Annotated in this window: 55 protein-coding genes and 4 tRNA genes (2 of these 59 running past the window's edge); 41 read left to right on the top strand and 18 right to left on the bottom strand. The window is 61.0% G+C overall.

All coding sequences use genetic code 11. The features are described from left to right. The 9 genes from rpmG to Tal182_RS08825 form a co-directional block, all read right to left on the bottom strand. Positions 1-115 carry the 5' portion of a 50S ribosomal protein L33 gene (rpmG, locus tag Tal182_RS08785; RefSeq protein WP_003587245.1) on the bottom strand. 53 nt of this gene lie to the left of the window's left edge, so the window shows 115 of its 168 coding nt (coding positions 1-115); the start codon lies at positions 113-115; the stop codon falls past the left edge of the window. A gap of 91 nt (positions 116-206) precedes the next feature. Then, a complete protein-coding gene (locus Tal182_RS08790) occupies positions 207-1,391 on the bottom strand; it encodes an MFS transporter (protein ID WP_011424950.1) in 1,185 nt (394 codons plus the stop codon). A 250-nt stretch (positions 1,392-1,641) separates the two neighbouring features. Then, entirely contained in the window at positions 1,642-2,094 is a 453-nt protein-coding gene (locus tag Tal182_RS08795; RefSeq protein WP_064801865.1) for a DUF983 domain-containing protein, read from the bottom strand. Positions 2,095-2,165: 71 nt separating this feature from the next. After that, positions 2,166-4,535, bottom strand: a complete 2,370-nt coding sequence (gene rnr, locus Tal182_RS08800) for a ribonuclease R (RefSeq protein WP_085859179.1) — start codon at positions 4,533-4,535, stop codon at positions 2,166-2,168. A 1-nt stretch (position 4,536) separates the two neighbouring features. Then, entirely contained in the window at positions 4,537-7,191 is a 2,655-nt protein-coding gene (gene topA, locus Tal182_RS08805) for a type I DNA topoisomerase (protein WP_085859180.1), read from the bottom strand. 227 nt (positions 7,192-7,418) lie between these two features. After that, positions 7,419-8,561, bottom strand: a complete 1,143-nt coding sequence (gene dprA, locus Tal182_RS08810) for a DNA-processing protein DprA (protein ID WP_085859181.1) — start codon at positions 8,559-8,561, stop codon at positions 7,419-7,421. Next, complete coding sequence (gene plsY / locus Tal182_RS08815) at positions 8,561-9,181, bottom strand: glycerol-3-phosphate 1-O-acyltransferase PlsY (RefSeq protein WP_064801870.1); 621 nt, start codon at positions 9,179-9,181, stop codon at positions 8,561-8,563. The genes dprA and plsY overlap by 1 nt, the downstream gene beginning before the upstream one ends. Positions 9,182-9,218: 37 nt before the next feature. Further along, on the bottom strand, positions 9,219-10,508 hold the full coding sequence (locus Tal182_RS08820) for a dihydroorotase (RefSeq protein WP_085859182.1): 1,290 nt from the start codon (positions 10,506-10,508) through the stop codon (positions 9,219-9,221). Beyond that, a complete protein-coding gene (locus Tal182_RS08825; protein WP_064801874.1) occupies positions 10,505-11,461 on the bottom strand; it encodes an aspartate carbamoyltransferase catalytic subunit in 957 nt (318 codons plus the stop codon). The genes Tal182_RS08820 and Tal182_RS08825 overlap by 4 nt, the downstream gene beginning before the upstream one ends. Positions 11,462-11,639: 178 nt before the next feature. Here Tal182_RS08825 and Tal182_RS08830 point away from each other — a divergent pair, with 178 nt between their 5' ends. Continuing rightward, complete coding sequence (locus tag Tal182_RS08830; protein ID WP_085859183.1) at positions 11,640-13,298, top strand: acyl-CoA dehydrogenase family protein; 1,659 nt, start codon at positions 11,640-11,642, stop codon at positions 13,296-13,298. Here Tal182_RS08830 and Tal182_RS08835 read toward each other — a convergent pair. After that, entirely contained in the window at positions 13,280-13,498 is a 219-nt protein-coding gene (locus tag Tal182_RS08835) for a type II toxin-antitoxin system VapB family antitoxin (RefSeq protein WP_085859184.1), read from the bottom strand. The genes Tal182_RS08830 and Tal182_RS08835 overlap by 19 nt on opposite strands. Before the next feature lie 145 nt (positions 13,499-13,643). Further along, complete coding sequence (locus Tal182_RS08840; RefSeq protein WP_085859185.1) at positions 13,644-16,505, bottom strand: ribonuclease E/G; 2,862 nt, start codon at positions 16,503-16,505, stop codon at positions 13,644-13,646. Between the two features lie 623 nt (positions 16,506-17,128). Between Tal182_RS08840 and Tal182_RS08845 the strand changes: the two genes are divergently transcribed. The 3 genes from Tal182_RS08845 (at position 17,129) to prfB (ending at position 22,444) form a co-directional block, all read left to right on the top strand. After that, positions 17,129-18,388 (top strand): N-acetylmuramoyl-L-alanine amidase, encoded by a 1,260-nt coding sequence (locus Tal182_RS08845; RefSeq protein ID WP_085859186.1) that lies wholly within the window; start codon positions 17,129-17,131, stop codon positions 18,386-18,388. Positions 18,389-18,751: 363 nt separating this feature from the next. Continuing rightward, the gene (locus tag Tal182_RS08850; RefSeq protein WP_064801883.1) at positions 18,752-21,211 is read left to right on the top strand and encodes a penicillin-binding protein 1A; all 2,460 of its coding nucleotides are present in this window, start codon (positions 18,752-18,754) and stop codon (positions 21,209-21,211) included. 101 nt (positions 21,212-21,312) lie between these two features. Next, positions 21,313-22,444 (top strand): peptide chain release factor 2 gene (prfB, locus tag Tal182_RS08855; protein WP_164517776.1). Its coding sequence is split into 2 segments (ribosomal slippage): positions 21,313-21,381 and positions 21,383-22,444, totalling 1,131 coding nucleotides; the frame shifts between segments, so codons are not numbered across the junction. A 54-nt stretch (positions 22,445-22,498) separates the two neighbouring features. On the opposite strand, the gene Tal182_RS08860 is transcribed toward prfB, so the two are convergent. Genes Tal182_RS08860 through Tal182_RS08870 form a run of 3 tightly spaced genes read right to left on the bottom strand, consistent with a single transcriptional unit; the run spans position 22,499 to position 24,826 of the window. Further along, the gene (locus tag Tal182_RS08860) at positions 22,499-23,512 is read right to left on the bottom strand and encodes a hypothetical protein (protein ID WP_064806082.1); all 1,014 of its coding nucleotides are present in this window, start codon (positions 23,510-23,512) and stop codon (positions 22,499-22,501) included. 32 nt (positions 23,513-23,544) lie between these two features. Next, positions 23,545-24,048: a hypothetical protein gene (locus tag Tal182_RS08865; protein ID WP_064806084.1), complete on the bottom strand. Its 504-nt coding sequence runs from the start codon at positions 24,046-24,048 to the stop codon at positions 23,545-23,547. A 4-nt stretch (positions 24,049-24,052) separates the two neighbouring features. After that, positions 24,053-24,826, bottom strand: a complete 774-nt coding sequence (locus Tal182_RS08870) for an NAD kinase (protein WP_011424966.1) — start codon at positions 24,824-24,826, stop codon at positions 24,053-24,055. A gap of 157 nt (positions 24,827-24,983) precedes the next feature. Between Tal182_RS08870 and Tal182_RS08875 the strand changes: the two genes are divergently transcribed. Both Tal182_RS08875 and Tal182_RS08880 read left to right on the top strand, forming a co-directional pair. Continuing rightward, positions 24,984-25,059 (top strand) — tRNA-Thr (locus Tal182_RS08875). A 206-nt stretch (positions 25,060-25,265) separates the two neighbouring features. After that, positions 25,266-25,604: a hypothetical protein gene (locus tag Tal182_RS08880; RefSeq protein WP_064806086.1), complete on the top strand. Its 339-nt coding sequence runs from the start codon at positions 25,266-25,268 to the stop codon at positions 25,602-25,604. 53 nt (positions 25,605-25,657) lie between these two features. Here the strand turns inward: Tal182_RS08880 and Tal182_RS32180 are convergent, their stop codons facing one another. From Tal182_RS32180 to rlmB, 3 genes are all read right to left on the bottom strand, one after another. Further along, complete coding sequence (locus Tal182_RS32180; protein WP_164517777.1) at positions 25,658-25,816, bottom strand: hypothetical protein; 159 nt, start codon at positions 25,814-25,816, stop codon at positions 25,658-25,660. Between the two features lie 125 nt (positions 25,817-25,941). Then, complete coding sequence (locus Tal182_RS08885; RefSeq protein WP_085859188.1) at positions 25,942-26,634, bottom strand: AprI/Inh family metalloprotease inhibitor; 693 nt, start codon at positions 26,632-26,634, stop codon at positions 25,942-25,944. Between the two features lie 47 nt (positions 26,635-26,681). Further along, a complete protein-coding gene (gene rlmB / locus Tal182_RS08890) occupies positions 26,682-27,572 on the bottom strand; it encodes a 23S rRNA (guanosine(2251)-2'-O)-methyltransferase RlmB (protein ID WP_085859189.1) in 891 nt (296 codons plus the stop codon). A gap of 203 nt (positions 27,573-27,775) precedes the next feature. Between rlmB and Tal182_RS08895 the strand changes: the two genes are divergently transcribed. From Tal182_RS08895 to rpoC, 14 genes are all read left to right on the top strand, one after another. Then, positions 27,776-27,860, top strand: a tRNA-Tyr gene (locus Tal182_RS08895). 24 nt (positions 27,861-27,884) lie between these two features. Then, positions 27,885-27,958 (top strand) — tRNA-Gly (locus Tal182_RS08900). A 333-nt stretch (positions 27,959-28,291) separates the two neighbouring features. Further along, on the top strand, positions 28,292-29,467 hold the full coding sequence (gene tuf / locus Tal182_RS08905; protein ID WP_011424970.1) for an elongation factor Tu: 1,176 nt from the start codon (positions 28,292-28,294) through the stop codon (positions 29,465-29,467). Positions 29,468-29,669: 202 nt separating this feature from the next. Continuing rightward, entirely contained in the window at positions 29,670-29,804 is a 135-nt protein-coding gene (locus Tal182_RS33090; RefSeq protein WP_257784632.1) for a hypothetical protein, read from the top strand. Between the two features lie 174 nt (positions 29,805-29,978). After that, the gene (locus tag Tal182_RS08910; RefSeq protein WP_085859190.1) at positions 29,979-30,872 is read left to right on the top strand and encodes an NAD(P)-dependent oxidoreductase; all 894 of its coding nucleotides are present in this window, start codon (positions 29,979-29,981) and stop codon (positions 30,870-30,872) included. Between the two features lie 166 nt (positions 30,873-31,038). After that, positions 31,039-31,114 (top strand) — tRNA-Trp (locus tag Tal182_RS08915). A gap of 193 nt (positions 31,115-31,307) precedes the next feature. Beyond that, entirely contained in the window at positions 31,308-31,508 is a 201-nt protein-coding gene (secE, locus tag Tal182_RS08920) for a preprotein translocase subunit SecE (protein ID WP_003547514.1), read from the top strand. A gap of 17 nt (positions 31,509-31,525) precedes the next feature. Then, entirely contained in the window at positions 31,526-32,056 is a 531-nt protein-coding gene (nusG, locus tag Tal182_RS08925; protein WP_007791989.1) for a transcription termination/antitermination protein NusG, read from the top strand. Positions 32,057-32,233: 177 nt separating this feature from the next. Further along, a complete protein-coding gene (gene rplK / locus Tal182_RS08930) occupies positions 32,234-32,665 on the top strand; it encodes a 50S ribosomal protein L11 (protein WP_003547518.1) in 432 nt (143 codons plus the stop codon). A 4-nt stretch (positions 32,666-32,669) separates the two neighbouring features. Continuing rightward, positions 32,670-33,371 (top strand): 50S ribosomal protein L1, encoded by a 702-nt coding sequence (rplA, locus tag Tal182_RS08935; RefSeq protein ID WP_064801895.1) that lies wholly within the window; start codon positions 32,670-32,672, stop codon positions 33,369-33,371. Positions 33,372-33,700: 329 nt separating this feature from the next. After that, on the top strand, positions 33,701-34,219 hold the full coding sequence (gene rplJ, locus Tal182_RS08940) for a 50S ribosomal protein L10 (RefSeq protein ID WP_064801896.1): 519 nt from the start codon (positions 33,701-33,703) through the stop codon (positions 34,217-34,219). Positions 34,220-34,277: 58 nt separating this feature from the next. Next, on the top strand, positions 34,278-34,658 hold the full coding sequence (gene rplL, locus Tal182_RS08945; RefSeq protein WP_064801898.1) for a 50S ribosomal protein L7/L12: 381 nt from the start codon (positions 34,278-34,280) through the stop codon (positions 34,656-34,658). A 259-nt stretch (positions 34,659-34,917) separates the two neighbouring features. Continuing rightward, complete coding sequence (gene rpoB / locus Tal182_RS08950; RefSeq protein ID WP_064810130.1) at positions 34,918-39,057, top strand: DNA-directed RNA polymerase subunit beta; 4,140 nt, start codon at positions 34,918-34,920, stop codon at positions 39,055-39,057. A 188-nt stretch (positions 39,058-39,245) separates the two neighbouring features. Beyond that, positions 39,246-43,454 (top strand): DNA-directed RNA polymerase subunit beta', encoded by a 4,209-nt coding sequence (gene rpoC, locus Tal182_RS08955; RefSeq protein WP_064801902.1) that lies wholly within the window; start codon positions 39,246-39,248, stop codon positions 43,452-43,454. A 102-nt stretch (positions 43,455-43,556) separates the two neighbouring features. Here rpoC and Tal182_RS08960 read toward each other — a convergent pair whose 3' ends face one another. Next, positions 43,557-43,850 carry a hypothetical protein gene (locus tag Tal182_RS08960; protein ID WP_064801904.1) on the bottom strand — a complete coding sequence of 98 codons (294 nt, stop codon included), beginning with the start codon at positions 43,848-43,850 and terminating at the stop codon, positions 43,557-43,559. A 496-nt stretch (positions 43,851-44,346) separates the two neighbouring features. Here Tal182_RS08960 and rpsL point away from each other — a divergent pair, with 496 nt between their 5' ends. The 21 genes from rpsL to rplF all read left to right on the top strand — a co-directional run. After that, on the top strand, positions 44,347-44,718 hold the full coding sequence (gene rpsL, locus Tal182_RS08965; protein WP_003547537.1) for a 30S ribosomal protein S12: 372 nt from the start codon (positions 44,347-44,349) through the stop codon (positions 44,716-44,718). Between the two features lie 78 nt (positions 44,719-44,796). Further along, positions 44,797-45,267 (top strand): 30S ribosomal protein S7, encoded by a 471-nt coding sequence (rpsG, locus tag Tal182_RS08970; protein WP_004669085.1) that lies wholly within the window; start codon positions 44,797-44,799, stop codon positions 45,265-45,267. 29 nt (positions 45,268-45,296) lie between these two features. After that, positions 45,297-47,396 carry an elongation factor G gene (fusA, locus tag Tal182_RS08975; RefSeq protein WP_064682261.1) on the top strand — a complete coding sequence of 700 codons (2,100 nt, stop codon included), beginning with the start codon at positions 45,297-45,299 and terminating at the stop codon, positions 47,394-47,396. Between the two features lie 68 nt (positions 47,397-47,464). After that, positions 47,465-48,640, top strand: coding sequence for an elongation factor Tu (gene tuf / locus Tal182_RS08980; RefSeq protein ID WP_011424970.1), 1,176 nt, complete (start codon positions 47,465-47,467; stop codon positions 48,638-48,640). A 306-nt stretch (positions 48,641-48,946) separates the two neighbouring features. After that, positions 48,947-49,255 (top strand): 30S ribosomal protein S10, encoded by a 309-nt coding sequence (gene rpsJ / locus Tal182_RS08985; RefSeq protein ID WP_003547547.1) that lies wholly within the window; start codon positions 48,947-48,949, stop codon positions 49,253-49,255. A 33-nt stretch (positions 49,256-49,288) separates the two neighbouring features. Beyond that, positions 49,289-49,930 (top strand): 50S ribosomal protein L3, encoded by a 642-nt coding sequence (gene rplC / locus Tal182_RS08990; RefSeq protein ID WP_004674916.1) that lies wholly within the window; start codon positions 49,289-49,291, stop codon positions 49,928-49,930. Between the two features lie 13 nt (positions 49,931-49,943). Then, entirely contained in the window at positions 49,944-50,564 is a 621-nt protein-coding gene (gene rplD / locus Tal182_RS08995) for a 50S ribosomal protein L4 (protein ID WP_004674918.1), read from the top strand. Further along, positions 50,561-50,854: a 50S ribosomal protein L23 gene (locus Tal182_RS09000; RefSeq protein WP_003547550.1), complete on the top strand. Its 294-nt coding sequence runs from the start codon at positions 50,561-50,563 to the stop codon at positions 50,852-50,854. The genes rplD and Tal182_RS09000 overlap by 4 nt, the downstream gene beginning before the upstream one ends. Positions 50,855-50,865: 11 nt before the next feature. Next, positions 50,866-51,702 (top strand): 50S ribosomal protein L2, encoded by an 837-nt coding sequence (gene rplB / locus Tal182_RS09005; protein WP_064801905.1) that lies wholly within the window; start codon positions 50,866-50,868, stop codon positions 51,700-51,702. A gap of 15 nt (positions 51,703-51,717) precedes the next feature. Further along, positions 51,718-51,996, top strand: coding sequence for a 30S ribosomal protein S19 (gene rpsS, locus Tal182_RS09010; protein ID WP_007531666.1), 279 nt, complete (start codon positions 51,718-51,720; stop codon positions 51,994-51,996). Positions 51,997-51,998: 2 nt separating this feature from the next. Next, positions 51,999-52,388, top strand: coding sequence for a 50S ribosomal protein L22 (rplV, locus tag Tal182_RS09015; protein WP_064801907.1), 390 nt, complete (start codon positions 51,999-52,001; stop codon positions 52,386-52,388). After that, a complete protein-coding gene (gene rpsC, locus Tal182_RS09020; RefSeq protein ID WP_003573793.1) occupies positions 52,388-53,122 on the top strand; it encodes a 30S ribosomal protein S3 in 735 nt (244 codons plus the stop codon). Before rplV ends, rpsC begins: the two co-directional genes overlap by 1 nt. Before the next feature lie 38 nt (positions 53,123-53,160). Beyond that, the gene (gene rplP, locus Tal182_RS09025; protein WP_003573792.1) at positions 53,161-53,574 is read left to right on the top strand and encodes a 50S ribosomal protein L16; all 414 of its coding nucleotides are present in this window, start codon (positions 53,161-53,163) and stop codon (positions 53,572-53,574) included. An 11-nt stretch (positions 53,575-53,585) separates the two neighbouring features. Then, complete coding sequence (rpmC, locus tag Tal182_RS09030; protein ID WP_004674925.1) at positions 53,586-53,786, top strand: 50S ribosomal protein L29; 201 nt, start codon at positions 53,586-53,588, stop codon at positions 53,784-53,786. Between the two features lie 12 nt (positions 53,787-53,798). After that, complete coding sequence (rpsQ, locus tag Tal182_RS09035) at positions 53,799-54,038, top strand: 30S ribosomal protein S17 (RefSeq protein WP_004674926.1); 240 nt, start codon at positions 53,799-53,801, stop codon at positions 54,036-54,038. Positions 54,039-54,299: 261 nt separating this feature from the next. After that, the gene (rplN, locus tag Tal182_RS09040; RefSeq protein ID WP_003573790.1) at positions 54,300-54,668 is read left to right on the top strand and encodes a 50S ribosomal protein L14; all 369 of its coding nucleotides are present in this window, start codon (positions 54,300-54,302) and stop codon (positions 54,666-54,668) included. A 12-nt stretch (positions 54,669-54,680) separates the two neighbouring features. Then, positions 54,681-54,989, top strand: coding sequence for a 50S ribosomal protein L24 (gene rplX, locus Tal182_RS09045; protein WP_085859191.1), 309 nt, complete (start codon positions 54,681-54,683; stop codon positions 54,987-54,989). After that, a complete protein-coding gene (gene rplE, locus Tal182_RS09050) occupies positions 54,982-55,539 on the top strand; it encodes a 50S ribosomal protein L5 (RefSeq protein ID WP_011424985.1) in 558 nt (185 codons plus the stop codon). The genes rplX and rplE overlap by 8 nt, the downstream gene beginning before the upstream one ends. 32 nt (positions 55,540-55,571) lie before the next feature. Continuing rightward, positions 55,572-55,877 (top strand): 30S ribosomal protein S14, encoded by a 306-nt coding sequence (gene rpsN / locus Tal182_RS09055; RefSeq protein WP_018115514.1) that lies wholly within the window; start codon positions 55,572-55,574, stop codon positions 55,875-55,877. Between the two features lie 12 nt (positions 55,878-55,889). After that, positions 55,890-56,288, top strand: coding sequence for a 30S ribosomal protein S8 (gene rpsH, locus Tal182_RS09060; protein WP_004674934.1), 399 nt, complete (start codon positions 55,890-55,892; stop codon positions 56,286-56,288). A gap of 41 nt (positions 56,289-56,329) precedes the next feature. Continuing rightward, positions 56,330-56,527, top strand: partial view of a 50S ribosomal protein L6 gene (gene rplF, locus Tal182_RS09065; RefSeq protein WP_064801909.1) — the beginning only. It continues 336 nt past the right edge of the window; 198 of the gene's 534 nt are visible here — the first part of the coding sequence; its start codon is at positions 56,330-56,332; the stop codon falls past the right edge of the window.

Genomic DNA, 56,527 nt, shown 5'->3' on the forward strand with positions numbered 1-56,527 from the left:
ACTTCGTCTTCGTCATCTTGTCCGTCATCGTACGGCTGTTCTTCGTCGTGACGTAGAAGAAACCGGTGTCGGCTGTCGACAGCAGCTTGATCTTGATTGTTGTAGCCTTGGCCATGGTCGTCCTGCCTTTAAGAAATGAAAGCCGTGGAAGCCGGATGGGCTCCACGGCAAATTCTGGCGCGAAACTACGAATCCCGCCCGAAAAGTCAAGTCCGTTTTCGAACGAACATCAATCTGATGCCGGAAAGTAGGGCATAAAGACCGAAGAAAGCGGCAATCGCCCAGGCAAAACCATTGTTTCCGGCGACGTCGATTGCTGCGCCGATCACCTGTGGCCCAGCAACGGTTCCCATCGCATAACAGAAGACGAAGGCGGCATTGGCGGCAGCCAGATCGGAGCCCGTCAGCCGCGAACCGAGATGGCTGAGGCCGACCGTGTAGAGGCCGGAGACGCAGCCGCCCCAAAAGAGCAGGATCCCGGCCATCAGCAGCCAGTTATTAACGAGGATCGGCAGCGTCATCGAGCCGATAAAGCCCATCAGCGCCATTCCTGCCAGAAGCGGTCGCTTGTCGCGGATGCGGTCGGAGAGCAGCCCGAGGGGAATCTGGAAGATGACGTTGCCGACGCCCATCATGGTGAGCAGCAGCGCCGCCTGCGATTCGGTGAAATGGGCGCGCACGGCAAAAATCGGAAAAAGTGACAGCCCGCCAGCTTCGACCGCGCCGAAGATGAAGACGGCAGCCGTCGCTGTCGGCACCAGCAGGACGTAGCGCATGAAATGCAATTCCGGTTTTTCCTCGAGCACCGGGCTTTCGTCACGGGCGATGAAAATCGGAATGGCGGCAAGCAGGATGGCGCCCGCGCCGACCAGGAAGGGAAAGATGCCGTCGCTGCCCAGTATCGAAAAGAGCAGGGGCCCGGCAGCGAACCCGATGGAGAGCACGGTCGCATAAATGCCGAGCACAAAGCCGCGCTTGGATGGCGGCGACGCGGCGTTGATCCAGAATTCGGAGAGAATGAACAGCGTCGTCGTTGCGCCATGGAAGGCGAAACGTAGCGGAAACCACATCCAGAAATCCTCGGCATAATAGAAGCCGAGCGCACTCAGCGCCGAAATCAGCACCGCCCAGAGCATCGTCGGCGCAACGCCGTATTTGTGGGCGAGCTTGGTGGTAACGGGTGCCGCGGCCATCGCCGAGATCCCGGCCATCGCCGTGTTGAGCCCGATCAACGTGGATGAGATGCCGCGTTTTTCGAGGATGATGCTGAGAAGCGGGAGTCCGAGACCGATTGCTATGCCGACGGCTGAAATGGACGAGATGGCTGCCACCAGAGAAGGCCAATGGATTTCTTCGACATCGCCCGGTGTGCCGGTTCTCGGCTGAGACATTTATCCATCCTTAGAAAGCTGCGCGAGCGAATCGACCTCTCGTCTCACATAGAAGGGACACAGATGTGCCAAATCCAGGTGACGGGCGGCGTTTCGCAGTATTTCCGATGTGATCTGCGGAATGTAAAGCCTGTTCAGACAAGAAAAGCTTACCGTGTCAAGTCGTTGAAGATCGTTGACTCCCGCGTGTCGGTGGTGGTCGGTGGAGCGCTGGCACTACACGCTAAATATGTCTGGAAGGTGAAGGCGCTCAATCCGGCCGGCGGGGAAGCTCGTAATCATCGGGACTGTCGCTCTCGCCGCCGAAACCATGCATGCGCAACGCCCATTGCAGGCCGATGACGCCGCCCTTGATCGGCTGGATCGAGGCGATCGCGGCGATGACCGTGATCGGCGCCCATATGGCAAGATGGACCCATACCGGCAACACGAAGGTCAGATCGGTCAGCATGTAGCCGCCGACGAGGACGTGGCCGAGGACCAGGATGACGATATAGGGCGGCAGGTCGTCGGAGCGATGGTGATGTATCGCCTCACCGCAGGCGCCGCAATGATCGACCGGTTTCAGGAAGGCGCGGAAGAGCTTGCCGTTGCCGCAGGCCGGGCAGCGGTTCAACAGCCCGCGCATGATGGAACGCCCGAGCGGACGCTCGGCTTCGGGTCCATCCCCGTAGCGGACGACCGGATCGGTCGGTGTGTTCATTGCATCTTCCTCTTTCAGGCAAAAAGCATGAAGCGCCGCAATGGGACCATTGCTGCTTTCGACCCCGTGGCTTAGCGGCGCCCGCGCGGGGGACGCGTTCCCGGTTTCTTGCGGACCTGTCCCCTGTCGCGGCGGCCGGCCTTATGGAAGGAACGCACCGCCGTCGGCATCTCGCGTCCTTCGCTCAGCATCTCGAAACGCAGCGCGCCGGCCAGCGGAATTGCTTCCGCAAGCTTCACTGTGACGCTGTCGCCAAGACGATAGCCGAGGCCCGTCTTTTCACCCGACAGTGCCTGATGCGCCTCGTCATAGATGAAATAATCGGTCCCGAGCGTGGATATAGGAACGAAACCGTCGGCGCCATAGTCCGGCAAGGTAATAAAGAGCCCGGATTTCGTCACTCCGGAGACGCGGCCGGCAAACTCCTCGCCGACGCGGGTGCTCAAATGATGAGCGATCAGCCGGTCGATGGTCTCGCGCTCGGCCGCCATCGCCCGGCGCTCGAAGGTCGAGATTTCGGCGGCGATATCGTCGAGCGAGGCTTCTTCATCGGGGGTGATGCCGCCTTCGCCGAAGCCGAGCGAACCGACCAGCGCCCGATGCACGATGAGATCGGCGTAGCGGCGGATCGGCGAGGTGAAGTGGGCGTACTTCATCAGGTTGAGACCGAAATGGCCGATATTCTCGGGGCTGTAGATCGCCTGACTCTGCGAGCGCAGCACCATCTCATTGACCATGGTCTGGTGTGCCGTGCCGTCCGCCTTGGCCAGGATGCCGTTGAAGCTGTTGGCGCGCATATTGCCGCCCTTGGCGAGCGAGATGCCGAGTGTCGCCAGGAACTCGCGCAAGACTTCCTGCTTGGCAAGCGTCGGGCCGTCATGAATGCGGTAGACCAGCGGCTGACGCTTCTTCTCGAGCGTCTCGGCGGCGCAGACATTCGCCTGAATCATCATCTCTTCGATCAGCTTGTGGGCATCGAGCCGCGGCGGCACGAAGACCCGGTCGACCGTGCCGTCCGGTTTCAGCAGGATCTTGCGCTCCGGCATGTCGAGTTCCAGCGGCTGGCGCCGGTCGCGTCCGCGCTTCATTACTCCATAAGCGTGCCAGAGCGGTTTCAGGATCGGCTCGAGCATCGGTCCGGTCTGATCATCCGGTCTTCCGTCGATCGCCGCCTGCGCCTGCTGATAGGAGAGCTTGGCGGCACTCTTCATCATGATGCGATGAAAGGTATGGCCGATCTTGCGGCCTTCGCCCGAGAAGCTCATGCGCACGGCGAGCGCCGGGCGGTCGACGCCTTCCTTCAGCGAGCAGAGATCATTGGAGATGCGCTCCGGCAGCATCGGCACGACGCGATCGGGGAAATAGACCGAGTTGCCGCGCTTCAGCGCCTCGCGGTCGAGCGGCGAATTGGGGCGGACATACCAGGAGACGTCGGCGATCGCGACGGTGACGATAACGCCGCCGGCATTGTCGGGCGAGGGGTCGATCTCGGCGTAAACTGCGTCGTCATGGTCCTTGGCGTCGGCCGGATCGATGGTGATCAGCGGCACGTCGCGCCAATCTTCACGATGCGCCATCGTCGCTGGTTTTGCCGCTTCCGCCTCGGCGATCACGGCCGGCGGGAAGATATGCGGGATGCCGTGTGCATGGATCGCGATCATCGAGATCGCCTTTTCCGAGCCGACCGAGCCGACGACGGAAAGGACCTTGGCGCGCGGCAGGCCGAAGCGCCCGAGGCGCGCAACTTCAATCTCGACCAAGTCGCCATCCTTGGCGCCGCCGGTATAGTCGGGGTCGATCACCATCTCTTCGCCGCGCCGTTCGATTGGCAACAGGCGGCCGCCGCCGCCCGGCGCGCTGCGGAAAACGCCCATCGCCGCACCGCGGCGCCTGTCGATCACCTTGATGATACGCGCTGTATAAGCCGGCCCGCCGCGATCGACGGCCGGGAAGATCTTCGCCAAGATTCGGTCGCCGAGCCCGGCGACGGGCGCCTTGCCCTTACCCTGGCGGCCTGCCGGCGATTGCTGACGGATGGCGACGGCAGGCGCCACACCCTGCTCCTCTGGCCATTCCGCCGGCCGGCCGATCAGGTCGCCGTCCTTATCGCGCGTCGTGATATCGAGAACGGTGACGGGCGGAAGAGCGCCGGGACGAATGAGCGACTTGCGGCTCTTTTGCAGCATGCCTTCCTGCTCGAGCTCCTGCAGCATGTGCTTGAGCTCGACGCGACTGTCACCTTTCAGCCCGAACGCCTTGGCAAGTTCACGCTTGGAAGCCTTCTGCGGATGATCGGCGATGAAACGCAGGATCACTTCCCGCGAGGGCAGCGTGCCGTGGACGATGTTCAGCGGTTCGACGGCGGAAATATCCCTGCCGGCGCGGCCGATCTTGCCCGGGCGCTTGCGGGGGTTCGTTCTGTCGCGCGGTGTCTTGCTCACGTCAGCTCTTTTTCGATTTCGCGGGCGCCTTCGCCTTCGTTGCCTTCGGCTTGGCGGCCGTCTTGGTTGCCCTGGCTTCGGCGGCGGCCGCCTTCGGCTTGGCTTTCGCCCTGGCCGTCTTGCCGGCCGGGGCCTTGCCGGCCTTTTCGGTGATCAGCGCAAGCGCCTCCTCGATGGTGATCGCCTGCGGATCCTTGCCCTTCGGCAGGGTCGCGTTGACCTTGCCCCAGTTGACATAGGGACCGTATTTGCCGTCGCGAACGGTGATGGCGCCGCCGTCGGGATGGTCGCCGAGCGTCTTCAGAGCCGCCGGCGTACCGCGCGCGCCGCGGCCCGGCGCCTTGTTGGCTTTTTCGGCAATCAGCGTCACGGCTCGATTGAGGCCGACGGAGAAGACATCCTCGACGGTCTCCAGATTGGCGTAGGAGCCGTCATGCAGAAGGAACGGCCCGTAGCGGCCGATGCCCGACGAGATCATCTTCCCGGTTTCGGGATGTTTGCCGATATCGCGCGGCAGCGAGATCAGCGCCATCGCCTTTTCATAGTCGATATCCTCAGGCTTCCAGCCCTTCGGCAGCGAGGCGCGTTTGGCCTCCTTGCCGTCGCCGCGTTGGATATAGGGTCCGAAGCGGCCGGAACGCAGCGTCAGTTCGTCGCCGGTCGTCGGATCGGTGCCGAGGCTCTTCGGCTCGTTGAGCGCGACACCCTCCGCTTCTCCGCCGTTTTCTGAAGAAAGCTGGCGGGTGTAGTTGCATTCCGGATAATTTGAACAGCCGACGAAGGCGCCGTATCTGCCAAGCTTCAGGGAAAGGTTGCCAGTACCGCAGACCTGACAGATCCTCGGGTCGCCGCCATCCTCGCGCTTCGGGAAGACGAGCGGCGCCAGCGCCTCGTTCAAAGAATCGAGCACGTTGGTGACGCGCAGTTCCTTCGTGTCTTCGATCTGCGCGAAGAAATCCTTCCAGAAATCGCGCAGCACCTGCTTCCAGTTCAATTCACCGGCGGAAATTCGGTCGAGTTTCTCCTCGAGGTCGGCGGTGAAATCATATTCGACATATTTGGTGAAGAAGCTTTCGAGGAAGGCCGTCACCAGCCGACCCTTGGCCTGCGGGATCAGCTTGCGCTTGTCGATCGTCACATAGTCGCGGTCGCGCAGCGTCGCCAGTGTGGCTGCATAGGTCGAGGGACGGCCGATGCCAAGCTCTTCCATCTTCTTGATCAGCGAAGCTTCCGAATAACGCGGCGGCGGTTCGGTGAAATGCTGGGTCGAATTGATCTTCTGCTTGGCGAGCGTCTCGCGCGCATTGATCTCCGGAAGGCGACCATCCTCGTCGCCGTCGTCGCTCTGCTCGCCGTCCTCCTTCTGGTCGGTATAGGCGGCGATGAAGCCGTCGAAGCGGATGACCGAACCGACCGCGCGCAGGCCGGCCTTCTCGCCCTTGTTCTCGGCTGTGATTTCGGCCGTCGTGCGCTCGATCTCGGCCGAAGCCATCTGGCTGGCGATGCCACGCTTCCAGATTAGCTCGTAGAGCCTGATCTGGTCGGCGTCGAGGAATTTGCGCACGCGGTCCGGAGAGCGGTAAAAATCGGTCGGGCGGATCGCCTCGTGCGCCTCCTGGGCGTTCTTCGCCTTGGTCGAGTAGAAGCGGGCCTTCTCAGGCAGGTAGCGTTCGCCGAACTGGTCGAGGATGGCACGCCGCGCTGCGTCAATCGCTTCGGGGGCCATCTGAACGCCGTCGGTTCGCATATAGGTGATAAGGCCGACGGTCTCGCCGCCGATATCGACGCCCTCATAGAGCTTCTGAGCGATCTGCATCGTGCGCGAGGCGGAGAAGCCAAGATTGGAGGAGGCGGCCTGCTGCAGCGTCGAGGTGGTGAACGGCGGTCCCGGGTTGCGCTTGACCGGTTTTGCCTCGACCGTGTCGACGATATAGCTGGCGCCTTCGAGCAGGGCCTTCAGGCGGCCCGCATCCTCGCCGTTGCCGATCGCGCGCGGCTGCAGTCGCTTGCCGTGCGCAGAAACCAGCCTGGCCTCGAACTCGTCGCCGCGGGGAGTCTTCAGCAGCGCCGAAATGTTCCAGTATTCTTCCGATATGAAGCGCTCGATCTCGGATTCGCGGTCACAGACCAGACGAAGCGCGACCGACTGGACGCGGCCGGCCGAACGCGCGCCCGGCAGCTTGCGCCACAGCACCGGCGAAAGATTGAAACCGACGAGATAGTCGAGCGCGCGGCGCGCTAGATAGGCGTCGACCAGCGGCACGTCGATATCGCGCGGATCGGCCATCGCATCGAGGACGGCCTTCTTGGTGATTGCGTTGAAGACGACGCGCTTGACGGACTTGCCGTTCAGCACCCGCTTCTTGTTCAGCATGTCGAGGACGTGCCAGGAAATCGCTTCGCCTTCGCGATCGGGGTCGGTCGCGAGAAACAGCCCGTCGGAGGACTTCACCGCATCGGCGATGTCCTTCATCCGCTTGGCCGAAGCGCCGTCGACCTCCCAGAGCATTTCGAAATCCTGATCGGGAAGAACGGAGCCATCCTTGGCAGGCAGATCGCGCACATGGCCGAAGGAGGCGAGCACTTTGTATCCCGAACCCAGATACTTATTGATCGTCTTGGCCTTGGCAGGCGATTCCACCACTACAACATTCATGATGATTCTCTAAAAACAGCTACGCCGGCGTGGAAGCCAGCGCAACGCGCAGCGCAACATTGGATACCGGCCCTCCGACATGGACAGGGAAATCGCTGCGGTCAAGGGGTTTGCAACAATTTTACTTCTTGCGTACGGTGCAAGCGAAACAAGATTTGCAGCAGAAAACAATGCTAGATTGCGCCAGTGCAGTTTTCAACACGCAGTTCCCCCGTTCCCCGCAAGCTTCAATCGGAAAGCGAGACGAGACCGCCCTGATGCCGATGCAGCCTGCCTGATATATCGAGTTCCAGAAGGATGAGATAGACCGCGGATGCCGCAAGGCCGGTGTGGCGGATGACGTCGTCGATCTCGACAGGCGTCGGCCCGAGCGCGCCGATGATGCGCATCCGGTCCGAATCGCCGGGTGGCATCGTTATTGCCCGGCTCTCGCGTGCCGGCTCCTCCGCCATCGACAAGGGGAAGAGGTCGAGTTGCGCAAGCGGCGCCAGGGCTTCGATGACATCGGCAGGTTCGGTAACGATCGAAGCGCCGTCCTTGAGCAGGCTGTTGGTGCCGTGACAGCGCGGATCGAGCGGCGAGCCGGGCACGGCAAACACCAGGCGGCCGAACTCACCGGCGAGGCGCGCCGTGATCAGCGAGCCCGAGCGCATCGCCGCTTCGATGATCACCACGCCAAGCGCGATGCCGGCAATCAGCCGGTTCCGGCGCGGGAAATCGCGGGCGCGGGGCTCCCAGCCGAAAGGCATTTCGCTCACCGCCAGGCCGTTGCCGCCGGTTATCTCTTCGATAAGCCCGATATTCTCCGGCGGGTAGGGCTTGTCGAGACCGCCGGCAAGGGCGGCGATTGTGCCCGTGCCGAGGCTTGCCCGATGCGCTGCCGTGTCGATGCCGCGCGCCAGGCCGGAGATCACCGTATAACCCGCCCGGCCGCAGTCGCGCGTCACCATCGCGGCGAATTTGGTGCCTGCGGCCGACGCGTTGCGGGAGCCGACGATGCCGACGGCCGGTCGTTTGGCGGCAGCAAGTGCGCCCTTGACGGCAAGAAGCGGCGGCGCGCCGTCGATCTGTTTCAGCGCCTGCGGATAGTCCGGCTCGCCGATGCCGATAAAGCGGGCGCCGAAACGATGCGCCGCCTCCAGTTCCCGGTGCGCCTCGGCCTCGCTGGCAATGCGGATGGCCCGTGTCGCGCCGCCGCGCGCCGAAAGTTCCGGCAGCGCCGCGAGTGCGGCCTCGGCCGAACCGAAATGATTGATAAGATCGCGAAAGGTTGCAGGGCCGACATTGTCGGAACGGATCAGGCGCAGCCAGGCAATCCTCTGCCTTTCGCTTAGCACCGTACCTGTTGATCCCGCGCTCGGCGCGTCCATTATCCCTTCGCCCCGATCTTGCTTTCCGTTCCGCCCATCAGGCGTGAAATATTTGCCTTGTGCTTCCAGTAGGAGATGAGCGTCATGATCGCCATGACGGCCGCGACCTTTTCATTGCCGAGTATCAACAGGGCAACCGGAATGACGAGCATGGCGACGAGGGCCGACAGCGAGGAATAGCGGGTGGTGACTGCGACCGCCAGCCAGATGGCGGCGAATAGCACCACCATGATCGGCGCGACGCCTAGAAGTGTGCCGATATAGGTGGCCACGCCCTTGCCGCCCTTGAAGCCGATCCAGACGGGGAAGAGATGGCCGATGAAGGCGAAGAAGCCGGCGATGATCGCGGCCTCCTCGCCGAGGAAATAGCCGACGATCCAGGCCGCCGCCGATGCCTTCAGAGCGTCGAGCAGCAGGGTTGCGGCGGCGAGCTTGCGGTTTCCGGTTCTGAGCACATTGGTCGCGCCGATATTGCCGGAGCCGATGCTGCGCACATCGCCGAGGCCGGCGGCGCGGGTGAGAATCAGGCCGAAGGGGATTGAGCCGAAGAGATAGCCGATGACGGCGGCCGCAAGTGCGATCGGCAGCGTGATCTGCCATGACATGAGATTGGATAACATGTGCTCCCTCAGCCCTCCTTATCGTTCCGATCGTCTTTTAAACCGCGTGGACAAGCTTTCCCGAAACGTAGGTCGCAACCGCTCGCCCGCTGAAGCGCGCATCCTCGAACGGCGTGTTCTTCGAGCGGGAGAGAAGCATGTCTTTGGCGACAAGCCAAGGCTCATCGAGATCGATCAGCGTGATATCGGCCGCGGCACCCGGCTTCAGCGTGCCGGCCTCAAGGCCGAAGATTTGTGCCGGGCGGGTGGACATGGCGTCGATCAGCCGCATCAGGCCGACCTGGCCGTCATGGTGAAGCCTGAGGGCCGCCGCCAGCATCGTTTCCAATCCGACTGCGCCATCGGCCGCCTCGCCAAATGGCAGCCGCTTCGTGTCGACATCCTGCGGGTCGTGCGAGGAGACGATGATGTCGATCGCGCCGCTCGCAAGCGCCTCGCCCATGGCGACCCGATCGTCCTCCGGGCGCAACGGCGGATAGAGCTTGAAGAAGGTGCGGTATTCGCCGATGTCGTTCTCGTTGAGCGCCAGATTGTTGATCGAGATGCCCGAGGTCACCTTGGCGCCACGGCTGCGGGCGCGTTCGATGGCCTCGACCGACTCCGGCACGGAGATCATCGCGGCGTGATAACGGCCGCGCGTCAGCTCTGCCACCCTGAGATCGCGTTCGAGCGGGATCAGCTCGGCTTCCTTCGGAATGCCGGAGAGCCCCAGCCAGCTGGCGAAAAGGCCCTCATGCATGACGCCATTGGCGCCGAGATATTTGTCGCGGGTCTCGCAGGAGATGACGGCGCCGAATTCGCGCGCATAGGTCATGATCCGGCGCAGCACCTGTGTGTTATGGACACTGGAATGAGCATCGGTGAAGGCGACGGCTCCCGCCTGCATCAACAGGCCGATCTCCGTCATCTCCTCGCCGGCAAGACCCTTGGTGAGGGCGGCTGCCGGATAGACGTTGACGGCGGCCGTGTCCCGCGCCGTCTTCTTGACGAATTCGACCAGCGCGATGTCGTCGATGACGGGATCGGTGTCCGGCATCATGATGATCGAAGTGATGCCGCCGGCTGCCGCCGCCCGGCTCGCCGAGGCGATCGTCTCGCGATGCTCGCCGCCGGGCTCGCCGATATGGACGCGCGCATCGACGAGGCCGGGCGTTGCCACGAGGCCGGTGCAGTCGCGCACGACGGCGCCTTCCGGCGCGCCCTGGTTCTGGGCCTCGCTGCCAGCGGCAAGAATCACGCCATTTTTAGCGACGATCGTTCCGATCTCGTCGAGATTGCGCGAGGGATCGACGATGCGGACATTCTTGAGGACGATCGAGTTGCTCATGCCATCATTCCGTCGGTTCGGGGACCTTGGTTCTGCGAGACGAGCAGCGTCTCCATGACGGCCATGCGGACTGCGACCCCCATTTCCACTTGTTCGGCGATCACGCTCTGCGGACCATCGGCCACCTCGGAGGCGATCTCGACGCCGCGGTTCATCGGCCCCGGGTGCATGACCAGCGCATCATCCTTCGCCGCTTTCAGCGTTTCGGCGTCGAGTCCGTAGAAGTGATAGTATTCGCGCACCGACGGCACGAAGGCGCCGGACATACGTTCTCGCTGCAGCCGCAGCATCATCACGACGTCGGCGTCCTTCAATCCTTCCTTCATCGAGTGGAACACCTCGACGCCCATCTCGGCGATGCCGGCGGGCAGGAGGGTGGCGGGCGCGACGACGCGCACGCGTGCGCCCATCGCGTTCAGCAGCAGGATATTGGAGCGCGCCACGCGCGAGTGCAGCACGTCGCCGCAGATCGCTACGATGATGCGCGAAAGCTTGCCCTTGGCGCGGCGGATCGTCAGCGCGTCGAGCAACGCCTGGGTCGGGTGTTCATGCTGGCCGTCGCCGGCATTGACGACCGAGCAGGAGACTTTCTGGGCGAGAAGGGCGGCCGCACCGGCGCTTGAATGGCGGATCACCAGCACGTCCGGGCGCATCGCATTCAGCGTCATCGCCGTATCGATCAGCGTTTCGCCTTTTTTCACCGAGGAATTGCCGACCGACATGTTCATCACGTCGGCGCCAAGCCGCTTGCCGGCAAGCTCGAAGGAGGCCTGTGTGCGGGTCGATGCCTCGAAGAAGAGGTTGATCTGCGTCAATCCGCGCAGCGTCGACGTCTTCTTCTCTCGCTGGCGGCTGATCTTGACGGCTTCGTCGGCCTTGTCGAGAAGATAGGTGATATCCTGCTCGGTGAGGCCCTTGATGCCAATGAGGTGGCGGTGGGGGAAAAAGACCATGACCCTGCCTCTTGCTGTCTCTTGCGGGTCTATAATGAGTGCCGCCCGCCGGGGCAAGCACGCGCTGTGGGCAAAGGCTTATGTCCCCATGCATTTTCGCCCGAATTCCGATAGAGCAGAATAAAGCGAATCATAACTTCCGGTTTTCCTTGCCGGGTTCTTGCACTAGAAGCGAACAATGACCTCCGCAAACCGGACTGAAGACAAACTCGCAGAACTCAACCAGCCGAGCCTGTGGTCCGGCATCAATGCCTATCGGTCCGATCCGCTGATTGTCGATCTGACGGCGGCCTTGCCGCGCGGCATCCGTGAAGACCTGGAAAATATCGGCCGCTACGTCACCTCGCCGGAGGCACAGGAGCTGGCGCGCATGGCAAACCAGGGGGCGCCACAGCTGCGCACCCATGGTCCGCGCGGCGAGCGCCTCGATGTCGTCGAGTTTCATCCCGCCTGGCACGCGCTGATGCGTCGCTCCATGTCGGTCGGCCTGCATTCCTCCGTCTGGGATCCGCAGGCCGATATTGAGGCGAAGGACGCGGGCCATAAGGTTCGCGCCGCGCGGTTTTACCTGACGGCGCAACTGGAATCCGGCCATCTCTGCCCGCTGACGATGACCAGCGCCTCCGTCGCGGCCCTCTCTGCTTCGCCCGCGGTGCAGAAGGACTGGGCGCCGAAGATCCTCTCGCGCAAATATGATTCCTCCAATCGCCCCGCCATGCAGAAATCCGCTGTGACCATCGGCATGGGCATGACGGAAAAGCAGGGCGGCACCGATGTCAGGGCCAATCAAAGCGCTGCCGAAAAGGTCAGCGAAGGCATCTATCGGCTCTCCGGCCACAAATGGTTCATGTCCGCGCCGATGAGCGATGCCTTCATCATGCTGGCGCAGACCAAGGAGGGCATGGGCTGCTTCCTCGTGCCGCGCCTGCTGGAGGACGGGTCCGCCAACGGACTGCAGTTCCAGCGGCTGAAGGATAAGGTCGGCAACCGCTCTAACGCCTCTTCAGAGGTGGAGTTCACCGACACCTTCGGCTTCCTGCTCGGCGGCCCGGATGCCGGCATCCGCACCATCCTCGACATGGTGACGTTGACGCGGCTCGATTGCGCGCTGGCCTCCTCAGGGATCATGCGCGCCTCGCTGGCCGAGGCCGTGCATCACACGCGCGGCCGCAGCGTCTTCGGCAGGATGCTCGTCAACCAGCCGATCATGACGCGCGTGCTGGCCGACATGGCGCTCGATGTCGCTGCCGCCACCGCGCTGTCCTTCCGCCTTGCGGATGCTTTCGACAAGGCGCGCGGCAATGCCGAGGAGGCGGCCTATGCCCGCGTCATGACGCCGGTCGCCAAATACTGGTGCTGCAAGATCGCGCCCGCGCTGATCTATGAGGCGATGGAATGCATCGGCGGCAATGGTTACATCGAGGAGCGCCCGATCGCCCGCCATTACCGCGAGGCCCCCGTCAATGCCATCTGGGAAGGCTCCGGCAACGTGATGGCTCTGGATGTGCTGCGCGTGCTCAACCGTGGCAAGGACCTGTTCGAGACGGTCTTCGCAGGTCTCGCCCGCGATCTCGGCCCTGCCGGCAAGAAGACGATCGACGTGTTGCGCGCAGCAATCGCGCTTTGCGAACAGGACGAGGGCGCGGCGCGCCTGCTTGTCGAGCAGCTGGCACTTGCCGCCGGCGCCGCCGAGCTCTACCGGCTCGGGGCAGGGCGCATCGCCGACGCCTTCATCGAGACACGCCTCGCCGGCGGCTGGCGCTCCACTTACGGCATGCTCGACTCCCGCTTCGACGCCAGCTACGTCGTCGATCTGCTCTACCCACCGGCCGCCTGATTGTCGGCGGGGGAATGACGTATCTCGTCGAGGTCGCCTTCCCAGCCGATCCCTGCGAGATCTGCGATCGCATTTTTCCGACGGTGCCTGTCGACGAGGCTTCGCAATGCCTGTTCGATCGTGGCCTTTTTCGTCGCCAATCCCGTGGGGGCCATTGCCGCTTCGAGCAAGCCCCTATCGATATCCGGAGTCGTTCGCACGGTCGTATCCCATGTGTGTAATCTCAACAATACACATACTCGCGCTGCCTTGCCGAAAATCGATGCTGATGCCGCCGCCATAAACGAAAATCCGGCCGCGTCGCCACGGCCGGATTTATCTTCATTTACGTCCGAAAATCAGCGTTCAAAAGAAGCCACGGCGCTGCCACCAGCCAGCTTTCTTCGGCTTACCTTCGTCGCTTTCGCCATTTTCGGTACGGGTGGATTTCACCGTCGGCTCTGAGGAAGAAATATTGGATTCGCGGTTGGCGCGAACCGGCTTTGCTTCTTCCTGCGCGGGCGTTGCGAGATCGGCGGAGGCTTCGACCACCTCCGGCTCTGCTTCTACGGCGGGTGCCGATTCCGCGACTGGTTCTTCGACCGGCGCTGCGGCGGGCTTGCGGCGGCCGCGGCCACGGGCAGGCTTTACCTCTTCGGCGACGACAGCCACGTCCTCGACGGCAGCCGTTACAGCTTGGCTCTCGTCGGCCTGTTCGGCAATTGCGGCTTCACCGGGAGCGACGTCATCCGAAGTACCGTCGTCTTCATCCTCGCTTCCGCTGTCTTCGCCGGCTTCATTCGCCGTCAGCTCGGAGCCGTCCTCCCGGTTGCGCCGACCGCCGCGCTTGCCGCGGCGACGGCGCTTGCGGCGCTGCGATTCCTCGTTTTCGGCGCGGCTCTCGGGTGCCGCGGCGGCGGTTTCGTCGCCCTCGGCGCCTGCGTCGTCGCCGTCTTCCTCTTCGTCGCCGGCTTCGCCTGCAGCGGCTGCCGGCTGCTCGGCATTGCCGTTGCGGCCACGACGGCGGCGGCGACGCTTGCGCTTACGGTTGCCTTCACCTTCGCCTTCCGAACGCGCCGCAGCGGGACGTTCGGTCGCGGCAGCCTTTTCCTCGAGTTCTTCGTCTTCGTCCTCATCAGCCTCGATGACGATGTCGTCGTCCTCATCCTCGGGGATGGCTGCGAAATTGAAGAGGCTTTCGATCTTGACCGGGTTTTCCACGGGCTCGCCGCGGTCGATCGCGAAGTGCTGCGCGCCGACCGAACCGTCAGCATCGATGATAATCGCTACGCCAAAGCGCGCTTCGTAATCGACGATCGTCTGGCGCTTGTGGTTGAGCAGGTAGAGCGCGATATCGGGCGTGGTGCGCACGGTGATGTTGTGCGTCGTGTTCTTGAGCGGATATTCCTCGATGCCACGCAGCACATGCAGCGCGACGGAGGACTGCGAACGGACGTGCCCGGTGCCGCCGCAATGCGAGCAGACCTGGGTAGTCGATTCGAGAACGGAAGCGCGGATGCGCTGGCGCGACATTTCGAGCAGGCCGAAATGCGAGATCCGGCCGACCTGAATGCGGGCGCGGTCGTTCTTCAGGCATTCCTTCAGCTTCTTCTCGACGGCGCGGTTGTTGCGCTTCTCTTCCATGTCGATGAAGTCGATCACGATCAGGCCGGCGAGGTCGCGCAGGCGAAGCTGGCGGGCGATTTCTTCCGCGGCTTCGAGGTTCGTCTGCAGCGCGGTGTCCTCGATCGAGTGTTCGCGCGTCGAGCGGCCGGAGTTGACGTCGATCGAGACCAGCGCTTCCGTCTGGTTCATGATCAGGTAGCCGCCGGAACGCAGCGTCACCTGCGGCTGCAGCATGCGGTCGAGCTGCGCCTCGATGCCGGAACGCGAGAAGATCGGGTGGATGTCGCGGTAGGGCTGAACCACCTTGGCATGGCTCGGCATCAGCATCTTCATGAAGTCTTTCGCTTCACGATAGCCTTCCTCGCCGGCAACGATGATCTCGCCGATGTCCTTGTTGTAGAGGTCGCGGATCGAGCGCTTGATCAGCGAGCCCTCTTCATAGACGAGGCAGGGGGCGGTCGACGCCAGCGTCAGCGTGCGGACATTTTCCCACAGGCGCATCAGATATTCGAAATCGCGCTTGACCTCGACCTTGGTGCGGTTGGCGCCGGCGGTGCGCAGGATGACGCCCATGCCCTGCGGCACTTCGAGCATGCGCGCGATTTCCTTCAGGCGCTTGCGGTCCTGCGGATTGGTGATCTTGCGGGAAATGCCGCCGCCGCGCGCCGTGTTCGGCATCAGAACCGAATAGCGGCCTGCAAGCGAGAGATAGGTGGTGAGAGCGGCACCCTTGTTGCCGCGCTCTTCCTTGGCGACCTGAACCAGCAGGATCTGGCGGCGCTTGATGACTTCCTGGATGCGATACTGCTTGCGCGGCTTGCGCTGCACGCGGTCCGGCACCTCTTCCATCGCGTCTTCGGCGCCGACGGATTCGATGACTTCCTCTTCACCGTGATCATCATCGTCATCGTCGTCATCGTGGCGACGCTTGCTGGTGTCGATATCCTCGGAGATGGCGTCGGTTTCCACCATCGCGGCCATCGTGCCGCCGGCAGGGGCATCATCGTCGTTGTCGACACTCGAAGCGCCTTCCGCTTCGACGTCGGTCGGAACGGCGTCTTCCGTCGCGGTTGTTTCGGCGACCTTCTTACGGCTGCGGCGTGGTTTGGCCTTCTTGGCCGGGGCTTCTTCGGCGGCCTTGGGCGAAGCTACGACCTCCGGCGCTGCAGCACCCTCTCCGGTCGCTGTCTCGTCGGCTGCGGCAACCGGCTCCGGCGCCTCCGGCGGCACGATACCGACATCCGGCTGGTCCTGGGTCGAAAGGTCGACCATCGGCGCGGTTTCGACGTGCTCGACGTCTTCGTCGCGACGGTGCTCCTCGGCCTCGGCCCGAAGCAGCGCCTGACGGTCGGCGAGCGGAATCTGGTAATAATCAGGATGGATTTCGGCGAAGGCCAGGAAGCCGTGCCGGTTGCCGCCGTAATCGACGAAAGCGGCCTGCAGCGAGGGTTCGACCCTCGTTACCTTTGCAAGATAGATATTGCCGCGGATCTGCTTCTTGTGCTGTGACTCGAAGTCAAATTCTTCTATGCGGTTCCCGCGAACGACAACGACGCGCGTCTCTTCCTCGTGAGACGCATCGATAAGCATTTTGTCTGCCATGTAAGCTGTGCTCCTCGGCGTGGCCGCGAGAGCGCATTCCCGACTGCTGTAGAAACAGAAAGAATGCGGTCCACCGTGGCCGCGCCGGATAATGAAAGTCGCGCCTGGCGCGAAGAGGAGAGCAGCAGCCAGACCGCAGCCGGAACCGTTTCGGTCCGGGGCCTGTACACTTCAGATAAAACCTGCTGCGAAACCATCAACAACCAAGCGTGATCGACAAATACGAAGACCCGGTTCGGGTCCGATGAGGTTGCTCCCTGAGAGCGTGGTGGCTGATCCACCAATGAAGTTCCGACAGAAGCCGGAAAATCAGGATCCAGTTCCCGGGTTGAAGCGCATGAGACGGCGGACGATGACCGATGTGGCGCCAGGTCCAGATCTGGCTGGCAGCCCTTGCGGCGACTCTATCCCGTCAACACTTCTACCCTAAAATGCGTTGTATGTTTTCTGTGTCACAATAGCAAGGGAAAAGCCAAATGTGCCATAATATTGATGGATTTCGAATCGCATAGAAACTGGGGGCGGGTGACCGCGATTCGGCAGGTCGCAAGGCGTTTCGCTCTCGAGCGTCCGTTCCGGCCATTTCAGGTCCATCGTGGTTATAAATAGGGTGTGGCGGTTTATTGTTTAAGAGGGCTCGGATCGCGGTGCAGTCCACAACGCGGCGATCGACATTCGCAAGGCGGGTTCAGACGGCGGTGCTCATTGCAGGTTGCCTCCTGCCTGGCCTCGCGGGTTCGGCCGAGACGAAGGATCCGCTGCTCGCTTATGGGGCGCGCATCATCGGCGATGACGCCAGGACGCGCATCGTCATCGATTTCGACCGCGAGCCGCGTTTCTCTGTCCATTATATCGCCAATCCGGAGCGGATCGTCGTTGATCTGCCGGCCACCGCCTTCGGTTTTCCGGCGAAGGATTTGGCCGCTCGCGGCCTCTTCAAAGATATCCGCTACGGCAAGATGGATGAGGAGAGCGCCCGCATCGTGCTGACAGCGGCAAGGCCGGTGAAGCTCTCGCTCGCCAAGGTGCAGGCCGACGAGGCGGGCAGGGGCCATCGCCTGGTGCTCGACGCCGAAATGATCGATAAGCAGGCCTTTGCCGAACTGGTCAAGACACAATCCTGGGATGATCGGACCGAGGCGGCCCAGACGACGAGCGCCATTCCGGCGCCAGAGAAAGCCGCCCCCGGCGATTTCGTTATTGCCGTCGACGCCGGCCATGGCGGCATCGATACCGGCGCTGTCGGCGTCGATACGAAGACCGAGGAAAAGCAGGTGACGCTTGCCTTCGCCAGGGCTCTGGCCGACCGGCTGAACAAGGAGCCGGGCATCAAGGCGTTCCTGACGCGCAGCGACGATGAGTTCCTGTCGCTTTCTCAGCGCGTGCTGATCGCCCGCCAGAACCATGCCGGCCTGTTCATTTCACTGCATGCCGATACGCTGAAACAGAAGGATATCCGCGGCGCGACGGTCTATACGATTTCGGACAAGGCCTCCGACAAGCTCGCAGCCGATCTTGCCGATCGCGAAAACCTTTCCGACCAGATCGCCGGCAAGGAGGTAGTCGCCGAGCCGCCCGAGGTCGCCGACATCCTGCTCGATCTGACGCGGCGCGAGACGCAGGCCTTCTCGATCTCGCTGGCCGAGAGCGTGCTGAATTCCTTCAAGGACCAGGTCGGCACCATCAACAATCCGCACCGCCACGCCGGCTTCCGCGTGCTGCAGGCGCCCGACGTGCCGTCGATCCTGCTCGAGCTAGGGTTCCTGTCGAATGCCGAAGACGAAAAACTGCTGCTCGACGAAACCTGGCGCACCAGGATCGCCGATCTCCTGACCGAGGCGGTGAAGCGATACCGCACCGGCGTCGTGGCGAATGGCGGCTGATGGACGCCGTTCAAAAAATCCCTCGCGCCTGCTGGAACGGCGGCAGCCTGAAAAACAAAGACTTAGCCTGCCTCGCCTGATTCAAATTCTGAGTAAGATGTTTCAATCAGGAACAGAACGGGCGTTGCTTGGATGTGACAGTCCTGATGAAACGCTGCCGCGGCGGTGATTGCGGCGGGCAGAGCCCTATTTTGCTCACATTCGCGCCGTTACTCCGGCTTATGTTTCCTAGCTTGAGGCGCGGAATCGGCTTGTGGCGGTAGCGCTCATGGAGTAAGCCGCGCGCAACGTGCAAATTGTCTCGATCTGTGCAATCGTTGCGTCTGCGCCGATTGCAGATCGAAGAGACCGGTAGCTGAAAATATGCTTAGACTTCTTGGATATTTCTTCGGAATGGCCTGCGTCCTGTTTCTGGTCGCGGCGGCGGGTATTGCCATCTATCTCGCCAATGTCGCCAGGGATCTTCCGGACTATGCCGTTCTGAACAGCTACGCGCCGCCGGTGACGACCCGCGTCCATGCCGGCAACGGCGCTCTCATGGCTGAATATGCCAAGGAAAAGCGTCTCTTCCTGCCGATCCAGGCCATTCCCGACCGTGTCAAGGCCGCTTTCCTCTCGGCCGAAGACAAGAATTTCTACAACCATCCGGGCGTCGACCTCACCGGTCTCGGCCGCGCAATCCTCGTCAACCTGCAGAATTTCGGTTCCGGCCGCCGTCCCGTCGGCGCTTCCACAATCACCCAGCAAGTGGCCAAGAACTTCCTTTTGAGCTCGGACCAGACGATCGACCGCAAGATCAAGGAAGCAATCCTCTCTTTCCGTATCGAGCAGGCCTACAGCAAGGACAAGATTCTCGAACTCTACCTGAACGAGATTTTCTTCGGGATGAATTCCTATGGCATCGCCGGCGCAGCACTGACCTATTTCAACAAGTCGGTCACCGAACTGACCGTCGCCGAGGCCGCCTATCTGGCGTCGCTGCCGAAGGGGCCGGCCAATTATCATCCTTTCCGCCATCCTGAGGCGGCGCTTGAGCGTCGCAACTGGGTTATCGATCGCATGGTCGAGAACGGCTATGTCAGCCAGAGCGACGGCGCGGAAGCCAAGAAGCAGCCGCTCGGCGTTACCGCCCGCAGCAACGGTCCGTCGCTCTTCGCGTCCGATTACTTCGCCGAAGCCGTGCGCCGCCAGCTGATCGACCAATATGGCGAGAAGGTCCTCTATGAGGGCGGCCTTTCCGTGCGCACATCGCTCGATCCGCAGATGCAGCTCGCCGCCCGCAAGGCGCTGCAGGATGGCCTGGTGACCTATGACGAGCGCCGCGGGTTCCATGGGGCTATCAAGCAGATCGACGCAAACGGCGACTGGGGCAAGGCGCTTGCCGATATTCCCGCGCTGTCCGACGTTCCGGAATGGCGCCTTGCCGTCGTGCTCGCCGTCTCCGACGATAACGTCGATATCGGCCTGCAGCCGGCCAAGGACGGGAGCGGCAAGGTTGCGGCGGACCGTCTTCGCGGCACCATCGACGCCAAGAACATGCAATGGGCCTACCGTTCGGCGGATGGCTCGCGCAAGACAGCGAAATCGCCGGCCGGCGTCCTGAGCCCGGGCGATGTCATCTATGTCGAGAAGCTCGGTGACGACGCGTCGACCTCCTACCGTCTGCGCCAGCCGCCGAAGGTACAGGGCGGCCTTGTCGCCATGGATCCGAAGACCGGCCGCGTGCTCGCGATGGTCGGCGGCTTCTCCTATGGCCAGTCGGAATTCAACCGCGCCACCCAGGCGATGCGCCAGCCGGGCTCCTCCTTCAAGCCCTTCGTCTACGCAGCGGCGATGGACAACGGCTATACGCCGGCCTCCGTCATCATGGACGCGCCGATCGAGATCGTCTCGGGCGGCCAGGTCTGGAAGCCGGAAAATTACGGCGGCGAAGTCGGCGGCCCGTCGACGCTGCGCTCGGGCATCGAGCATTCGCGCAACCTGATGACGGTGCGCCTCGCCAACGATCTCGGCATGAATATCGTTGCCGAATATGCCGAACGCTTCGGTATCTACGATCACATGCTGCCGGTTCTCTCGATGTCGCTCGGCGCCGGCGACACGACAGTGCTGCGTATGGTCTCGGCCTATTCGGTCATTGCCAATGGCGGCAAGCAGATCAAGCCGACGCTGATCGACCGTATCCAGGACCGCTACGGCAAGACGATCTTCAAGCATGAGGAGCGCCTCTGCGAGGGCTGCAATGCCGGCGACTGGCAGAACCAGGAAGAGCCTAATGTCGTCGACAACCGCGAAACCGTCCTCGACCCGATGACCGCCTACCAGATCACCTCGATGATGCAGGGCGTCATCCAGCGCGGCACCGCTGCCGGCAAGATCGATCTCGGCGGCCGCGACGTCGCCGGAAAGACCGGCACCACCAATGATGAAAAGGATGCCTGGTTCGTCGGTTTCACGCCGGATCTGGTCGCCGGCCTCTATATGGGCTTCGATACGCCGGCCCCGCTCGGCCGCGGCGGTACCGGCGGCGGTCTCTCCGCCCCGATTTTCAACGAATTCATGCAGGCCGCCGTCAAGGACATGCCGGAATCGAAGTTTGTCATTCCGCAGGGCATGAACCTGATCCCGATCGACCGCAAGACCGGCATGGCCGCCGCCGACGGCGATCCGAACACGATCGTCGAAGCCTTCAAGCCCGGTACCGGACCCGCCGACAGCTTCTCGGTCATCGGCATGGACAGCACCATGGCGCCGGAAGAGATCCTGAAAACCTCGCCGCAGGCCAACCAGGCGGTTCAGACCGGCACGCCTGGCCTGTTCTGAGCCTCACCCAGTTTTGGAAGTCCGCCCCGGCTCTTTACATCCGCGGCGGGCGTCTCTATGTCACCAGCACTTGAAGAAGACCGTTACAGAGAAGCAGGGAAATGCGAGCCGAAATCGAAAACGTGGTCGATGAAACCAAGCAGGCTATCACCCTGCTGAGGAGGCATCTTTGACTGGGACCAGGCGATAAGACGACTGGACTGGTTGAACAACAAGGCAGAGGATCCGAACCTCTGGAATGACGCTGCCGAAGCCCAGAAGCTGATGCGCGAGCGCCAGCAGCTCGATGACGGCGTTAGCGGCGTCCGGCAGCTGGAACAGCAGCTGAAAGACAATGTCGAGCTGGTCGAGCTTGGCGAGGAAGAAGGCGACGAGGGTGTCGTCAAGGAAGCCGAGGATGCCTTGAAGGCACTGAAGGCCGAGGCCGCACGCCGCCAGGTGGAGGCGATGCTCTCCGGCGAGGCCGACAGCAACGACACCTATCTCGAAGTCCATTCCGGCGCCGGCGGCACCGAAAGCCAGGACTGGGCGAACATGCTGTTGCGCATGTACACCCGCTGGGCGGAACGCCAGCGCTTCAAGGTCGAGCTTCTCGAAGTCCATGACGGCGAAGAGGCGGGCATCAAGTCCGCCACCCTGCTCGTCAAGGGCCACAACGCCTATGGTTGGCTGAAGACGGAATCGGGCGTGCATCGTCTGGTGCGTATTTCCCCCTACGACAGCAATGCGCGCCGCCATACGTCCTTCTCGTCGATCTGGGTCTATCCGGTCGTCGATGACTCAATCAACATCGACATCAACGAAAGCGATTGCCGCATCGACACCTATCGTTCGTCGGGCGCCGGCGGCCAGCACGTTAACACGACGGACTCGGCCGTGCGCATCACCCATATCCCGACCGGGATCGTGGTCGCCTGCCAGCAGGAACGTTCGCAGCACAAGAACCGCGCCAAGGCCTGGGAAATGCTGCGTGCCCGGATGTACGAAGCAGAGTTGAAAAAGCGCGAAGAGGCCGCGAGCGCCGAAGCCGCTTCCAAGACGGATATCGGCTGGGGTCACCAGATCCGCTCCTACGTGCTGCAACCCTACCAGTTGGTCAAGGACCTGCGCACCGGCGTTGCCAGCACCGCTCCGGACGACGTGCTCGACGGCGATCTGAACGAATTCATGGAAGCGGCCCTTGCTCACCGCATCAGCGGCGCCGCCGATGCGGTCGTCGAGGATGTCGACTGACAATCAGCATCATGGAAATCAGAAAGCCCCGAAACGGGGCTTTCTTTGTTCAGCCTATCGCGCCGGCGTCGCCATCATGAACAGCGCTGCCGATAGAGCGGCAATCTCGTCATGAACGGCTCCCCGCTCGATGCCCGGCGGATCGGTGAAGAGCTCGGCGGCAAAGGCAAGACCGAGCCCTGTGCCCTCCGGCACAAAGACATAATGCCCGAGACCGCCGCCGAATATTTTCAGGGCGCTGCCGGTCAGCCGCTCATGCAGCCATGAAGAACATTCCTCGGCTGGTGCCGCCTTATCGGCATCGCCGACAAGGATAAGAGCGGGTGCCTCGACAGTTTTCAGGCTTTCCTCGCTGAAACCGAGAATGGAACGACCTGGTGCGCACAGGAGCGCCGCCGTGATCCGGTCATCCCGGTAGCATTGCGACATGCGGGACCAAGACTCGCGAAACACCTCGCTGGTGCGAAGTAAGGAGGGGATATGATCGGCAAGATCGGGAAATTCCCTTGGGCCGCGTGGAGCACCCGGCTTCAGCCTTGATGGTTCGAACTGGGAGAACTGGGTGACAGCGCCGACAAGCAGCATGACGCTATAGGCTCCGGCTGAGAATCCGGCCGCGAATACACGGTCTGCATCGATCCGACCGGCGAGATCGCCAAGCCAGTCGCGACAGCGGTCGAGCATCAAGCTCAGATCCGGCGCCCGTTCCCAAAGACAGGCAAAACCTTCGGCGCGATAATCCTCACTGCCCGTATTGCCGTGATGGTCGACGCCGAGCGCTGCAAATCCGCGATCGACCAGGCGTCGCGCCAGCCATTCCAGTCCCGCCGCAGAACCGCCGGTGCCGTGTGACAGCAGCACCAGGGGATAAGGCCTGTCTGAAAGCCGAATCGGTGCATCGCGAGCGACCGCCGCCTTGCGAAACCAGCTTCTCTCCTGGATTTCACATTCCAGCGCGTCATCGGCAGCCGGATACCATAGCGACCAGCGGACGGGCCTTGGACCGGCAGCATCCCAATCCGGTCTCCGGTCGTCGTAAAGGACGCCCTCGCGAAAGCCGAGCTTCATCTTGGTCGCCTGTGCGAACAGCGTCTTGCTGCTCAATTGGTCGCTTTCTCGATGGTGACGTCGCCGAGTTCGTCGATCAGCACGGTCCAGCCGTCCGGCTCGGCCGCGGGATCGGTCTTCAGATAGATCGTGGCGAAGAGGCCGGGTTGCTTGATGATGCCGCTCGAGTTTTCCGGGCGGATATCGGTCACGTAAGGCTTCAGGTCGCTGATCTCCTGCAGTTCGATGGTCGAGGCAATCGTCGGACCGATCTCGGTCTGGGCAATCTGCTGAAGATAAACTTTCGACGTCCTGTCCGGCTGACGCACGGCAAAGAGCTTATAGTAACCATGGCGCTTTTCCTGGGTGTCGGAAACGCTTTCGGCCTTGGTGGGCGCCCGCTCGACATCAGGCGCGTTGCCGTCGTCCTCCCAGTAGCCGGTGCTGGTCGCAAAAATCACAGAAGCCGGCAGGATGACGTCCTGCGTGGGAGCAGCGATCGCGGCCGAGCATCCGACGAGGAAAATCGTAGCCATCAATGTCAGGCGCATTGCCATCATCTCAATCCTTGAACTGCTCGGCGAGAATGCGGTCGGACCAAGAGCGGTCCGGATCGGAGAGGATACGCGCCGTCATATGCTCCGACTGAGCGATGCGGACATGCAGCACCGATTTGACTTCCGTATTGTCTGCCACCGCATTCACCGGCCGCTTCACCGGCTCGAGCACGTCGATATCCACAGTCACCTTGTTCGGAAGCAGGGCGCCCCTCCAGCGCCGCGGCCTGAAAGCGCTGACCGGCGTCATGGCGAGCAGTGGCGCCTCGAGCGGCAGGATGGGACCATGGGCGGAAAGATTATAGGCCGTCGATCCGGCAGGGGTAGCCACCATCAGCCCGTCGCAGATCAGCTCCTCCAGACGCACGCGCCCGTCGACCACGACCCTGAGATTGGCGGCCTGATAGGACTGGCGGAAAAGATAGACTTCGTTGATGGCGAGCGCTGTCGAATTGGTACCGTCGGCATTGGCCGTCGTCATCTTCAAGGGACGGAAGGCGTTTTCGACGGCGACGCAGATACGCTCTTGAAGCCGTTCCGTGCTGTAATCATTCATCAGAAAGCCGACCGAGCCGCGGTTCATGCCGTAGACCAGCTTGCCCGAGTTCATGGTGCTGTGCAGCGTCTGCAGCATGAAGCCATCGCCACCCAGCGCGACGATGACATCAGCCTTGTCCTGCGGCACGTCGCCATAGATGCGAATCAGCTCTTCGCGCGCTGCGAGCGCCTCCATCGTCGGCGAGGCGATAAAGGAAAGCGTCTGGAATGAACGGCCCATACAATACCCTTTGTGAAGCTGCTCTAGCTAAAGGATAAATGGCAGTTGCGACAAGGCCGTTTTGCACGACAAGGCGGTTTGGACACACGCAGACTTGTCCGCGCCGGCACGGATTTTTCTTTACAGGATCGCAGAATCTGTTAGTTGGGCAGCTATTGCCCTTGTAGCTCAGTTGGTAGAGCACCTGATTTGTAATCAGGGGGTCGCGGGTTCGAACCCTGCCGGGGGCACCAGCCTGCGCTCTGTAAGCTTCGGCTCGGCGAGCCGAAGAGAGCGGCCAAGCGAAGGCTGTCGCGCTGTAGTTCCGTTGGGAACAAGGCTGATTGGTTCCGATAATGCTCCGGCGCTTTTCCTTGATGAACCCTATCTGAAGGACTGCTTCAGCAGCAATTCAGCCGTGGTGGCGCAGTGTCTCCTCATCGTCAATGAGGAAGCAGCCATGAAGTTCGCGCATATTTTCCTGACCGCAGCCATTTCCCTCGGTGCGGCCCTTGCTGCCGTTGCGCCCGCCGCCGCCATGCCTGTCGACCGGTCGCCGCTATCCGCGCAAAGCGACATCATCCAGATTCATGACAGCTGGCGACACGACCGTTGGCGTGACGATCGTGACTGGCGTGACGACCGTGATTGGCGGGGTAATCGTGACTGGCGGGATGGCCGCGATTGGCGCCGGTCCGAATGGCGCTATGAACGCCGCCATTGGCGGCCGTGGCGCTGGGAAGAGCGTCGCGAGTGGCGCCAATATGATCGCGACATGCCTCGGTTCTATCGCAGCTGAGGATAGTCGTTCGGTGGGATTAACGCGCAATCGCCGTCCGCGTTTCTCTCGACCTATTGCACCGGCCCCGGCGTCGCTGGGCCGGGCGCCGTCGGCGACAGGGGATCGGGCTGGTGAACGGGATGCGACGTGTCCACCCAGATGATGCTGAGGATGATTCCCACAAAGGCCGCGATGAAGAGGATACCGAAAATCAGCGGTCGAATGGCCATGATGGGAATCGCTCCTTCTTGCTTGTGACCGGTCGTTACGGATCGATCGCCGCCAGATCATAATGCTCCAGAAGGTCATTCCAAGGCAAAAAGTGGATTTCTCCGGATCGAGCCCTGCGCCGGGATCAGTGGCGCACGAGCGAAAGCGGCTTGCCGCCTTCTTCACTGGACTTATTGAAATTGCCGTCGGCGCGCATGTCGAAGCTGAGCGACGAACCGTCATGACTCATCAGAGTCAGCCCGAAACCTTCGATATTCCAGACGGCGAGCTTGAGCCTGGCGACCTTGGCGGCGCAGTCTCGGGAAAGCGATAGGGGTGCGTGGCCGTCCGCATCGCTGGTGCCGTCGAGTGTCACGCTGCAGAGTTCTTCGCCGCCCGGTCTTTGCATCGCCCATGTCCCGGCAAGGCTCCTGAGGGTCGGCAGGCGATCGACACCGTCGGGTGCCGAGAGCAGCAGCAGCGGTGTTTCGTCTTCCGTTTTCATCGGCGAACCCTCATTCTCGACGAAACGGGCGATGGCCTTGCGCGTCGGATCGATCAGGATGAGGCCGCCATTGCCGTCGAAATTCCAGGCAGCGGCTTCGGCAAGCGCCGGCAGCGGCTTGGAACAATTGTCCTGGCCCGATAGCGAATAGCCGCCGATCGCAAGGTCGGTTTCGAGCGTCAGCCGACATCCGGCGCGTCCGTCTTGGGGCGCAACCAGATAGGTTCCCGCCTGCGCCCTGAGAATATCGGGATCGATATCCTGCGCCCCAGCCGGACCGCAGTCCAGCAGCATGGCTGCTGGAATTGTGAGCCGAAGCATGAAACCAATCATGGCAATCCCCCTTTGCCGCGGCCCGTAAGCCGGCCTTTAAGTCCAGCCTATGTCTTTAAGTAAAGCCGCGCCGCATAAAGCGCGATCGCCGCGGCGTTCGAAACGTTCAGCGATTTGATCGCGCCCGGCATATCGAGGCGGGCAAGCGCGTTGACGGTTTCGCGTGTCTTCTGCCTGAGCCCCTTGCCCTCCGAGCCGAGCACCAGCGCCACCTTGTCGCCTGAGAAGGTACCTTCGAGCGGCGCCGGCCCTTCCGAATCGAGGCCGATGGTGGAGAAGCCAAGCTTGTGCAATTCGCCGAGCGCGTCGGCGAGGTTGGTGATCTGTATATAAGGTATCAGTTCCAGGGCGCCGGAGGCGGACTTGGCGAGCACGCCTGACTCGGTCGGGCTATGTCTCTGGGTGGTGATAACGGCCCCGGCATTGAAGGCGACGGCCGAGCGCATGATCGCGCCGACATTGTGCGGATCGGTGACCTGGTCGAGCACGAGCAGGAGAGGGCTGTCCTTTAGCGCTTCGAGCCGGCGCACCGGCAGCGGCTGCGTTTCCAGCATGACGCCCTGATGGATCGCCTCGGGACCGAGCACCTTGTCGATCTCGTGCGGCGAGACGATTTCGAAGGGAATGCCCAGCATCTCGACATCGATTTCCAGACGCGCGAGCGCATTCTGCGTCGTAAACAGCTTGATCTTCTTGCGCTCCGGATTGTCGAGGGCGGCGCGCACTGTATGCAGACCGTAGAGATATACCTGATCGGGCGCGAGCGCCGGCGGCTTCCAGTCCTCAGCTCCACGCCGGCGCTTCTGTGGCTGGGGTGTCGGGATCTCGCCGCGTTCGCGCTTGGCGTCGCGGTGGGCGCGCCTCAGATTGGCGTAGTGCGTATCCTTGGCGGATGGGTCTGTCGCGGCCTTGCCGCCGGATTTGTTGTCTTTGCTCATGCGGCTTTATAGCCATGGCGTTCGCTGCCGCATAGGCTTTCTTTCATGTGCCGGCTTTCGGCGGCGAATGAAATTTTTCGTGTTTTTTCCATTGTCATCGTGTTGACAGACGGAAATGCTCCGGTCATATACGCGGCGCAGACGACGGGCGGCAACGCTTCGAAGTCTGACGAACTTGGTCTTCAAGATCCGGACGAAAAACTGGAGAGATGCCCGAGTGGTTAAAGGGGACGGACTGTAAATCCGTTGGCTCAGCCTACGTTGGTTCAAATCCAACTCTCTCCACCATTCGTCATCGGATCTGACCATCCCGCGGGTATAGCTCAATGGTAGAGCAGCAGCCTTCCAAGCTGAATACGCGGGTTCGATTCCCGCTACCCGCTCCAGTTTCCCTTAAAGCTGGTTGATGCATCGCAGTCGCGATCGTTGTGCGCGCTGTTTCCAGCCATGGGGGGGCGCCGACCGCTGTTGCCGCAGGCGAGGGATCGTCAATGGCCGCGGTTCATCCTTGGTGATCCGTGCGAATTTCCCTGGGATTCCAGCGATTTTTGGAAGGGCCGCGGCGAATCGCCTTGCAGGCTGCGAATTGTCTCCCATATGCGCTGTCACGCCAAGATTGGCGTCTGCAATTAAGTCTTGCGCAATTTCGCCGAAAGCCTTAAACGGCGGCACTAAACCGGTTCGCCGGGGCCACCATTTCGTTCACAGGAAGCATTCAAATGGCAAAGAGTAAGTTTGAGCGCAACAAGCCGCACGTCAACATTGGCACGATCGGCCACGTTGACCACGGCAAGACGTCTCTGACGGCAGCGATCACGAAGTACTTCGGTGAGTTCAAGGCGTACGACCAGATCGACGCGGCTCCGGAAGAGAAGGCCCGCGGCATCACCATCTCGACGGCGCACGTCGAATATGAGACGCCGGCCCGCCACTACGCGCACGTCGACTGCCCCGGCCACGCCGACTACGTGAAGAACATGATCACCGGTGCGGCGCAGATGGACGGCGCGATCCTGGTTTGCTCGGCCGCTGACGGCCCGATGCCGCAGACGCGCGAACACATCCTGCTCGCCCGCCAGGTCGGCGTTCCGGCGATCGTTGTGTTCCTGAACAAGGTCGACCAGGTTGACGACGCCGAGCTTCTCGAGCTGGTCGAGCTCGAAGTTCGCGAGCTTCTGTCGTCCTACGACTTCCCGGGCGACGACATTCCGGTCGTCAAGGGTTCGGCGCTTGCTGCTCTTGAAGATTCCGACAAGAAGATCGGCGAAGATGCGATCCGCGAGCTGATGGCAGCGGTCGACTCCTACATCCCGACGCCTGAGCGTCCGGTTGACCAGCCGTTCCTGATGCCGATCGAAGACGTGTTCTCGATCTCGGGCCGTGGTACGGTCGTGACCGGCCGCGTCGAGCGTGGCATCATCAAGGTTGGTGAAGAAGTCGAGATCGTCGGCATCCGTCCGACCTCGAAGACGACGGTGACCGGCGTTGAAATGTTCCGCAAGCTGCTCGACCAGGGCCAGGCCGGCGACAACATCGGCGCGCTGATCCGCGGTGTGAACCGTGACGGCGTCGAGCGCGGTCAGATTCTGTGCAAGCCGGGCTCGGTCAAGCCGCACAAGAAGTTCAAGGCAGAAGCCTACATCCTGACGAAGGAAGAGGGCGGCCGTCATACGCCGTTCTTCACCAACTACCGTCCGCAGTTCTACTTCCGCACGACGGACGTGACCGGCATCGTGACGCTTCCGGAAGGCACGGAAATGGTCATGCCGGGCGACAACGTCACGGTTGACGTCGAGCTGATCGTTCCGATCGCGATGGAAGAAAAGCTGCGCTTCGCTATCCGCGAAGGCGGCCGCACCGTCGGCGCCGGTATCGTCGCTTCGATCGTCGAGTAACCTTTCAGGTTATCCACAATCAGGAAAACCCCGCTGGAAACAGCGGGGTTTTTCGTTTTTGATGCATCCGAGCCGTTTAACAGGTGTTGTAAAAATATCGTTAAGAATGCCCGTCACAGTATTTTGTTCATCTCACGTTCAGAAAGCAGTTGTGATTGGCTCATTTTAGTCCAGACTCCTCCTTGTAAAGAGGAGAGTCGGGATGATTCCAAAGGCCACATTCGTTGCGACGATATTCGCGATGTATGTTTTCACGATGTTTTTCATCGCTGCGATTCCGCAAGAGGTTGTTCAATCGGCCGGAGTGCAGATCAATGAGGTAAGCGTCGTCAAGTGACGACCTTTCCAGTTCATCGCACCGGGCTGCGGTGATAGGGCAATAATGGGCCAGGTGCTCCCGGATAGGGTGCTCCTGGCGCGGCGGGGTGAAACCCCTCGCAGGACGCTCGCTTGCTCTTCGCGCGGAAGCGTCTAACTATGCCTCCGGTTTAATGATGCGGAGGACTTTTCCATGAAAAAGCGGATTCTGTTCACAGGCGGTTCCGGCAAGGCAGGTCGCCATGCCGTGCCATGGCTCGTTAATGCAGGGTACGAGGTTCACAACCTCGATCTCGTGCCTCTGGACAGCCCCGGCGTCACGAATCTCATCGCCGACATCACCGATAGCGGCCAGGTCTTCAACGCGCTGTCGATGCATCGCGATTTTCCCGATCTCGACGCGGGCAGGGGCGTTCAGCCCTTTGATGCGGTCGTGCATTTCGCCGCCATTCCGCGCATCCTGATCAAGCCCGACAACGAGACCTTCCGCATCAACGTGATGGGCACTTACAATGTCATCGAGGCTGCGGTGAAGCTCGGCATCCGGAAGATCATCGTCGCGTCGAGCGAAACGACCTACGGCGTCTGCTTTGCCGAAGGCCATCGCGACTTCCACCAGTTCCCGCTGGAGGAAGATTACGACGTCAATCCGATGGATTCTTACGGCCTTTCCAAAGTCGTCAACGAAAAAACGGCGCGCGCCTTTGCCGAACGGTCGGGTTTCGACATCTATGCGCTGCGCATCGGCAACGTTATCGAGCCGCATGAATATGAGAGGTTCCCAACCTATTTTGCCCATCCCGAGATGCGCAAGCGCATCGCTTGGAGCTATATCGATGCTCGCGACCTCGGGCAGATCTGCCATCTCTGCATCGAGAAGGACGGGCTTGGCTACCAGGTCTTCAACGCCTCTAACGACACGGTTTCGGCCAATACGCCGTCGAAAGAGCTGGCGAAGCGATTCTTCCCGAATGTGCCCTTCACCCGCGAGATCGGTGAATATGAGGGGCTGCTTTCCAACCGCAAGATTCGCGAGGTGTTGGGCTTCAAGGAAGAACACGACTGGCGGAAATATGTGAAGGTCTGAATGCTCTCCGGTTACGCGATCGAAAAGCGGACGCTCGCAAATGAGCAGAAGGCTTCGAAAATCAAAAATCGTGCTTGCCAATCCGCTGCCGCCGTCTTAAAGGGAGCGCCATGCATTTCGGCAGCGATTTGCGGGTGTTGACCCGGGCGCTGAAGGACGGGCATGAAGGGGTATAGCTCAGTTGGTAGAGCGGCGGTCTCCAAAACCGCAGGTCGGGGGTTCGAGCCCCTCTGCCCCTGCCATCTTCCCTGATACGGACAGCGCGGCGTTGCTCGCGGCATTCCGGCTGGGGATTGATGGGTGGCAACTAATTTCGTTAAACTTCGGTTTCCCTCTTGTGCATTCGGAAATCGGTGTTTATTTAGGGTTCAACAGACACGCGGTGCGTGGGGCTGATAGTTTCAGCTTTACGCGCCGTAATTGCGTGGGCAGTCGATGGCATCCAAATCCAATCCATTTGCGTTTCTGCAGCAGGTTCGCTCCGAGACGTCCAAGGTCACATGGCCGTCGCGCCGCGAGACGATGATCTCGACGGTCATGGTGCTGGTGATGGTGGTTTTTGCCGCGCTGTTTTTCTTTGCCGCTGACCAGCTGATCGGCTGGGCCCTGAGCTTCGTGCTCAATACCGGCAACTGATACGGGTGGAGATGAAAATGGCGGCACGTTGGTACATCGTCCACGCGTACTCGAATTTTGAAAAGAAGGTGGCTGAAGACATCGAGAACAAGGCTCGCCAGAAGGGGCTTGAGCACCTGTTCGAGAAGATTCTCGTGCCGACCGAAAAGGTTGTGGAAGTGCGTCGCGGCCGCAAGGTCGACAGCGAGCGCAAGTTCTTCCCGGGCTATGTCCTGGTCCGCGCCAATCTGACGGACGAGGCCTATCACCTGATCAAGAATACGCCGAAGGTCACAGGTTTCCTCGGCTCCGACAATAAGCCCGTTCCGATTCCGGATTATGAAGCCGAGCGCATTCTCGGTCAGGTTCAGGAAGGCGTCGAGCGGCCGAAGGCGTCCGTTACCTTCGAGATCGGCGAGCAGGTCCGCGTTTCCGACGGTCCTTTCGCTTCGTTCAACGGTACGGTTCAGGATGTGGACGAAGAGCGTTCGCGCCTGAAGGTGGAAGTGTCGATCTTCGGCCGCGCAACGCCGGTCGAGCTGGAATATGCGCAGGTCGAGAAGGTCTGATCGCGAGAGATGGGAAGCTGGTCCTTGTGGCCCGCTTCTTGCGGATCTTGTCCGCATCCGCGTGGAAGGTGAGGGGTCTTAGCCGGACCCTAATGATCCGCACCACGCAACCGCAGCCGCCGGAGCAATCCGGCATCACGGGCCGGGCGACCGGCCGTTCATGAAAGGCAGAGAGATATGGCTAAGAAAGTTGCAGGCCAGCTCAAGCTTCAGGTCAAGGCAGGATCGGCAAACCCGTCCCCGCCGATTGGTCCGGCGCTTGGTCAGCGTGGCATTAACATCATGGAATTCTGCAAGGCGTTCAATGCCGCCACGCAGGAAATGGAAAAGGGTATGCCGATCCCGGTCGTCATCACCTATTACCAGGACAAGTCCTTCACCTTCGCGATGAAGCAGCCTCCGGTCAGCTACTGGCTGAAGAAGGAAGCGAAGATCACGTCCGGTTCCAAGACGCCCGGCAAGGGCGCCAAGGCCGGCTCCCTCACCAAGGCTCAGATCAAGTCGATCGCAGAAGCCAAGATGAAGGATCTGAACGCAGCGGATATCGAAGGTGCAATGGCGATGATCGAGGGCTCTGCCCGCGCCATGGGCCTGGAAGTGGTGGGTTAAGACCATGGCAGGCAAGCGCACTCGCAAAATCAACGAAGGTGTTGATCCGACCAAGCTCTACGCTCTGACCCAGGCCATCGGCATGGTCAAGGAACGGGCTGTCGCCAAGTTCGACGAAACCATCGAAGTCTCGATGAACCTCGGCGTCGACCCGCGCCATGCGGACCAGATGGTTCGCGGCGTCGTCAACCTGCCGAACGGCACCGGCCGTACGGTTCGCGTTGCTGTTTTCGCCCGTGGCGCCAAGGCTGACGAAGCCAAGGCTGCTGGTGCAGACGTTGTTGGCGCAGAAGATCTTGTCGAAATCGTTCAGGGTGGCAAGATCGACTTCGATCGCTGCATCGCTACCCCGGACATGATGCCGCTCGTCGGCCGTCTCGGTAAGGTTCTCGGCCCGCGCGGCATGATGCCGAACCCGAAGGTCGGCACCGTCACCATGGATGTCGCTGGAGCCGTCAAGGCTTCCAAGGGCGGCGCTGTCGAGTTCCGCGTCGAGAAGGCTGGTATCGTCCATGCCGGCATCGGCAAGGCCTCTTTCGATGCCAAGGCGCTGGAAGAAAACATCCGCGCCTTTGCTGACGCCGTCATCAAGGCAAAGCCGGCTGGCGCCAAGGGCAACTATGTCAAGCGCGTGGCGATTTCTTCGACCATGGGCCCGGGCGTCAAGATCGAAGTCGGCTCGGTCACCGCAGCTCCGACTGCATAAGTTTATGGCCGGGCTTCGGCCCGGTCACTGAATTTCCGGCCTCGCAAGGGGCCGGAATATTCCGGAGAAATCCGGAATCCTGTCCGAGATTGCAGGTGGTTTTCCCTTAATCACTTCGCCTGCATGAGACGGGTAAGACCCGAATTGCATGAAGTTCACTTCTCGTAACTCGGTTCGAGCCTTGGATGCCTTGTGCCTCTTTAGCCTTAATTGGCGCGGGAGCGCGGGGGGACAGGATCCTCAAGCGTCGCTTGGGATCTCGCATGATCCCGGGAGGCAAAAGGCAACCCGGCGGGCCCGTTTTCGGTCCCGCCAACTGGAGATAGGCAGTGGAAAGAGCGGAAAAACGCGAATTCGTCACGGAACTGAACGAAGTCTTCAAGGCTTCGGGCTCAGTCGTCGTGGCCCACTATGCTGGTGCTACAGTCGCGCAGATGAACGATTTTCGTTCGAAGATGCGTGCAGCTGGCGGTACCGTCAAAGTCGCGAAGAACCGCCTGGCCAAAATTGCCCTTCAGGGTACGGAAGCGGAAGGGATTACCAATCTCTTCAAGGGTCAGACGCTGATTGCATACAGCACCGATCCGATCACCGCTCCGAAGGTCGTCATGGATTTCGCCAAGACCAACGACAAGATCGTTGTTCTGGGCGGCGCCATGGGAACAACCACGCTCAACGCCGATGCAGTCAAGTCGCTTGCGACCCTGCCTTCGCTCGACGAGCTGCGTGCGAAGCTGCTGGGCATGATCCAGACACCGGCTACCCGCATCGCTGGGGTTGTTGCAGCACCGGCAAGCCAGCTTGCCCGCGTGTTTGCGGCCTACGCCAAGAAGGACGAAGCCGCTTAAGGCGGTTTTTCGCTGTTTATAATCAACCGGTTCGAACCGAACAAAAGGAACTAGTAAAATGGCTGATCTCGCAAAGATCGTTGACGACCTCTCCTCGCTGACCGTTCTGGAAGCTGCAGAACTGTCGAAGCTTCTCGAAGAAAAGTGGGGCGTTTCCGCTGCTGCTCCGGTAGCTGTTGCTGCCGCTGCTGGTGGTGCAGGCGCTGCTGCTCCGGCTGAAGAAGAAAAGACCGAGTTCGACGTCATCCTCACGGATGCCGGCGCCAACAAGATCAACGTCATCAAGGAAGTCCGCGCCATCACCGGCCTCGGCCTCAAGGAAGCCAAGGACCTCGTCGAAGGCGCTCCGAAGGCTGTCAAGGAAGCTGTTTCCAAGGCTGAAGCCGCCGACATCAAGAAGAAGCTTGAAGACGCAGGCGCAAAGGCCGACGTCAAGTAATCTTGAACTGCACGTGGGAGGCGGCATTTACTGCCTCCCATTTGCCGTTTTCCTGAACGAATTACCCAAAAGCCGCGTGAAAACGGCTTTTGGGTAATGGGTTCTTCAAGAGCATGGTCTCGAACCGAATCGCCAAGGCAATCCGGCCTGGCTGTTTCGGGAGGTGGGACGAGGTTGAACTACTCATTGATCGGCGGGATCGACTGGCCATCGGTTCCCGTCCGTTGCAGGCCCGGATGCAATTTTTGAAGGAGCGACGATGGCTCAGACCCTTTCGTTCAATGGTCGCAGGCGCGTACGCAAGTTTTTTGGTAAGATCCCCGAAGTCGCAGAAATGCCGAACCTCATCGAGGTTCAGAAGGCGTCCTACGACCAGTTCCTGATGGTTGAAGAGCCGAAGGGCGGTCGCCCAGACGAAGGCCTTCAGGCCGTCTTCAAATCCGTTTTCCCGATCACCGACTTCTCCGGCGCCTCGATGCTGGAGTTCGTGTCTTACGAATTCGAACCGCCGAAGTTCGACGTTGACGAGTGCCGCCAGCGCGACCTGACCTATGCTGCGCCGCTGAAGGTCACTCTCCGTCTCATCGTGTTCGATATCGACGAGGATACCGGCGCAAAGTCGATCAAGGACATCAAGGAACAGTCCGTCTACATGGGCGACATGCCGCTCATGACCAACAACGGCACGTTCATCGTCAACGGCACCGAGCGCGTCATCGTCTCGCAGATGCACCGTTCGCCGGGCGTCTTCTTCGACCATGACAAGGGCAAGAGCCATTCTTCCGGCAAGCTGCTGTTCGCCGCCCGCGTCATTCCCTATCGCGGTTCCTGGCTCGATATCGAATTCGACGCCAAGGACATCGTCTACGCCCGCATCGACCGCCGCCGCAAGATCCCTGTCACGTCGCTGCTGATGGCGCTCGGCATGGACGGCGAGGAAATCCTCGACACCTTCTACACGAAGTCGCTCTACAAGCGCGACGGCGAAGGCTGGCGCATTCCCTTCAAGCCGGAAACCCTGAAGGGCGCCAAGGCGATCACCGAGATGGTCGACGCCGATACCGGCGAAGTCGTCGTGGAAGCCGGCAAGAAGCTGACGCCGCGCCTGCTGCGCCAGCTTTCCGATAAGGGCCTGAAGGCGCTGAAGGCCGGCGACGACGACCTTTACGGTAACTACCTCGCCGAGGATATCGTCAACTACTCGACGGGTGAGATCTATCTCGAGGCCGGCGACGAGATCGACGAGAAGACGCTCGCCGTCATTCTCGCGAACGGTTTCGACGAGATCCCGGTTCTCGGCATCGACCACATCAATGTCGGCGCCTATATCCGCAACACGCTTTCGGCTGACAAGAACGAGAACCGTCAGGACGCTCTGTTCGACATCTATCGCGTCATGCGCCCGGGTGAACCGCCGACGATGGAATCGGCCGAAGCCATGTTCAACTCGCTGTTCTTCGATGCGGAGCGTTACGACCTCTCCGCCGTCGGCCGCGTCAAGATGAACATGCGCCTCGACCTCTCCGTCGAGGACACCGTTCGCATCCTGCGCAAGGACGACATCCTGGCCGTGGTCAAGATGCTGGTCGAACTGCGCGACGGCAAGGGTGAGATCGACGACATCGACAACCTCGGCAACCGCCGCGTCCGCTCGGTCGGCGAGCTGATGGAGAACCAGTACCGTCTCGGCCTGCTCCGCATGGAGCGTGCGATCAAGGAACGCATGTCCTCGATCGAAATCGACACGGTCATGCCGCAGGACCTGATCAACGCCAAGCCGGCTGCCGCAGCCGTCCGCGAATTCTTCGGTTCCTCGCAGCTCTCGCAGTTCATGGACCAGGTCAACCCGCTCTCGGAAATCACCCACAAGCGCCGTCTTTCGGCTCTTGGTCCGGGCGGTCTGACCCGCGAGCGCGCCGGCTTCGAAGTCCGCGACGTGCATCCGACCCACTATGGCCGTATCTGCCCGATCGAAACGCCGGAAGGCCCGAACATCGGTCTTATCAACTCGCTTGCGACCTTTGCCCGCGTCAACAAATACGGCTTCATCGAAAGCCCGTACCGGCGCATCGTCGACGGCAAGGTGACGAACGACGTGCTCTACCTCTCCGCCATGGAAGAGGCCAAGTATTACGTCGCACAGGCCAACGCCGAGCTGAACGTTGACGGTTCCTTCGTCGACGAATTCGTCGTCTGCCGTCACGCGGGTGAAGTTATGCTCGCGCCCCGCGACAGCATGAACCTGATGGACGTTTCGCCGAAGCAGGTCGTTTCGGTCGCAGCGGCACTCATCCCGTTCCTGGAAAACGACGACGCCAACCGCGCCCTCATGGGCTCGAACATGCAGCGTCAGGCCGTGCCGCTGCTGCGTGCCGAAGCTCCGTTCGTCGGCACCGGCATGGAGCCGGTCGTCGCGCGTGACTCCGGTGCCGCCATCGGCGCCCGCCGCGGCGGCGTCGTCGACCAGGTCGATGCGACGCGTATCGTTATCCGCGCCACGGAAGACCTCGAAGCCGGCAAGTCCGGCGTCGATATCTACCGCCTGCAGAAGTTCCAGCGTTCGAACCAGAACACCTGCGTCAACCAGCGTCCGCTGGTCACTGTCGGTGACGTCGTCAACCGCGGCGATATTCTCGCCGACGGCCCGTCGACCGATCTCGGCGACCTGGCGCTCGGCCGCAACGCCCTCGTCGCGTTCATGCCCTGGAACGGCTATAACTACGAAGACTCGATCCTGCTCTCCGAGCGCATCGTTGCCGACGACGTGTTCACCTCCATCCACATCGAGGAATTCGAAGTGATGGCGCGCGACACCAAGCTCGGCCCCGAGGAAATCACCCGCGATATTCCGAACGTTTCGGAAGAAGCGCTGAAGAACCTCGACGAAGCCGGCATCGTCTATATCGGCGCCGAGGTTCAGCCGGGCGATATCCTTGTCGGCAAGATCACGCCGAAGGGCGAAAGCCCGATGACGCCGGAAGAAAAGCTTCTGCGCGCCATCTTCGGCGAAAAAGCCTCCGACGTGCGCGACACCTCCATGCGCATGCCGCCCGGCACCTACGGCACGATCGTCGAAGTTCGCGTCTTCAACCGCCATGGCGTCGAGAAGGACGAGCGCGCGATGGCGATCGAGCGCGAGGAGATTGAGCGGCTCGCCAAGGACCGCGACGACGAGCAGGCGATCCTCGACCGTAACGTCTACGGCCGTCTGATCGACATGCTGCGCGGCCAGGTCTCCATCGCCGGCCCGAAGGGCTTCAAGAAGGGCACCGAACTTTCGAACGCCGTCGTCTCCGAATATCCCCGCTCGCAGTGGTGGATGTTCGCCGTCGAGGACGAGAAGGTCCAGAGCGAACTCGAAGCCCTCCGCGGCCAGTACGACGAATCCAAGTCGCGCCTTGAACAGCGCTTCATGGACAAGGTCGAGAAGGTCCAGCGCGGCGATGAAATGCCTCCGGGCGTCATGAAGATGGTCAAGGTCTTCGTCGCCGTGAAGCGCAAGATCCAGCCGGGCGACAAGATGGCCGGCCGTCACGGGAACAAGGGCGTGGTCTCGCGCATTGTGCCTGTCGAGGACATGCCGTTCCTCGAAGACGGCACGCATGTCGACGTCGTTCTGAACCCGCTCGGCGTGCCTTCGCGCATGAACGTCGGCCAGATTCTGGAAACGCACCTGGGTTGGGCCTGCGCCGGCATGGGTCGCCAGATCGGTGAATTGATCGAAGCGTATAAGGCCAACGGCAACATCGAGCCGCTGCGCAAGACCATCGGCGATGTCGTCGGCGACGGTCCCAAGGCCGAACAGGTCCAGGACTTCGACGACGAGTCCGTCCTGCGTCTCGCCGACCAGTGGAAGCGCGGCGTTTCGATCGCGACGCCGGTCTTCGACGGCGCCAATGAAGGTGACGTCAACGACATGCTGCGTCTGGCGGGTCTCAAGGACACCGGCCAGTCGACGCTCTATGACGGCCGTACCGGCGAGCAGTTCGACCGCCAGGTGACCGTGGGCTACATCTACATGCTGAAGCTCAACCACTTGGTCGACGACAAGATCCATGCCCGCTCGATCGGCCCTTACTCGCTCGTGACCCAGCAGCCGCTGGGCGGCAAGGCGCAGTTCGGTGGTCAGCGCTTCGGCGAAATGGAAGTCTGGGCGCTCGAAGCCTATGGCGCCGCCTATACGCTGCAGGAAATGCTGACGGTGAAGTCGGACGACGTCGCCGGCCGCACCAAGGTCTACGAAGCCATTGTCCGCGGAGACGACACGTTCGAAGCCGGTATTCCGGAAAGCTTCAACGTTCTCGTCAAGGAAATGCGCTCGCTGGGCCTCAGCGTCGAGCTCGAGAACACCAAGCTCGATGAAGCGCAGGCAACCCAGCTGCCGGACGCGGCCGAGTAAACATTGATAGGGCGTGCGCTGCCAATGCGGCGCACGCCGGTCCCGCCGGGAGCCGCATCCGTGTCGGCCCGGAAGGGAAGTTTCGCCGCATCTTGCGGTTATTCTCGTTTAAGCGAGGGAGGCGGCTCCCGGGAATTGCCGCCGGCCATCGCATTTTGAGGGCGCTTTAGCCCATGAAGGAGACAGGCATGAACCAAGAGGTCATGAATCTTTTCAATCCGCAGGTGCCTGCACAGAATTTCGATTCCATTCGGATTTCGATCGCGTCTCCGGAGAAGATCCTCTCCTGGTCCTACGGTGAGATCAAGAAGCCGGAAACCATCAACTACCGCACGTTCAAGCCGGAACGCGACGGTCTGTTCTGCGCGCGCATCTTTGGCCCGATCAAGGACTACGAATGCTTGTGCGGCAAGTACAAGCGCATGAAGTACAAGGGCATCATCTGCGAAAAGTGCGGCGTCGAAGTCACGCTGTCGCGCGTTCGCCGTGAGCGCATGGGCCATATCGAGCTCGCTGCTCCCGTTGCCCACATCTGGTTCCTGAAGTCGCTGCCGTCGCGCATTTCGACGCTGCTCGACATGACGCTGAAGGATGTCGAGCGCGTTCTCTACTTTGAAAACTACATCGTGACCGAGCCGGGCCTGACCGCTCTCAAGGAGCACCAGCTCCTCTCGGAAGAAGAGTACATGCTCGCCGTCGACGAGTACGGCGAAGACCAGTTCACCGCGATGATCGGCGCTGAGGCGATCTACGAGATGCTGGCTTCGATGAACCTCGAAAAGATCGCCGGCGATCTGCGCTCCGAGCTTGCCGACACCACGTCGGATCTCAAGCAGAAGAAGCTGATGAAGCGCCTGAAGATCGTCGAGAACTTCATGGAGTCAGGCAATCGTCCGGAATGGATGATCATGAAGGTCGTTCCGGTCATCCCGCCGGATCTGCGCCCGCTCGTGCCGCTCGACGGTGGCCGTTTCGCGACGTCGGATCTGAACGATCTCTATCGCCGCGTCATCAACCGTAACAACCGTCTGAAGCGCCTCATCGAACTGCGCGCTCCGGGCATCATCATCCGCAACGAAAAGCGCATGCTGCAGGAATCTGTCGACGCGCTCTTCGATAACGGCCGCCGCGGCCGCGTCATCACCGGCGCCAACAAGCGTCCGCTGAAGTCGCTGTCCGACATGCTGAAGGGCAAGCAGGGCCGCTTCCGCCAGAACCTGCTCGGCAAGCGCGTCGACTATTCCGGCCGTTCGGTGATCGTCACCGGTCCGGAACTGAAGCTGCATCAGTGCGGTCTTCCGAAGAAGATGGCGCTCGAACTCTTCAAGCCGTTCATCTATGCCCGCCTCGACGCCAAGGGTTACTCCTCGACCGTCAAGCAGGCCAAGAAGCTGGTCGAGAAGGAAAAGCCGGAAGTTTGGGATATCCTCGACGAGGTCATCCGCGAACATCCTGTTCTTCTGAACCGCGCACCGACGCTGCACCGCCTGGGCATCCAGGCCTTCGAACCCACCCTGGTCGAAGGCAAGGCCATCCAGCTGCACCCGCTCGTCTGCACGGCCTTCAACGCCGACTTCGACGGTGACCAGATGGCTGTTCACGTGCCGCTGTCGCTCGAAGCCCAGCTCGAAGCCCGCGTGCTGATGATGTCGACCAACAACATCCTGCACCCGGCAAACGGCGCGCCGATCATCGTTCCCTCGCAGGACATGGTTCTCGGCCTGTACTATCTGTCGATCCTGAACCAGAACGAGCCGGGCGAAGGCATGGCCTTCTCCGATCTCGGCGAGCTGCATCACGCGCTGGAAAACAAGGTCGTGACGCTGCACACCAAGATCCGCGGCCGCTTCAAGTCGATCGGCGAGGATGGCAAGCCTTACTCGAAGATCTACGAGACGACGCCTGGCCGTCTGCTCATCGGCGAACTGCTGCCGAAAAATGGCAAGGTGCCCTTCGACATCTGCAACCAGGAAATGACCAAGAAGAACATCTCCAAGATGATCGACACGGTCTACCGCCATTGCGGCCAGAAGGACACGGTCATCTTCTGCGACCGCATCATGCAGCTCGGCTTCGCCCATGCCTGCCGTGCCGGCATTTCGTTCGGCAAGGACGACATGGTCATTCCGGACACGAAGGCCAAGATCGTCAACGACACCGAAAATCTGGTGAAGGAATACGAGCAGCAGTACAATGACGGCCTCATCACCCAGGGCGAAAAGTACAACAAGGTTGTCGATGCCTGGGGCAAGGCGACTGAAAAGGTCGCCGAAGAGATGATGGCACGCATCAAGGCGGTCGAATTCGACGAGAACACCGGCCGTCAGAAGCCGATGAACTCGATCTACATGATGAGCCACTCCGGCGCCCGCGGTTCTCCGAACCAGATGCGCCAGCTGGGCGGCATGCGCGGCCTGATGGCCAAGCCGTCGGGCGAAATCATCGAGACGCCGATCATCTCGAACTTCAAGGAAGGGCTGACCGTCAACGAGTACTTCAACTCGACGCACGGCGCCCGCAAGGGTCTGGCAGACACCGCCTTGAAGACCGCAAACTCCGGTTACCTGACCCGCCGTCTCGTCGACGTCGCGCAGGATTGCATCGTCACGCACGTCGATTGCGGCACCGAAACCGGCCTGACCATGACCGCCATCGTCGATGCCGGCCAGGTCGTCGCCTCGCTCGGTGCCCGTATTCTCGGCCGCACGGCGCTCGACGATATCGATCATCCGGTGACGGGTGAGCGCATCGTCGATGCCGGCAAGATGATCCTCGAGCCCGATGTCATCGAAATCGAGAAGGCCGGTATCCAGTCGATCCGCATCCGCTCGGCGCTGACCTGCGAAATCCAGACGGGCGTCTGCTCGGTCTGCTACGGCCGCGACCTCGCGCGCGGTACGCCGGTCAACATGGGCGAAGCCGTCGGCGTCATCGCCGCTCAGTCGATCGGCGAGCCGGGAACCCAGCTCACCATGCGTACCTTCCACCTTGGCGGTACGGCAACCGTGGTCGACCAGTCGTTCCTGGAAGCCTCGTACGAAGGTACGGTGCAGATCAAGAACCGCAACGTGCTGCGCAACTCTGAAGGCAGCCTCGTTGCCATGGGCCGCAACATGACTGTCCAGATCCTGGACGAGCGTGGCGTCGAGCGCTCTTCGCAGCGTGTCGCCTACGGTTCGAAGCTGCATGTCGACGAAGGTGACAAGGTCAAGCGCGGCCAGCGTCTGGCGGAGTGGGATCCTTACACCCGTCCGATGATGACGGAAGTTGCCGGTACCGTTCAGTTCGAAGACCTCGTCGATGGTCTCTCGGTTCTGGAAGCGACCGACGAATCCACCGGCATCACCAAGCGTCAGGTCATCGACTGGCGTTCGACCCCGCGCGGCTCGGATCTAAAGCCGGCGATTGTCATCAAGGACGCCAGCGGCAATGTCGCAAAGCTGTCGCGCGGTGGTGACGCCCGCTTCCTGCTCTCGGTCGACGCCATCCTGTCGGTCGAGCCGGGCACGAAGGTCTCGCAGGGTGACGTTCTCGCCCGTTCGCCGCTCGAAAGCGCCAAGACCAAGGACATCACCGGCGGTCTGCCGCGTGTTGCCGAACTGTTCGAAGCTCGCCGTCCGAAGGATCACGCCATCATCGCAGAGATCGATGGTACGATCCGCCTCGGCCGCGACTACAAGAACAAGCGTCGCGTCATCATCGAGCCGGCGGAAGACGGTGTCGAGCCTGTCGAATACCTGATTCCGAAGGGCAAGCCCTTCCACCTTCAGGACGGCGACTATATCGAAAAGGGTGACTACATCCTCGACGGTAACCCGGCTCCGCACGACATCCTGGCGATCAAGGGCGTGGAGGCTCTTGCTTCCTACCTCGTCAACGAAATCCAGGAAGTCTATCGCCTGCAGGGCGTCGTCATCAACGACAAGCACATCGAGGTGATCGTCCGTCAGATGCTGCAGAAGGTGGAGATCACCGATGCCGGCGACTCGACCTACATCGTCGGCGACAACGTTGACCGGATCGAGCTGGAGGACGTCAACGACCACCTGATCGAGCAGGGCAAGAAGCCCGCCAGCGGCGAGCCGGTTCTTCTCGGCATCACCAAGGCGTCGCTGCAGACCCCGTCCTTCATCTCGGCCGCGTCCTTCCAGGAAACGACCAAGGTGCTGACGGAAGCTGCAATCGCCGGCAAGACCGACGGTCTGCAGGGCTTGAAGGAAAACGTCATCGTCGGCCGCCTCATTCCGGCCGGCACCGGCGGCACCATGACCCAGATCCGCCGCATCGCCACGTCGCGCGACGAGCTCATCCTCGAAGAGCGCCGCAAGGGCACTGGGGCAGCGGTCGCCACCCCGATGCTGCAGGACATGGCCGAAAACGCCCCGGCTGCTGAATAATCCGCAGCTGAGGTCCACGAATTGAAAAACCGCCCGGAGCGATCCGGGCGGTTTTCGTTTATATGCTAGTCTTTGATTGACAGGGGAGGGAAGGCGTTCCCGTCAGTTGAACCGGATGATCGCGACCTCGCCGTCAACCGCACCCTGATAGGCCGAAGCGTGCGGCTCTTCCGCCGGAATTTCGGTCAGCATGCCGATCTGGTCGAGATCGGCCTCGATGAAACCCTCCTCGGCAAGGGCGTTCAAGGCTTCGCGCACGGCGGTGTCGTCATCGGGCGCCTGGAGCAGGATGTGCAGGTCGATGCCTTCGCTGGCCTCGGACTCATAGCCTTTGCCGATGATGATGAAGATCATCGGTCCGTCGAAATTATTGTCGTTATCAGGTGTCGTGATCATCGCCTGTCCTCGGTTTCTGGGGATTCGCTTTGTCGAATCCGCTGAGAGGACCTAACGCCGCAATTGCTGATTCCTTAACTGCTTTTGCTGCAAGGCCCAAGTTTTTATCTTGGCGCACGTCCCTGAATGCGTCTAGAAGGATGAAAACAGGGCGTTCGGCCCGCATATCAAGGTGATGCGGCCAAGTTTATTTCTTAACCGGCCTTGACGGGACGGGTGGAAACCAGTAGTACCCCGCCCATCAGATCCCATGTGAGGCTTGGCTGTTCGGGGCGACGCGCCCTGAAATTCACCTCAAACAAGGTTCTAAACGCACGTTGAAGTCATGATGCTGCACGCATGACGCAGGATTTTATGCGTCCTCTGCTCCTTGTGGTCCATCTGCGGAAGCGGATCGGGCCATATTTTGCGCATTGACGGAAAGCATGCGTCATTGCCGGAGACGGCGTGAGTTCAAGCCCGCAAGGGTACTGAGATAAACGTAAGGGATGGTTGAATGCCTACCGTAAACCAGCTGATCCGCAAGCCTCGCCAGGCGAACGTAAAGCGTAATAAGGTTCCCGCTCTCCAGGAGAACCCGCAGAAGCGCGGCGTTTGCACGCGCGTCTACACGACCACGCCGAAGAAGCCGAACTCGGCTCTGCGTAAGGTCGCAAAGATCCGCCTGACCAACGGCTTCGAAGTCATTGGTTACATCCCCGGCGAAGGTCACAACCTTCAGGAACACTCCGTCGTCATGATCCGCGGCGGCCGCGTCAAGGACCTTCCGGGTGTCCGTTATCACATCATCCGCGGCGTTCTCGATACCCAGGGTGTCAAGAACCGCAAGCAGCGTCGCTCCAAGTACGGTGCGAAGCGTCCGAAGTAATTCGGATTTTGAATAATCCGGCGCTGCGCGAGGTCCTCCGCGTGATGAAGCGCCTTAACGGTTGAAGAGACGAAAAGTATGTCCAGACGTCATAAAGCAGAAAAGCGCGAGATCAATCCGGATCCGAAGTTCGGTGACCTCGTCGTGACCAAGTTCATGAATGCCATCATGCTCGATGGTAAGAAGTCCGTTGCTGAAAACATCGTCTATGGTGCGTTCGACGCCGTCCAGGGCAAGTCCAAGCAGGAGCCGCTTTCGGTTTTCCATTCTGCGCTCGACAACATTGCCCCGCACGTTGAAGTCCGCTCGCGCCGCGTCGGTGGTGCGACCTACCAGGTTCCGGTCGACGTCCGTCCGGAGCGCCGCCAGGCTCTCGCCATTCGCTGGCTGATTGCCGCTGCCCGCAAGCGCAACGAAACCACCATGATCGACCGTCTGTCCGGCGAACTGCTCGATGCGTCCAACAACCGCGGCTCCGCCGTCAAGAAGCGCGAAGACACGCACAAGATGGCTGACGCCAACCGCGCGTTCTCGCACTATCGCTGGTAATTCCGAACGGTATCGAAAGGCAGTCCACAATGGCTCGCGAATATAAGATCGAAGACTACCGCAATTTCGGTATCATGGCGCATATCGACGCCGGCAAGACCACGACCACCGAGCGTATCCTTTACTACACCGGCAAGTCGCACAAGATCGGCGAAGTCCACGACGGCGCAGCCACCATGGACTGGATGGAGCAGGAGCAGGAGCGTGGCATCACGATCACCTCTGCTGCCACCACGACCTTCTGGAAGGGCCGTGACGGCAAGATGCGCCGCTTCAACATCATCGACACCCCCGGCCACGTCGACTTCACCATCGAAGTCGAGCGTTCGCTGCGCGTTCTCGACGGCGCCATCGCGCTGCTCGACGCCAACGCCGGCGTTGAGCCGCAGACGGAAACCGTCTGGCGCCAGGCTGAGAAGTACAATGTTCCGCGGATGATCTTCTGCAACAAGATGGACAAGACCGGCGCGGACTTCTATCGCTCTGTCGAGATGATCAAGACGCGTCTCGGCGCGACCGCCGTCGTCATGCAGCTGCCGATCGGCGCTGAGAGCGACTTCAAGGGCGTTGTCGACCTCGTCGAGATGAACGCGCTGATCTGGCGCGACGAATCGCTCGGCGCCCAGTGGGATGTCGTCGAAATCCCGGAAGATCTGAAGGCCAAGGCTGAAGAATATCGCGAAAAGCTGATCGAGACCGTTGTCGAGATCGACGAAGCTGCGATGGAAGCCTACCTCGAAGGCAACATGCCCGACAACGACAAGATCCGCGAACTCGTGCGCCGCGGCACCATCGACGTCAAGTTCCATCCGATGTTCTGCGGCACTGCCTTCAAGAACAAGGGCGTGCAGCCGCTGCTCGACGCCGTGGTCGACTACCTGCCGTCGCCGCTCGACATCCCGGCGATCAAGGGCATCGATTTCAAGACCGAAGCCGATATCGAGCGGCATGCAGATGACGCCGAGCCGCTTTCGATGCTGGCGTTCAAGATCATGAACGACCCCTTCGTCGGTTCGCTCACCTTCGCACGCATCTACTCCGGCAAGCTCGAAAAGGGCTCTTCGGTTCTGAACACGGTCAAGGACAAGCGCGAGCGCGTCGGCCGTATGCTGCAGATGCACTCCAACTCTCGTGAAGACATCGAAGAAGCCTTTGCAGGCGACATCGTTGCTCTCGCCGGTCTCAAGGAAACCACCACTGGCGATACGCTCTGCGATCCGCTGAAGCCGGTTATCCTCGAGCGCATGGAATTCCCCGAGCCGGTCATCCAGATCGCCATCGAGCCGAAGTCCAAGGGCGACCAGGAAAAGATGGGCCTCGCGCTCAACCGCCTGGCAGCCGAAGACCCGTCCTTCCGCGTGAAGACGGACCAGGAATCCGGTCAGACGATCATTGCCGGCATGGGCGAACTGCATCTCGACATCATCGTCGACCGCATGCGTCGCGAGTTCAAGGTCGAAGCAAACGTCGGTGCGCCGCAGGTTGCTTACCGCGAAACCATCACGCGCCAGACCGAAGAAGACTACACGCACAAGAAGCAGACCGGTGGTACCGGCCAGTTCGCGCGCGTCAAGATCATCTTCGAACCGAACCCGGAAGGCGAAGACTTCAAGTTCGAATCCAAGATCGTCGGCGGCTCTGTTCCGAAGGAATACATCCCGGGCGTTCAGAAGGGCATCGAAAGCGTTCTGTCTTCGGGTCCGCTCGCTGGCTTCCCGATGCTCGGCGTCAAGGCGACGCTCATCGACGGTGCCTTCCACGACGTCGACTCCTCGGTCCTGGCGTTCGAAATCGCTTCCCGCGCTTGCTTCCGTGAAGCAGCCAAGAAGGCCGGCGCTCAGCTCCTCGAGCCGATGATGAAGGTCGAGGTCGTCACCCCGGAAGATTACGTCGGTGACGTTATCGGCGACCTCAACTCCCGCCGTGGCCAGATCCAGGGTCAGGAAAGCCGTGGCATCGCGGTTGTCATCAGCGCCAACGTTCCGCTGGCCAACATGTTCAAGTACGTCGACAACTTGCGCTCCATGTCGCAGGGCCGCGCTCAGTACACGATGACCTTCGATCACTACGCGCCGGTCCCGTCGAACGTCGCAACCGAAATCCAGGCAAAGTATTCCGGTCAGAAGTGACCGGCATACCTATTGACCGATAACAAGAATTAGCTCCCCTCGGGGACTAGCAAAACGGAGAGCCGAAAATGGCAAAGAGTAAGTTTGAGCGCAACAAGCCGCACGTCAACATTGGCACGATCGGCCACGTTGACCACGGCAAGACGTCTCTGACGGCAGCGATCACGAAGTACTTCGGTGAGTTCAAGGCGTACGACCAGATCGACGCGGCTCCGGAAGAGAAGGCCCGCGGCATCACCATCTCGACGGCGCACGTCGAATATGAGACGCCGGCCCGCCACTACGCGCACGTCGACTGCCCCGGCCACGCCGACTACGTGAAGAACATGATCACCGGTGCGGCGCAGATGGACGGCGCGATCCTGGTTTGCTCGGCCGCTGACGGCCCGATGCCGCAGACGCGCGAACACATCCTGCTCGCCCGCCAGGTCGGCGTTCCGGCGATCGTTGTGTTCCTGAACAAGGTCGACCAGGTTGACGACGCCGAGCTTCTCGAGCTGGTCGAGCTCGAAGTTCGCGAGCTTCTGTCGTCCTACGACTTCCCGGGCGACGACATTCCGGTCGTCAAGGGTTCGGCGCTTGCTGCTCTTGAAGATTCCGACAAGAAGATCGGCGAAGATGCGATCCGCGAGCTGATGGCAGCGGTCGACTCCTACATCCCGACGCCTGAGCGTCCGGTTGACCAGCCGTTCCTGATGCCGATCGAAGACGTGTTCTCGATCTCGGGCCGTGGTACGGTCGTGACCGGCCGCGTCGAGCGTGGCATCATCAAGGTTGGTGAAGAAGTCGAGATCGTCGGCATCCGTCCGACCTCGAAGACGACGGTGACCGGCGTTGAAATGTTCCGCAAGCTGCTCGACCAGGGCCAGGCCGGCGACAACATCGGCGCGCTGATCCGCGGTGTGAACCGTGACGGCGTCGAGCGCGGTCAGATTCTGTGCAAGCCGGGCTCGGTCAAGCCGCACAAGAAGTTCAAGGCAGAAGCCTACATCCTGACGAAGGAAGAGGGCGGCCGTCATACGCCGTTCTTCACCAACTACCGTCCGCAGTTCTACTTCCGCACGACGGACGTGACCGGCATCGTGACGCTTCCGGAAGGCACGGAAATGGTCATGCCGGGCGACAACGTCACGGTTGACGTCGAGCTGATCGTTCCGATCGCGATGGAAGAAAAGCTGCGCTTCGCTATCCGCGAAGGCGGCCGCACCGTCGGCGCCGGTATCGTCGCTTCGATCGTCGAGTAATTCCTTCGGCCACTCCGGTGGGGTGGCCGATTCGATGACAATATTATGATGCAGGCGGCGCAAGCCGCTTGCTTATTACACAGAAATGTAGCAAATGGCGCGCGAGCGCGATTTGCGTACCGCTTCGGATGACGAAGCGGTGACTGAACAAGCAAATAAGGTGGGCTAGAAGGCCCTGAAGACTGGATAGGGACGCCGGCATCGGCGCCCTCTCGATCTTTGAAACCGGTGGTCCGCCTTAGGAAGAAAGAACAACCCGTGTCTTGTTGAGAGACATGTGGAAAACAAACACAAGGATAACGTCGAATGAACGGCCAAAATATCCGCATTCGCCTGAAGGCGTTCGATCACCGGATTCTCGATGCTTCCACGCGCGAGATCGTGTCGACGGCGAAGCGCACCGGTGCAAGCGTCCGGGGCCCCGTTCCGCTTCCGACCCGCATCGAGAAGTTTACGGTCAACCGGTCCCCGCACATCGACAAGAAGAGCCGCGAACAGTTCGAGATGCGCACGCATAAGCGCCTGCTCGACATCGTAGACCCGACCCCGCAGACGGTAGACGCGCTGATGAAGCTTGATCTCGCCGCCGGTGTCGATGTTGAGATCAAGCTCTGAGCTTGCTCGAGCTGAGTTGGAAGGATTGAACCGATGCGTTCAGGTGTGATTGCACAAAAGGTGGGAATGACCCGCGTCTACAACGACGCCGGCGAGCATGTCCCGGTAACGGTACTGCGTATGGACGGCTGCCAGGTCGTTGCCACGCGCACTGTCGAAAAGAATGGCTATACCGCAGTTCAGCTCGGTGCAGGCCAGGCGAAGGTGAAGAACACGTCGAAGGCGATGCGCGGCAACTTTGCCGTTGCCAACGTCGAGCCGAAGGCCAAGCTCGCAGAATTCCGCGTGTCGGAAGATAATCTGCTGGAGATCGGCACGGAGCTCAAGGCGGGTCACTTTGCCGCCGGTCAGCTCGTCGATGTGACGGGTACGACCATCGGTAAGGGTTTTGCCGGCGCCATGAAGCGCCACGGTTTCGGCGGTCTGCGCGCCACGCACGGTGTGTCGGTTTCGCACCGTTCGCACGGTTCGACCGGCTCGCGCCAGGATCCGGGCAAGGTTTTCAAGAACAAGAAGATGGCTGGTCACATGGGCCAGACGCGCGTCACGACGCAGAACCTGGAAGTGGTTTCGACCGACGAAGATCGTGGTCTGATCCTGATCAAGGGTGCTGTTCCTGGTTCCAAGGGTGCCTGGATCATTGTGCGCGACGCCGTCAAGTCGGCCGCGAAGTAAGGGAGCCAGATCAATGGAATTGAACGTCAAGACCCTCGAGGGAAAAGACGCCGGGAAGGTCTCGCTTTCGGACGAGATTTTCGGCCTCGAGCCCCGCGAAGACATTCTCGCCCGCGTTATCCGCTGGCAGCTTGCCAAGAAGCAGCAGGGCACGCACAAGGCAAAGGGCCGCGCTGAAGTCTCGCGCACCGGCGCCAAGATGTACAAGCAGAAGGGGACGGGCCGCGCTCGTCACCATTCGGCTCGCGCTCCGCAGTTCCGCGGCGGCGGCAAGGCCCATGGCCCCGTCGTTCGCAGCCACGAGCACGACCTTCCGAAGAAGGTTCGCGCACTCGGCCTTCGCCATGCCCTTTCGGCCAAGATCAAGGCTGATGACGTCATCGTCATCGACAACTTGGTCGCCGCTGAAGCCAAGACCAAGGCTCTCGCGTCCGCTTTCGAGACGCTCGGCCTGACCAACGCCCTCTTCATCGGCGGCGCAGAGCTTGACGGCAACTTCAAGCTCGCAGCGCAGAACATCCCGAACATCGATGTTCTGCCGATCCAGGGCATCAATGTTTACGACATCGTGCGCCGCGGCAAGCTCGTGCTTTCCAAGGCTGCGGTTGAAGCGCTAGAGGAGCGATTCAAGTGACCGATCTTCGCCACTACGATGTGATCGTCTCTCCGGCGATCACCGAAAAGTCCACGCTGGTATCCGAAAACAACCAGGTTGTTTTCAATGTCGCCAAGCAGGCGACAAAGCCGGAAATCAAGGCTGCTGTCGAGGCGCTGTTCGGCGTCAAGGTCACGGCCGTCAACACTCTGCTGCGCAAGGGCAAGACCAAGCGGTTCCGCGGTTTCGTCGGCAAGCAGAAGGACGTGAAGAAGGCTGTCGTGACGCTGGCTGAAGGCCAGACGATCGACGTCTCCACCGGTCTCTGAGGTATAAGAAAATGGCATTGAAAACATTCAATCCGACGACCCCGAGCCAGCGTCAGCTGGTCATCGTGGACCGCTCCTCGCTCTACAAGGGCAAGCCGGTCAAGGCGCTGACGGAAGGTCTGACCAAGAGCGGCGGTCGTAACAACCTCGGCCGCATCACGGCTCGCTTCATCGGTGGCGGTCATAAGCGCAGCTACCGATTGGTCGACTTCAAGCGTCGCAAGTTCGATGTCGAAGGCACGGTCGAACGTATCGAATACGATCCGAACCGCACGGCTTTCATCGCGCTGGTGACCTATTCGGATGGCGAGCAGGCCTACATCATCGCTCCGCAGCGTCTCGCTGCCGGCGACAAGGTCATCGCTTCGGAAAAGGCTGTCGACGTCAAGCCCGGCAACACCATGCCGCTGCAGTACATCCCGGTCGGCTCCATCATCCACAACGTGGAAATGAAGCCGGGCAAGGGCGGTCAGATCGCCCGCTCCGCCGGTTCCTACGCACAGCTCGTCGGCCGTGACCAGGGCATGGCGATCCTTCGCCTGAACTCCGGCGAACAGCGCCTCGTCAGCGGCATCTGCCTTGCTTCGATCGGCGCCGTCTCCAACCCGGACCACGCCAACATCAACGACGGCAAGGCCGGTCGTACCGTCTGGCGCGGCAAGCGTCCGCATAACCGCGGTGTCGTCATGAACCCGGTCGACCATCCGCACGGCGGTGGTGAAGGCCGAACCTCCGGTGGTCGCCATCCGGTGACACCGTGGGGCAAGCCGACCAAGGGCAAGCGCACCCGTTCGAACAAGTCGACCGATAAGATGATCATGCGCTCGCGTCATCAGCGCAAGAAGTAAGAGAGGAAGTCTCCAATGGCTCGTTCAGTATGGAAAGGTCCGTTCGTTGACGGCTATCTTCTCAAGAAGGCTGAGAAGGTTCGTGAAGGCGGACGTGCAGAAGTGATCAAGATCTGGAGCCGTCGCTCCACGATCCTGCCGCAGTTCGTCGGTCTTACCTTCGGCGTCTACAACGGCAGCAAACATGTCCCGGTCAGTGTCAATGAAGACATGGTCGGTCACAAATTCGGTGAATTCTCTCCGACCCGCACCTACTACGGTCACGGCGCGGACAAGAAGGCGAAGAGGAAGTAACAATGGGCAAGGCAAAAGCCGAACGCCGGCTGAAGGACAACGAGGCGCAAGCAGTCGCCCGCACGCTCCGCGTCAGCCCCCAGAAGCTCAATCTGGTTGCTGCGGCCATCCGCGGCAAAAAGGTCGAGCGTGCACTCGCTGAGCTGGAGTTCTCCCGCAAGCGCATCGCGGGCGCCGTCAGGAAGACGCTCGAATCCGCGATCGCCAACGCCGAGAATAACCACGACCTCGACGTCGACGCGCTCGTCGTCGCCGAAGCCTACGTCGGCAAGTCGATCGTCATGAAGCGTTTCCACGCTCGTGGCCGCGGTCGCGCGTCGCGCATCGAAAAGCCCTTCGCGCACCTGACGATCGTCGTTCGTGAAGTGCAGGCAGCAGAGGAGGCCGCATAATGGGTCAGAAAATCAATCCGATCGGTTTCCGTCTCGGCATCAACCGTACCTGGGATAGCCGCTGGTTTGCGGACAATGCCGAGTATGGCCAGCTGCTGCACGAAGACCTGAAGATGCGCAAGTTCGTCATGAGCGAACTGAAGCAGGCAGGCATCTCCAAGGTGGTTATCGAGCGTCCGCACAAGAAGTGCCGCGTCACGATCCATTCGGCCCGTCCGGGCCTGATCATCGGCCGTAAGGGCGCCGACATCGACAAGCTCCGCAAGAAGCTGTCTGATATGACCAACTCGGAAACGCACCTCAACATCGTCGAAGTGCGCAAGCCCGAAGTCGACGCGACGCTGGTCGCTCAGTCGATCGCCCAGCAGCTCGAGCGCCGCGTGGCTTTCCGCCGCGCCATGAAGCGCGCCGTTCAGTCGGCAATGCGTCTTGGTGCCGAAGGCATCAAGATCACCTGCGCCGGCCGTCTCGGCGGTGCTGAAATCGCCCGTACTGAATGGTACCGCGAAGGTCGCGTGCCGCTGCACACGCTGCGCGCCGACATCGATTACGGCACGGCAGAAGCCGAAACCGCATTCGGTATCTGCGGCATCAAGGTCTGGATCTTCAAGGGCGAAATCCTTGAGCACGATCCGATGGCTTCCGAACGTCGCGCGCTGGAAGGCGACGCACAGGGTCCGGCAAGCCGCGAACGCGACCGTGGCGATCGTCGCCGCGAACGCGACAACGCGTAATTAGCGCTGGCGAAAGATAAGCTCGGAGAAGTAAGAAAATGTTGCAGCCAAAGCGTACTAAGTACCGCAAGCAGTTCAAGGGCCGCATCAAGGGCGTCGCCAAGGGCGGTTCTGACCTGGCATTCGGCGAATTCGGCCTGAAGGCTCAGGAGCCCAACCGCGTCAACGCACGCGAGATCGAAGCGGCCCGCCGCGCGATCACGCGTTACATGAAGCGCGCCGGCCGTGTATGGATCCGCGTGTTCCCGGACGTTCCGGTAACCGCAAAGCCGACCGAAGTCCGTATGGGTAAGGGTAAGGGCTCCGTTGAGTACTGGGCATGCAAGGTCAAGCCCGGTCGTATGATGTTCGAGATCGACGGCGTCAGCGAAGAGATCGCCCGTGAGGCGCTTCGTCTCGGCTCTGCCAAGCTCTCGGTCAAGACGCGCTTCGTACAGCGCATTGCAGAGTAAGGATTGAGCTCATGAAAGCCTCAGATGTTCGCGCGTTGACCGCCGACCAACTCAAGGACGAGCTTGCCAAGCTGAAGAAGGAGCAGTTCAATCTGCGCTTCCAGAAGGCGACCGGCCAGCTCGAAAAGTCCTCGCGCATCAACGAAGTCCGCAAGGACATCGCCCGCGTCAAAACCATTGCCCGCCAGAAGGCGGCAGAAGTTAAGGCCTAAAGGAAGAAAAATATGCCGAAGCGCATCCTGCAGGGCGTCGTCGTTGGCGACAAGAACGAGAAGACGGTAGTGGTTCGCGTCGAGCGTCGTTTCGCTCACCCGCTGCTCCAGAAGACCGTTCGTCGTTCCAAGAAGTACAAGGCCCACGACGAAAACAACCAGTACAAGATCGGCGATACCGTATCCATCGAGGAATGCGCGCCGATCTCCAAGGACAAGCGCTGGACGGTGATTGCCGCCCAGGGCAAGTAACAGAATTTTGTGCGAGGCCTTGCGTCTCGCCGAAATATCTGTATGAAGCAGCGTCAGAACGCTCGAATGCCGGGCGTTCTTTTGCTTTGAGCGCACGGAAGGTCCCGTTCGGGAAACCACCCTGGCACGATCGACCCCGCGCTATTCAGCTATGCCGTGTTTTTGCCTGCCGTTACGGCAGGCTGGCCGGCGAACATTTTCATAAGCCGGGGTAGGGGGCTTAGGCCCAACCATTCCGGTAAACCAAGAAGGCGACCTGATATGATTCAGATGCAAACAAACCTCGACGTCGCGGATAATTCCGGCGCACGTCGTGTCATGTGCATCAAGGTGCTGGGCGGCTCGAAGCGCAAGTATGCCTCGATCGGCGACGTCATCGTCGTTTCGATCAAGGAAGCGATCCCGCGCGGCCGCGTGAAGAAGGGTGACGTGATGAAGGCGGTTGTCGTTCGCACCGCCAAGGACATCCGTCGTCCGGATGGCTCGGTCATCCGCTTCGACACCAACGCAGCAGTCCTCATCGACAACAAGAAAGAGCCGATCGGCACCCGTATCTTCGGACCGGTTCCGCGCGAACTTCGCGCCAAGAACCACATGAAGATCATCTCGCTGGCTCCCGAAGTACTGTAAGGAGCGGAAGCGATGCAAAAGATTCGTAAAGGCGACAAGGTCGTCATGCTCGCTGGCAAGGACAAGGGCCGCACCGGCGAAGTCGTTCAGGTCATGCCGAAGGAAGATCGTGCGGTCGTCCGTAGCGTCAACGTCGTGAAGCGCCACCAGCGTCAGACGCAGACCCAGGAAGCCGGCATCATCAACAAGGAAGCCCCGGTCCACCTGTCCAACATTGCAATCGTCGACAAGGACGGCAAGCCGACCCGCGTCGGTTTCAAGGTCGTTGACGGCAAGAAGGTCCGCGTGGCCAAGCGTTCTGGAGAAGTGATCGATGGCTGAGGCAAAATACGAGCCGCGGCTCAAGAAGGAATATGTCGAGCGCATCCGCAAGGCGATGCAGGAGAAGTTCTCCTACGCCAACGAGATGATGATCCCGAAGCTCGACAAGATCGTGATCAACATGGGTGTCGGTGAAGCGACCGCTGATTCGAAGAAGCCGACGGTTGCTGCCGCCGACCTCGCAGCGATCGCCGGTCAGAAGCCGGTCATCACCCGCGCACGCAACTCTATCGCAGGCTTCAAGGTCCGCGAAAACATGCCGATCGGCGCAAAGGTCACCCTGCGCGGCGCCCGCATGTACGAGTTCCTGGATCGCCTGGTCAACATCGCGCTCCCGCGCGTTCGCGACTTCCGCGGCCTGAACCCGAAGAGCTTTGACGGCCGTGGCAACTTCGCCATGGGCATCAAGGAGCACATTGTGTTCCCTGAAATCAACTACGACAAGGTTGATCAGATGTGGGGCATGGACATCATCGTTTGCACGACGGCGACGACCGACGACGAAGCACGGACTCTCCTGAAGGAGTTCAGCTTCCCGTTCCGTCAATAACCGTAACGACGAGCGTAGAAAAGGAACCTGACATGGCGAAGACAAGCGCAGTTGAAAAGAACAAGCGCCGCCGTAATACGGTCGCCAACCAGGCCGCAAAGCGGGCTGCGTTGAAGGCGATCATCATGAACCAGGCTCTTCCGATCGAAGAGCGGTTCAAGGCCTCGATCAAGCTGGCATCCCTGCCGCGCGATGGATCGAAGACCCGCATTCGCAACCGTTGCGAAGTATCGGGCCGTCCGCGCGCATACTACCGCAAACTGCGCATGTCGCGTATCGCGCTGCGTGAACTCGGCAATCTCGGCAAGGTGCCGGGCATCGTCAAGTCGAGCTGGTAAGGAGCAGGTTAGATGACAATGACTGATCCGTTGGGCGATATGCTCACCCGTATCCGCAACGGCGCTTCCCGCCGCAAGTCGTCGGTTTCGACGCCTGCGTCCAAGCTCCGTGCGCGTGTTCTCGATGTCCTGCAGTCCGAAGGCTACATCCGTGGCTATTCCGTTGTCGATTTCGGCAATGGCAAGTCGGAGCTCAACATCGAGCTGAAGTATTATGAAGGCGCATCGGTGATCCGTGAGATCGGCCGTGTGTCCAAGCCGGGCCGCCGGGTTTATGTCTCGGTCAAGTCCATTCCGCAGGTCGCGAACGGCCTCGGCATCACCATCCTTTCGACTCCGAAGGGCGTGATGGCCGATCACCAGGCTCGCGAACAGAACGTTGGTGGCGAGGTTCTTTGCTCGGTCTTCTAAGATCGGCAGGGATCTCCATAGCGAACAGACAGGATTGAAACATGTCTCGTATCGGTAAGAAGCCCGTTCAGGTGCCTGCTGGGATCACGGCTACGGTCGAAGGCCAGAAGGTTACCGCAAAGGGCCCGAAGGGCGAGCTGTTCTTCGTCGCTAATGACGAAATCAGCCTCAAGCTCGAAAACAACGCGGTCGTCGTGACGCCGCTGAACCAGTCCAAGGATGCGCGTTCGAAGTGGGGC

The organism is Rhizobium sp. TAL182, from assembly GCF_002117725.1.
GTDB lineage: Bacteria > Pseudomonadota > Alphaproteobacteria > Rhizobiales > Rhizobiaceae > Rhizobium > Rhizobium esperanzae.

Bases quoted from the DNA above. Each gene is read 5' to 3' on its own strand.
- Tal182_RS08790 (WP_011424950.1), bottom strand. From the start codon at position 1,391: ATGTCTCAGCCGAGAACCGGCACACCGGGCGATGTCGAAGAAATCCAT.
- Tal182_RS08795 (WP_064801865.1), bottom strand. From the start codon at position 2,094: ATGAACACACCGACCGATCCGGTCGTCCGCTACGGGGATGGACCCGAA.
- topA (WP_085859180.1), bottom strand. From the start codon at position 7,191: ATGAATGTTGTAGTGGTGGAATCGCCTGCCAAGGCCAAGACGATCAAT.
- dprA (WP_085859181.1), bottom strand. From the start codon at position 8,561: ATGGACGCGCCGAGCGCGGGATCAACAGGTACGGTGCTAAGCGAAAGG.
- plsY (WP_064801870.1), bottom strand. From the start codon at position 9,181: ATGTTATCCAATCTCATGTCATGGCAGATCACGCTGCCGATCGCACTT.
- Tal182_RS08820 (WP_085859182.1), bottom strand. From the start codon at position 10,508: ATGAGCAACTCGATCGTCCTCAAGAATGTCCGCATCGTCGATCCCTCG.
- Tal182_RS08825 (WP_064801874.1), bottom strand. From the start codon at position 11,461: ATGGTCTTTTTCCCCCACCGCCACCTCATTGGCATCAAGGGCCTCACC.
- Tal182_RS08830 (WP_085859183.1), top strand. From the start codon at position 11,640: ATGACCTCCGCAAACCGGACTGAAGACAAACTCGCAGAACTCAACCAG.
- Tal182_RS08840 (WP_085859185.1), bottom strand. From the start codon at position 16,505: ATGGCAGACAAAATGCTTATCGATGCGTCTCACGAGGAAGAGACGCGC.
- Tal182_RS08850 (WP_064801883.1), top strand. From the start codon at position 18,752: ATGCTTAGACTTCTTGGATATTTCTTCGGAATGGCCTGCGTCCTGTTT.
- Tal182_RS08860 (WP_064806082.1), bottom strand. From the start codon at position 23,512: ATGAAGCTCGGCTTTCGCGAGGGCGTCCTTTACGACGACCGGAGACCG.
- Tal182_RS08865 (WP_064806084.1), bottom strand. From the start codon at position 24,048: ATGGCAATGCGCCTGACATTGATGGCTACGATTTTCCTCGTCGGATGC.
- Tal182_RS08870 (WP_011424966.1), bottom strand. From the start codon at position 24,826: ATGGGCCGTTCATTCCAGACGCTTTCCTTTATCGCCTCGCCGACGATG.
- Tal182_RS08880 (WP_064806086.1), top strand. From the start codon at position 25,266: ATGAAGTTCGCGCATATTTTCCTGACCGCAGCCATTTCCCTCGGTGCG.
- Tal182_RS32180 (WP_164517777.1), bottom strand. From the start codon at position 25,816: ATGGCCATTCGACCGCTGATTTTCGGTATCCTCTTCATCGCGGCCTTT.
- Tal182_RS08885 (WP_085859188.1), bottom strand. From the start codon at position 26,634: ATGATTGGTTTCATGCTTCGGCTCACAATTCCAGCAGCCATGCTGCTG.
- rlmB (WP_085859189.1), bottom strand. From the start codon at position 27,572: ATGAGCAAAGACAACAAATCCGGCGGCAAGGCCGCGACAGACCCATCC.
- tuf (WP_011424970.1), top strand. From the start codon at position 28,292: ATGGCAAAGAGTAAGTTTGAGCGCAACAAGCCGCACGTCAACATTGGC.
- Tal182_RS33090 (WP_257784632.1), top strand. From the start codon at position 29,670: ATGATTCCAAAGGCCACATTCGTTGCGACGATATTCGCGATGTATGTT.
- Tal182_RS08910 (WP_085859190.1), top strand. From the start codon at position 29,979: ATGAAAAAGCGGATTCTGTTCACAGGCGGTTCCGGCAAGGCAGGTCGC.
- secE (WP_003547514.1), top strand. From the start codon at position 31,308: ATGGCATCCAAATCCAATCCATTTGCGTTTCTGCAGCAGGTTCGCTCC.
- nusG (WP_007791989.1), top strand. From the start codon at position 31,526: ATGGCGGCACGTTGGTACATCGTCCACGCGTACTCGAATTTTGAAAAG.
- rplK (WP_003547518.1), top strand. From the start codon at position 32,234: ATGGCTAAGAAAGTTGCAGGCCAGCTCAAGCTTCAGGTCAAGGCAGGA.
- rplA (WP_064801895.1), top strand. From the start codon at position 32,670: ATGGCAGGCAAGCGCACTCGCAAAATCAACGAAGGTGTTGATCCGACC.
- rplL (WP_064801898.1), top strand. From the start codon at position 34,278: ATGGCTGATCTCGCAAAGATCGTTGACGACCTCTCCTCGCTGACCGTT.
- rpoB (WP_064810130.1), top strand. From the start codon at position 34,918: ATGGCTCAGACCCTTTCGTTCAATGGTCGCAGGCGCGTACGCAAGTTT.
- rpoC (WP_064801902.1), top strand. From the start codon at position 39,246: ATGAACCAAGAGGTCATGAATCTTTTCAATCCGCAGGTGCCTGCACAG.
- Tal182_RS08960 (WP_064801904.1), bottom strand. From the start codon at position 43,850: ATGATCACGACACCTGATAACGACAATAATTTCGACGGACCGATGATC.
- rpsL (WP_003547537.1), top strand. From the start codon at position 44,347: ATGCCTACCGTAAACCAGCTGATCCGCAAGCCTCGCCAGGCGAACGTA.
- rpsG (WP_004669085.1), top strand. From the start codon at position 44,797: ATGTCCAGACGTCATAAAGCAGAAAAGCGCGAGATCAATCCGGATCCG.
- fusA (WP_064682261.1), top strand. From the start codon at position 45,297: ATGGCTCGCGAATATAAGATCGAAGACTACCGCAATTTCGGTATCATG.
- tuf (WP_011424970.1), top strand. From the start codon at position 47,465: ATGGCAAAGAGTAAGTTTGAGCGCAACAAGCCGCACGTCAACATTGGC.
- rpsJ (WP_003547547.1), top strand. From the start codon at position 48,947: ATGAACGGCCAAAATATCCGCATTCGCCTGAAGGCGTTCGATCACCGG.
- rplC (WP_004674916.1), top strand. From the start codon at position 49,289: ATGCGTTCAGGTGTGATTGCACAAAAGGTGGGAATGACCCGCGTCTAC.
- rplD (WP_004674918.1), top strand. From the start codon at position 49,944: ATGGAATTGAACGTCAAGACCCTCGAGGGAAAAGACGCCGGGAAGGTC.
- rplB (WP_064801905.1), top strand. From the start codon at position 50,866: ATGGCATTGAAAACATTCAATCCGACGACCCCGAGCCAGCGTCAGCTG.
- rpsS (WP_007531666.1), top strand. From the start codon at position 51,718: ATGGCTCGTTCAGTATGGAAAGGTCCGTTCGTTGACGGCTATCTTCTC.
- rplV (WP_064801907.1), top strand. From the start codon at position 51,999: ATGGGCAAGGCAAAAGCCGAACGCCGGCTGAAGGACAACGAGGCGCAA.
- rpsC (WP_003573793.1), top strand. From the start codon at position 52,388: ATGGGTCAGAAAATCAATCCGATCGGTTTCCGTCTCGGCATCAACCGT.
- rplP (WP_003573792.1), top strand. From the start codon at position 53,161: ATGTTGCAGCCAAAGCGTACTAAGTACCGCAAGCAGTTCAAGGGCCGC.
- rpmC (WP_004674925.1), top strand. From the start codon at position 53,586: ATGAAAGCCTCAGATGTTCGCGCGTTGACCGCCGACCAACTCAAGGAC.
- rpsQ (WP_004674926.1), top strand. From the start codon at position 53,799: ATGCCGAAGCGCATCCTGCAGGGCGTCGTCGTTGGCGACAAGAACGAG.
- rplN (WP_003573790.1), top strand. From the start codon at position 54,300: ATGATTCAGATGCAAACAAACCTCGACGTCGCGGATAATTCCGGCGCA.
- rplX (WP_085859191.1), top strand. From the start codon at position 54,681: ATGCAAAAGATTCGTAAAGGCGACAAGGTCGTCATGCTCGCTGGCAAG.
- rplE (WP_011424985.1), top strand. From the start codon at position 54,982: ATGGCTGAGGCAAAATACGAGCCGCGGCTCAAGAAGGAATATGTCGAG.
- rpsN (WP_018115514.1), top strand. From the start codon at position 55,572: ATGGCGAAGACAAGCGCAGTTGAAAAGAACAAGCGCCGCCGTAATACG.
- rpsH (WP_004674934.1), top strand. From the start codon at position 55,890: ATGACAATGACTGATCCGTTGGGCGATATGCTCACCCGTATCCGCAAC.